The organism is Collimonas sp., from assembly GCF_035566375.1.
Lineage (GTDB): Bacteria > Pseudomonadota > Gammaproteobacteria > Burkholderiales > Burkholderiaceae_D > Collimonas.
The window spans coordinates 57672-114669 of the sequence record NZ_DATMRK010000029.1 but is presented as its reverse complement, the minus strand read 5'-3'; the positions used below and the strand labels follow the sequence as shown (position 1 = coordinate 114669).

Here is a 56998-nt window from a genome sequence, read left to right as displayed (position 1 = left end):
AGGTTCAGGGTTGCCTTGCCTTCGTAGTTGTAGTTCTGCGGCACGAACTCTGCCGGCACGCCGTTGTTGTAGCTTTGCTTCATGTAGTCAACCGACGCATTCGCGCTGACTTGCGGCAGCAGGGCGGCGCCTTGCTGTTGCGCCAGGCCTTCGGCTTTCAGCAAGCGCGCCTGGGCAGCAGCCAACGACGGCGCGCCTTTCAAGCCTTCGGCGATCAGGGTGTTCAATTGCGGATCGCCGTACACCGTCCACCAATTGTCATCGGGCCAGCTGACGGCATTGCCGGCCAGCAGTTGCCCGGTTTGATAGCTGCTGATGTCCTTAGGCTCGGCGCGGGCGCCGATTTCAGAGAACTGGGCGCAGCCGCTGACGCTGATACTGAGGGCCAGCACACACATGCTGGCGATGCCGCGCAGGCCGACGGCGGCATAAGGTGAGAGGTAGGTGGATGACATAGACGGTATCCGATGAGGTTGTTATAATTAAACTGTACGGTATAGTATAGTATTGACTTTTCAGCGTCGTCAAGTAAAACTGTCGTACTTAAGAAAGCAGGTTTTTTTTACAACAGTGGCACGGCAAGTTGCCGCCGACACCATTGGCAGGCGTGGACAAGGATCAATTTAATGCGCAAGAAAAGTGACGAACGACGACAGGCGATCCTCGATATCGCCGCACAGATATTTAATGAAGTAGGAGTCGAGCAGGCCACGATGTCGGAAATCTCGACGCGCATGGGTGGCTCGAAGGCAACGCTGTATAACTATTTTTCATCGAAAGAAGAGATCTTTGTCGAGGTCATGCTGCAGCATGCCGGGCAGCAGTTTGATTTGGTTTTCGGCAGCCTGCTTGAGTCAGACGATTTACCTGCAATCTTGCAGCGGTTTGGGATGCTGTATTTGCAGACCGTATTTCAACCCGAGATAATTGCCACCCGGCGTCTCGTGGTTTATCACGCCGAGCGCGCCAAGCTTGGGCAGACAATGTATGAGCGCGGGCCGAAAAGAGGCTGGACCATGGTTGCCGAATTCCTCACAACCGCGATGGCAAGAAAACAATTGCGCCAGGGCGATGCCTGGCTCGCCGCATTGCAATTGCGCGGGCTGCTTGAAGCTGAGTGGATGGAAGTCAGGATGTTGGGAGTCGTCGCCAATGTGACTGCACCCAAGCTGCGCCACTCGGTAGAGCGCGCAACCGATGCATTCATGCGGATCTACGCCGTATGAGAAAGTCGCCGGCCTGGCGATATTTTGCCGGCGAGGAAAATGTGCGTTTGCAGCATGAGCGCCGCAAGGAGCGTACAATCTGCGGATGACAGTTGCTCTCCCTGCACGGACTAATGATGTTGAACGTTGATCTCCATTGCCATTCCAATGTTTCCGACGGCACTTTGGCGCCGCGGGAAGTGGCTGCACGCGCCAAGGCGAATGGCGTCGATATCTGGGCCCTGACCGATCACGACGAAATCAGCGGCGTCAGCGAAGCACGGGCAGCAGCAGTAGCGCTCGGACTGCCTTATGTGGCTGGCGTCGAAATCTCGATTACCTGGGCCGCGCACACCATCCATATCGTTGGTTTGCAAATCGATGAAACCAATCCTGAGCTGGTGCAAGGGCTGGCCGCCACCCGTGGCGGCCGCGAACGGCGCGCCCATGAAATGGCGGCGCAACTGGCCGCAGCGGGGATTCCCGACGCCTTCCAGGGCGCCTTGAAACATGTCGGCAATCCCGATCTGATATCGCGCACCCATTTTGCCCGTTACCTGGTGGAAATCGGCCGTTGCGCCGATACCAGCGAAGTGTTCCGCAATTTCCTGACCGAGGGCAATCCCGGTTATGTACCGCATCGCTGGGCTTCGCTGGAGCAGGCGCTGCGCTGGATCCGTGGCGCCGGCGGGGTCGCGGTGGTGGCGCATCCAGGGCGTTACAAACTGAGCGATCTGGCGTTCGACGCTTTTTTCAGTGAGTTCAAGCAACTGGGCGGCGCCGCGATCGAAGTCATCACCGGCAGCCATACGCCAGACCAATATGCCTATTACGCCAAGGTTGCCACCGATTATGGTTTCCTGGCGTCACGCGGTTCCGATTTCCACAGCCCAAGCGAATCGCGGGTCGATCTCGGCGCCTTGCCGCCGTTGCCTGACAGCCTCACACCGGTCTGGCATAACTGGTAATTCCGTAGCGCCAGCGGCAATACAATAGCTTCGCTGCTGCGCCGCAGCATAGTTACCGCCTTTGCATGTCTATGATTCTGTACTACCCTGAATTAGAGTCTGTTGCAGAATTTATTGCGCAGGGTCTCGCCGCATCTGTAGCGGCGGTGTGGTTGTTGCTTTTCAGGAGGTCATCATGGAACTTCACATGCACTCGCATCACTTGGAGAAACGCTTGCCAGACTGGCCAGCGGCAGCCGTCTCCGGGTTTGCCGCCGGTGCGGTTGTGATGGTGCTGGAATTGCTTTGGTCAACTCTGTTCATGGATACCAGCCCCTGGATCACGTCGCGCATGGTCGCCGCCATCGTCCTCGGACCGGATACGATGCAATCGAGCACCTTCAGCGTCGGCGTGGTTGCCGTGGCCCTTGCCACCCACTATGTGCTGGGTATCGTGCTGGGCCTGATTCTGGCCAGCATCATCGCTCCTTTCCACTTTGACTCCAGCGTTGGCATGATATTGCTGACCGGCGCTGTGTTCGGCCTGGCCGTCTACCTGTTCAATTTCTACGGCATGGCCCGCTACTTCTCATGGTTCAACGACATGCGCGGCTGGGCAACCGTGGTTGCTCATTTGATTTTCGGTATGTCGGCAGCGATCATTTATTGGAAGCTGGAACGACCGTCGGAGCACTAGCGGCGTACGCTAACTAGCAATAGCTGGCGGCGGATCAAGGCTGCGCCCTTGATCCGCCGACATGCCATGCGGGATGGCTGGCGTCATCGATGCGCTGCCGTTTGAAACAAGTTCTGGATTTCATCGCATCTCAATCACTGCTGCGGGCACAGCTTGCAGGGGAGAGGCTAGCTATGGCCATGGCTGTTGCGCTAGTGTTGATCGTTGCCGCTTCGCTGCTGTTTCATTTTGTCAGCCCGTGGTGGGCAACGCCGCTGGCGTCCAACTGGCGGCAAATGGACGATACGCTGACTATTACGCTGGTCGTCACTGGCATCTTCTTCGTTACCATCAATCTCTTCATTGTCTACACCTTGCTGCGTTTTCGTCATCGCGAGGGACGGCGTGCAGCCTATCAGCCCGACAACAAGAAGCTTGAACACTGGCTGATCATTGCGACCAGCGTCGCCATCATGGGCTTGCTGGCGCCGGGCCTGTTTGTGTATGCGGCCTATGTCACGGTGCCGGCGAATGCGCTGGATGTGGAAGTGGTCGGCCAGCAATGGCAATGGCGTTTTCGCTATCCGGGCGCCGGCGGCAAGCTGGGTCGCTCCAGCGTCGATCTGATCAGCGCCGCCAATCCGTTCGGACTGGATCCTGCCGATCCGGCAGGGCAAGACAATGTCTTGATCAATAACAACGAACTCCATCTGCAGATCAACCAGCCGGTACGGATGCTGTTGCGTGCGCAGGATGTGCTGCATGATTTCTATGTGCCGCCGTTTCGCGCCCGCATGAATATGGTGCCTGGCATGGTGACTTCGTTCTGGTTCACGCCGAACAAGCTCGGCCGCTATGAAGTCTTGTGTGCGCAACTGTGCGGCGTCGGTCATTCTGGCATGCGCGGTTATGTGGTGGTGGAAGACGCCGCCAGTTTTCAAAAGTGGCTGAAGGCGCAGCCGACGTTTGCCCAGACCATGGCGCCGCCGACACCGGTAGCCGCCAATCCTGCGGCGCTTGGCGGCGCTGCTACGGCAATTGCCGGCGACGCCCTGGTGGCGCAGGGCAAGGCGCTGGCTGAGGCTAAAGCCTGTGTCGCCTGTCATACGGTGGACGGCAGCCCGCGCGTCGGTCCGACCTGGAAGGGTTTGTTCGGTAAAACCGAAACCATGGAAAACGGTAGTACCGCACTGGTGGATGAAGCGTATCTGAAGAATTTCATCCGCAATCCGCAGGCGCTGGTGGTCAAGGGTTTTGCGCCGATGATGCCGAAGATCGAGATGAGCGATGCGGAACTGGAGGCGTTGGTGGCATATATTAAATCGTATGGCGTCAAATCGAAGGGTGCGCCGGCGGCAAGTCAACAGGCGCAACAATCCACACCGTCCCGCTAATCGAGGAAAGCTATGGCCCACACCGACGACAGCGTTTATAGTGCACAGCACGATCACCAAGACCACGCACCGCAAAGCTTCTTTCTGAAATACGTCTGGAGCCAGGATCACAAAGTGATTGCGGTCCAGTATGCCAGCGTCGCCATCCTGGCCGGGCTGGTGGGGGTAGGGCTGTCGAATCTGATGCGTCTGCAACTGGGTTTCCCTGGGAAATTCGCCTTTATCGATGCGCCGCATTATTACCAGTTCATGACCATGCACGGCATGATCATGGTGATCTATCTGCTCACTGCGCTGTTCCTCGGCGGCTTCGGCAACTATCTGATTCCGCTCATGGTAGGTGCGCGCGACATGGTTTTCCCCTATCTGAACATGTTGAGTTTCTGGGTTTACCTGGTCTCGGTAATCGTCCTGATGGCAAGTTTTTTCGTGCCGGGCGGGCCCACCGGGGCCGGCTGGACTTTATACCCGCCGCAGGCGATCCTGCCGGGCACGCCGGGTTATGAGTGGGGCATCATCCTGATGCTGGTGTCGCTGCTGATTTTTATCGTCGCCGCCACCATGGGCGGTTTGAATTACGTCACTACTGTGCTGCAAGCCCGTACCGAGGGTATGACCTTGCTGCGCATGCCGCTCACCGTGTGGGGGATTTTCGTTGCGACCATCCTGGCGCTGATGGCCTTTCCTGCGCTGTTCGTGAGCGGCGTCATGATGCTGCTGGATCGCACGCTAGGCACCAGCTTCTTCATGCCGGCGCTGGTGTCGATGGGGCAGATCACTGGCTACAAGGGCGGCAGTCCCTTGCTGTTCCAGCACTTGTTCTGGTTTTTCGGCCATCCGGAGGTGTACATCGTGGCTTTGCCGGCGTTCGGCATTGTGTCGGATCTGATCAGCGTGCATGCGCGTAAAAGCATCTTCGGCTATCGCACCATGGTCTGGGCGATCGTGGCGATAGGGGTGTTGAGCGTGGTGGTGTGGGCGCATCATATGTTCGTCAGCGGCATGAATCCGTATTTCGGTTTCTTCTTCGCTACCACCACCTTGGTGATTGCCGTGCCTACCGCGGTCAAGGTCTATAACTGGGTACTGACATTGTGGAATGGCGATATTCATTTGTCGGTGCCGATGCTGTTCGCGCTGGCGTTCGTCAGCACCTTTCTGATCGGCGGCCTGACCGGACTGTTTCTGGGCAATGTCAGCGTCGATATTCCTTTGTCCAATACCTATTTCGTGGTGGCGCATTTTCACATGGTGATGGGGGTAGCGCCGTTGCTGGTGGTGTTTGGCGGCATCTATCACTGGTATCCGAAGGTAAGCGGCCGCATGCTTAACGAAGGGCTGGGAAAAATTCATTTCTGGGCCACCTTCCTCGGCACTTATGCCATATTTTTTCCCATGCACTATCTCGGCATTCTCGGCATGCCGCGCCGCTATTACGCCTTCGACGGCTATAAATTCATCCCGGATTCGGCGCAATCGCTGAACGCCTTCATCAGCGTGGTGGCGTTAATCGTGGCGACGGCGCAACTATTGTTCATCTTTAATCTGATCTGGAGCGTTTTCCGCGGCAAACCGGCGCTGCCGAATCCGTGGCGCGCTGCCTCGCTGGAATGGCAGACACCGGCAACCCCGCCCGCCCACGGTAATTGGGGCGAGCTGCTGCCGGTGGTTTATCGCGGCGCTTATACCTACAGCGTGCCGGGTGCGCCAGAGGATTTCATTGCGCAGAACGTGCCGCCGGTGGCCGGCGACGCCGAGTCGCGCGTGGCAAAGGAGACATACGCATGAGCCTGCATCAGAGCGCCAGCCAGGCCGCCATTTTGAAACCGCCTGCCGCCGGTTATGTGCGGTACGGGTATGGCGCCGAAGGCACGCCTTCAGATCAGCACGATGCCGCTGTCAGCGTCGCCTTATGGGTATTCATCGGTGTCGCAACATCGCTATTCTCGCTTTTCCTCGCTGCCTATTCGATGCGGATGGACGCCCGCGACTGGTCGCCGCTGGCGATGCCGTGGCAGCTCTGGCTGAGCAGCGCGTTACTGGTGCTCGCCAGCGTGCTGTTGCAGCTCGCCGCCACCGCGGCCGGCACCCTCTATCTGCAACGTGCCCGCACTCTGCTGAGCGCTGCCGGTGTTTGCAGCATCGCTTTCCTGTGCGTGCAATTGTGGGGATGGCAAGCCTTGCAAGCGATCCATGTAACCGCCCGCGGCAATCCGGCCGGCAGTTTCTTTTACCTGCTGACGGCCATGCACGGCCTGCACGTGGCGGGCGGACTGGTCGGCTGGGGTATCACCGCAGCCGGCGCCTGGCGCCAGGATGCCAGCCGCCTGGCCTGGCGCATCCGTTTGTGCGCGCGCTACTGGCATTTCCTGCTGGCGCTCTGGCTGTTGTTGTTTGCGGCGCTGGGCTGGCTGACGCCGGAACTGGTGCGTTTGGTTTGCGGTACGCGTTGAACGCAGGTAAATCGTCGCAAAGGAGGATGTATGAGCACAGTGACTTCGCCCGCCGCCGTCGCCCCCAATCGCTGGCGGCAACTGGTGGCGGACTGGTCCTCGGACCGGCAGGCGTTCCAGGTGTCCTGGGGCAAGGCGATGATGTGGATCTTCCTGCTGTCAGATACCTTCATCTTTAGTTGCTTCCTGACCGGCTACATGACGGTGCGTATCTCCAGCACCGTTCCGTGGCCCAATCCGAGCCTGGTGTTCAGCCTGAAGATCGGCGGCGCCGAGGTGCCGTTGTTATTGATCGCCATCATGACCTTCGTCCTCATCAGCAGCAGCGGCACGATGGCGATGGCGGTCAATTTTGCCTATCGCCGCGAGCGGGTAAGGGCGGCCATATTGATGTTTGTCACAGCCGGCTTCGGCGCATGTTTCGTCAGCATGCAGATGTTCGAATGGACTAAGCTGATCGTGCAGGAGGGAGTGCGCCCCTGGGGCAATCCGATGGGTGCAGCGCAATTCGGCTCAACCTTTTTCATGATCACCGGTTTCCACGGTTTGCATGTGACGGCCGGTGTGATTTACCTGATTACGGTGGCCGTGCGCTTGCTGCGCGGCCGTTATGACGAAGGCACCAAGGCAGGCGGCAACTACCAGATCGTCGAAATCGCCGGTTTGTACTGGCACTTTGTCGATCTGGTCTGGGTCTTCATTTTTGCCTTGTTCTATCTTTGGTAGGTGCGCTCATGACTTCCGCCACAGGACAACAACATCCGATCAGCCTGTATCTGAAGATATGGGGCCTGCTATTTGTACTCAGCACGTTTTCCTATCTGGTCGACTACTTCAATTTTCATAGCTACCTGCGCTGGACCCTGATCCTGGTCTTGATGCTGATGAAGGCGGGGCTGATCGTCGCCTTCTTCATGCACATGGCCTGGGAGCGGCTGGCGCTGGTTATTGCGATCTTGCTGCCGCCGATGTGCCTGCTGGTGCTGGTCGGCATGATGGCGACCGAAGCCGATTACACCTTCTTGACCAGACTTTTGTTTTTCCGCTAGATTCAGGCCAGACTGCTTCATGCCAGAATACTCCAGGCCATCAAGGCAGATAGAACCAGGAAGGGGAAAGAGTACAGGTGGAAGCGCAGCCACAGATGGCGCTCAGGAGCCATGCGCAGCGCGATGATGTTGGCCAGCGAGCCGATCGCCAGGCCGAAGCCGGCGGCGTTGACGCCGTATGCGATCACCTTGTAGGCGGTGGAGTAATTCACCAGCAGGATAGCGGCTGGAACATTGCTGACGATTTGCGAGCCGAGCAGGGCGCTCATAAACAGTTCAAACCGGGAAAAATGCGGAATCGCTGCCACCCACTCCTGGACCATATGCAGCTGCGTCAGCAAGCGGATGTCGATGAACATCAGGATGAAGACCAGGATCAGGCTCCAATCGACTTTGGCCACGATCTCCCGGCAAAACAGCAGCGCGGCAGCCGCCACTCCCAGCAAACCCCAGCCCGGATGGCCTAGTTCCACCATCGCCAGGAACGCCAGATAGAGCAGCCCGCATGTCCTCAGCAGCCCGACCCGATAGGCGGCCGGATCGTCCTCCAGCTCAACGTGTATGGTTTGTTTGGGGAAGCAGAACCAAGTCGCCAGTAGCAGCAGCAAAAAAATCGCCAACGCCAGCGGCGCCATCTGCCAGGTGAATTCGGTAAAGGACAGGTGCGAACGCTGCCACAGCAGGATGTTTTGCGGGTTGCCGATCGGCGTCAGCAGCGAGCCGGCATTCACCGCCAATGCTTCAAAGATCACCAGGCGGCCGATCGGCAAGCCGCTGATACTGCCCAGGCCGACCGTCAGCGGAACCATGACGAACAACGCGATGTCGTTGGTCAGCAGGGTAGATAGCAGCGCCGAGGCCGACACCAGAAAGATGGCCAGCACGCGTTCCTGCTGCAGTCGATTGATGATGCGGCGTCCCAGATGTTCCAGGTAGCCGCTGACTTCGATGCCCTTGGTCAGCAACAGCATGCCGGCCAGGGTCGCGATGGTATTCCAGTCGACCCAGTGCCGATATTCCGCCAACGGTTGCGGCGACAGGGTAGAGAGCAGGATGGCGACGAGCAGCAACAGGTGCATCAGGCGATCGCGTAGAAACGGCCGGCAGATTTGCTCGATGGGGGATGGCGGATGGATTGACTCGGTGGCAACAAGCATGAATGTTTTTTATATCGACGAGCGAATTGATTTTGTTGTGCAAATTTTATGCAAATGCGATGTTTTGCGAAGCAGGCAGTCTGGCATAATTGTTCATCCTGCCTTGAAATTTGCGTCGGTGACCTTATTTTAAAGGCACTTCTTTCCCATTCTGGAGTTTTTTACATGAAACGTATTTTCCTGTTCCTCGCTACCAATATTGCGGTGATGGTTGTGATGAGCATCGTTCTGTCGCTGCTGGGCGTGGACCGTTTCCTGACGCGCGCCGGCCTTAACCTGCCGATGCTGATGGTGTTTTCGCTGGTGGTCGGCTTCACCGGTTCGATTTTCTCTCTGCTGATCAGCAAGCAAATGGCAAAGTGGTCGACCGGTGCGCGTGTCATTACTGCGCCATCCAATTCGACCGAGTTGTGGCTGATGGATACGGTAAGCAAACTGGCGCAACGCGCCGGCATCGGCATGCCGGAGGTGGCAGTGTATCAGGGCGATCCGAATGCATTTGCCACCGGTGCTTTCAAGAACGCGGCGCTGGTGGCGGTTTCCACCGGCCTGCTGGAAAGCATGACCAAGGAAGAAGTCGAGGCCGTATTGGGCCACGAGATCGCTCACGTCGCCAACGGCGACATGGTGACCATGACCCTGATCCAGGGCGTGGTGAACACTTTTGTGGTGTTCCTGTCGCGTGTCATCGGTTATGCTGTCGATCGCGCTTTGTCGCGTGATAATAATAGCGGTCCTGGCATCGGTTATATGGCGACTGTGCTGGTGTCGCAGATTGTGCTGGGGATAGGGGCGTCGCTGATTGTTGCCTGGTTCTCGCGGCATCGCGAATTCCGCGCCGATGCCGGCTCGGCCAAATTGCTGGGCAGTGCATTGCCGATGCAAAGGGCGCTGGCAAGGCTGGGCGGGATTGAGCCAGCGACATTGCCGGAGTCGATGGCGGCACTGGGCATCAATGACAAGCCGGGTTTCATGGCGCTGTTTTCCAGCCATCCGCCGATAGAACAACGCATAGCAGCTTTGCGTAATCCGCAAGTCACTGCCTTGTAATTTCTTTATACGCAAGGCGGCGCTAGTCTTAGGGCTAGCGCCGCTTTTCATTTTCAAAATAGCGAGCCATGAGCCAGTTTTTCCAAATTCATCCAGACAATCCGCAACTGCGTCTGATCAAGCAGGCGGTGCAAATCATCCAGGCCGGCGGCATCGTCGCGCTGCCCACCGACTGCTGTTATGCGTTGGTTTGCCAGCTCGATAACAAGGATGCGGTAGAGCGCGTCAGGCGTATTCGTGGTGTCGACGACAAACACCATCTGACCATGCTATGCCGCGATTTGAGTGAAATTTCGCTGTACGCCAAAGTCGATAATCGCCAGTTTCGCCTGCTGAAAAGCGCAACGCCGGGTGCTTTCACCTTTATTCTGGAGGCCACCAAGGAAGTGCCGCGCCGCCTGAGCCATCCGGCGCGCAAGACTATCGGCCTGCGCGTGCCGCAGCACGGAATTGTGAACGCCGTACTGGAAGAGCTGGGGCAGCCATTGATCGGCACCACATTGATTTTGCCGGGTGAGGCCCAGGCCTTGACCGATCCGGAAGAAGTGCGCGATCAACTGCAAAAGCAAATCGAGCTGGTGATCGATGGCGGCGCCTGCAGCCTGGAGCCGACCACGGTGATCGACTTGACCAGCGATGAACCGGAGCTGATACGTCAAGGGCGCGGCGACGCCGGTCTGTTTGGTTTGTGATGATCGAGATGAGGGCGCGGTTGTCGCTAGCCTATGCTGCGCCATTATTGTCTTTTTGTAATTTTCTCGCCGTTCGACACAAGCCGCTCACAGACCTTTTGTCGCCTGCTGCGTCGTGGCCGTGCGCCCCTCTGATAGAATCCCGCCCATGAACGATCTTATCCAAACCGTCGCTGTATACGCCTTGCCCGTATTGTTTGCCATTACGCTGCATGAGGCTGCGCATGCCTACGCCGCCAAGTATTTCGGCGATTCCACGGCCTACATGCAAGGCCGCATGAGCCTCAACCCGATCAAGCATATCGATCCCTTCGGGACGGTCCTGATTCCGATATTGCTGTATTTTTCTACCGGCGGCGCCTTTCTGTTCGGTTACGCCAAGCCGGTGCCTATCAATTTCGGCCAGTTGCGCAAGCCCAAGCGCGACATGGCCTGGGTCGCGCTGGCTGGGCCGGCGGCGAATCTCTTTATGGCGTTGCTATGGCTTGTGCTATACCAATTGTCGTTTCAGTTTTCCGGCCCCGAAGAATTTCTTGCCTTGATGGCTAAAGCCGGCGTTCTGGTTAATTTGGCATTGTTTGCCTTCAATCTGTTCCCAATTCCTCCATTAGATGGGGGCCGCATCCTGACCAGTTTGCTGCCGCATAAATATGCATATCAGTTTGCGAAAATCGAGCCATATGGGTTTTTTATTGTGCTGGCACTGCTTTTTATTAAAATTGGTGGTGTGTCGCTGTTGTATCTCTGGGTTAATCCAGTCCGTTCGTTTGCGCTTGATTTGCTGCAACTCATCACCTTGCCGATTTCCTTTTTACTCCGTTAAATTAATCACCCATGTACCCTGACCGTGTTGTCTCTGGTATGCGCCCGACTGGCGCTTTGCATCTTGGCCACTATCACGGCGCCTTGAAAAACTGGATAAGGCTGCAATCCGAATTGCCTTGCCTGTTTTTTGTCGCCGATTGGCATGCGTTGACTACGCATTACGACGATCCCAGCCAGATCGAAACCAATACCTGGGACATGCTGATCGACTGGCTGGCGTCAGGGGTCGATCCCTCGCAAGCCACGCTGTTCATCCAGTCCAAGGTGCCGGAGCACGCCGAACTGCATTTGCTGCTGTCGATGGCAACCCCGCTGGGTTGGCTGGAGCGGGTGCCGACCTACAAGGATCAGCAGGAAAAACTGAGTGACCGCGACCTTGCGACCTATGGTTTTCTCGGTTACCCGCTGCTGCAAGCCGCCGACGTCCTGATTTACCGCGCCAGCCAGGTGCCGGTGGGTGACGATCAAGTGCCGCACATCGAAATGATGCGTGAAATCGCGCGCCGTTTTAATCATCTGTACGGCAAGGAAAAGGGTTTTGAAGAGAAGGCCCAGGAAGCCGTCAAGAAGCTGGGCAGCAAACGCGCCAAGCTTTACAACGAATTACGCACCGAGTTCCAGCAGCAAGGCAGCGAGGACGCGTTAGGGCAAGCCAAGGCTATGCTGGATGACGCCCAGAACCTGTCGATGATCGACCGCGAGCGCTTGTTTGGGTTCCTCGAGGGCAGCCGCAAGCTGATTCTGTCAGAGCCGCAGGCGCTGCTGACCGAAGCCTCGCGTTTGCCGGGGCTGGACGGTCAGAAGATGTCGAAGAGCTATGGTAACGCCATCGCCCTGCGTGAAGACAAGGATGTGGTCACCAAGAAAGTACGGACCATGCCGACTGATCCGGCGCGGGTGCGCCGCACCGATCCCGGCGATCCGGATAAATGCCCGGTCTGGCAATTCCATCTGGTGTATTCCGACGACGCAACCCGGCAATGGGTGACCAAAGGCTGCCGCAGCGCAGGTATCGGTTGCCTCGAGTGCAAGCAGCCCGTAATCGACGCCATTATTAAAGAGCAAGAGCCTATGCACGAACGCGCCCAGCAATATCTGGACGATCCTTCGCTGGTGCGGGCGATTGTCGCGGATGGCTGCGATCACGCGCGCAAGCTGGCGCAGGATACGATGCGCGATGTGCGCGAGGCGATGGGCCTGAGTTATAGCTGAAGTTATAGCTGAAGCCCGGGCAGCTGTTCCTGACTTAATCATTCAATTCGTCAACTCAACGGATAGCAGAAGATAACGGTAGGTGAGCGTGTCGATAAATTTGGTGTCCCCGTGGATCCGCCGCTTCGGCGGCTTGATACCGGCCGGTACGGTATTGGATCTGGCTTGCGGCAATGGCCGCCACGCCGTATGGCTGGCGCAGCAAGGCCAAGGCCTGGCGGTGCTGGCGGTTGATCGCAATCCTGAGTTGCTGGCAGAGATCCAGGCGGCCGGCGTAACGACGCGCCAGATCGACCTGGAGGATGGTCCAACGGACGCTCTGACGGATTTATTCCAGGCGTCTCGGTTTAGCGCCGTGGTGGCGACCAATTACCTGCATCGGCCATTGTTCCCTCTGATATTGGAAAGCGTGGCCAAGCACGGCGTCCTGCTATATGAAACGTTTGCAGCCGGCAATGAGCAATTTGGCAAGCCGTCCAACCCCGATTTTTTACTGCAACCCGGCGAATTGCTGGCCTTGCTGGCAGCCGATACGGCCAGTTGCTGGCATGTGCTGGCCTTCGAGGATGGTTTTATAGAAGGGCCGAAACCGGCTATGGTGCAGCGGATTTGCGCGATTAAACAAGCCGCCGGCCCAGCTTCGACCCTGCGTATCGCATAAGGAATCTAGCGGGCGGCAGAGGCGGATTGCGATAAATTTCCGCGTGGAAATTGTATTTGTAACTTGTTTTACAAGCGGAAATACCCCATAGCCGCGGCGATCCGCTACAATCAGTCTTTTATTTTTTCGCATTCACGATCATGATCAAGGGCAGCATTGTTGCAATCGTTACTCCCATGCATACCGACGGCAGCCTCGACTTGCCAGGTTTGCGAAAGCTGATTGACTGGCATATCACTGAAGGGACTGACGCCATCGTTATCGTCGGCACTTCCGGCGAGTCGCCGACCGTCACGGTGGAAGAGCACTGTGCCCTGATCAAGCTGGCGGTCGACCATGCGGCCAAACGAATTCCGATCATTGCCGGCAGCGGCGGCAACTCCACTGCGGAAGCAATCCAGCTGACCCGTTTTGCCAAGGAAGCCGGCGCTGACGCATCGTTGCAGGTTGTGCCTTATTACAACCGGCCGACGCAAGAGGGCATGTACCAGCATTTCAAGAAAATCGCCGAATCGGTCGATTTGCCTGTCATTTTGTACAACGTCCCCGGCCGTACCGTGGCGGACATGAGCAACGAGACTATACTGCGTCTGGCCCAGGTGCCCGGGATCATCGGCGTCAAGGATGCCACCGGCAATATCGGCCGCGGTTCGGATCTGATCCGTCTGGCGCCTGCCGATTTTGCCGTGTATTCCGGCGACGACGCTACCGCCATGGCGTTGATGTTCTGCGGTGGCAAGGGCAATATTTCGGTGACCGCCAATGTCGCCCCGCGCGACATGCATTTGTTATGTGTCGCGGCAATGAACGGGAATGTGGCCGAAGCAGTCAGACTGAACAACAAGCTTTTACCGCTGCATAATAAATTATTTGTTGAGCCGAATCCTTTGCCTGTGAAATGGGCGCTCACGGAGATGGGCATGATGTCGGACGGAATCCGTTTGCCATTGGTGCCGCTGGCTGCCGAGTTTCATGCAACGGTGCGGGCGGCGCTGCGTGAATCGGGTGTATTAAAATAAACTGCGCTGACAGGCGTTTCCATTTCTCTCGTCTTTTTGATCCTGTATCCACATGACTATTCGCAAGAACATTCCATCGACTCAAATCAGTTTCACACAACGTGGCCTTGTCGTCGCTCTGGCGCTCGCCGGTCTGGCAGGATGCTCGTCGATCAGTTCAGTGCTTGAACCGGATCGTATCGACTACAAAAGCGCAGGCAAGGTGACGGCGCCAAAACTGGATATCCCGCCTGATCTGACCCAGTTGCAGCGCGAGAATCGTTATGCGATTCCTGAATCGAACGCAGGTACTGCAACCGCTTCCGGCTATAACCTTGAGCAGGGCGCTCGCCCAGCCGAGGCTGCTGCGGCAATCGCACCTAACGCAGCGCCTGACATGCACATTGAACGCGATGGCTCGCAGCGCTGGCTGGTGGTCAACGCCAGTCCTGAAAGCTTGTGGCCTAAGGTCAAGGATTTTTGGCAGGATTCGGGTTTCCTGATCAATGTCGAAAATTCGGAAACCGGTGTGATGGAAACCGACTGGGCTGAAAATCGCGCCAAGATTCCACAGGACTTTGTACGCAATACGCTGGGCAAGGTATTTGACTCCCTGTATTCGACCGGTGAGCGCGACAAATTCCGTACCCGCCTGGAGCGCGGTCCTAACGGCACAACCGAAATCTATATCAGCCATCGCGGCGCGGAAGAAGTATTGTCCGGCGCGCAAAAAGAATCGAGCATCTGGACTGCACGCGCTCCTGATCCGCAACTGGAAGCAGAATTCCTGTCGCGTTTGATGGGGCGTCTGGGCAATGACCAAGTGAAAGCCAAGGCAGCCGTTGCCAACGCGCCATCGTTGCAAGCACGCTCCAAGCTGGTGAAGAATGCCGCTGGCGATTATGTTCAGATAGATGAGGGCTTCGACCGCGCGTGGCGTCGTGTTGGCCTGGCGCTGGATCGTGTCGGTTTCACGGTGGAAGATCGTGACCGTACGCAAGGTCTGTACTTCGTGCGCTACGTTGATCAGGATGCAGACGCCAAGGACAAGAAATCGGATAAGGGTTTCTTTGCCAAACTGTTCAGCAGCTCGGATAGCGACAAGGCAAAGAATGCAGCTAGCTACCGTATCTCGGTCAAGGGTTCTGACGCCGGCAGCCAGGTGGCTGTGTTAAACAAGGATGGCAAACCTGAACTGTCGAAAACTTCCGACAAGATTCTGGCTTTGCTGAACGAGCAGTTGAAGTAAGTTGTTCGGTAAGTCGTAAAGACGCAATGCGCCAGCCTTCCTGTCGGGACTACCCTTGAAATTCGCAAGTCTGGGTAGTGGCAGCGAAGGCAACGCATTGCTGATTTCAGCAACATCAGGCAGCACGAGCACCAACGTGATGCTTGATTGCGGCTTTGGCATTCGGGAAACCGAACGCCGCCTGGCCCGCCTGGGCCTGGATGGCGCCGCACTCTCTGCAATTATCGTCACTCACGAACATCAAGATCATATCGGTGGTGTTTTCAAATTCGCCCGCCGTCATCGCTTGCCAGTGTGGCTCACCTACGGTACTTATCAAGCCTTACGCCAGGACAGTGCTGCTGATGTTGCGCTCAGTTTTTGCCGCGATGACGATACCTTTGCCATCGGCGATCTCCAGTTAATGCCCTACACGGTTCCGCACGATGCGCGGGAGCCGGTTCAGTACGTCGCCACGGATGGCAATCGCCAGTTGGGTGTGCTGACCGACGCCGGCAAGCTTACCGAACATCTGGTGCAAGCGTTAAGCGGTAGCGATGCGCTGGTGTTGGAGTGCAATCATGATCGCCAGATGCTCAGCGATTCGGCTTATCCGGCATCATTGAAGCGCCGTATTGGCGGCCAGTATGGCCATCTGTCGAACGATGCGGCGCGTGAAATTCTGGCGGCGCTGGATCAGTCGCGCTTGCGTAGGGTGGTCGGCGCGCACCTGAGTGCGCGCAACAATTTGCCGGAACTGGCGCATGCGGCGCTGTGCGGCGCACGGCATAGCGAATCAATGGAGGTGACGATAGCGTGCCAGGAAGAAGGCTTTGGCTGGATAGAGATGTGATGCCAGAAATGTGAAACGTGGCGTGATCAATTACCGCGAGGCGCGGACTCGATCTTTACCCGATGGTCTGGAAATATGCCGGGCAATAAAAAAGCCGACCCAAGGGTCGGCTTTTTTTAAGCAACCAATGATTACTTGGAAGCAGCAGGTGCGGCAGCAGCTTTAGCAGCGTCAGCAGCAGCGTCAACAGCTGTGTGAGCAGCATCAGCAGCAGCGGAACCAGCAGCGGCAGCAGCAGTACCGGCAGCAGCAGCTGCGTCGGATGCAGCGGAACCAGCGGCAGTTGCAGCAGCAGCAGCGTCGGATGCAGCAGAAGCAGCAGCGGCAGCAGGAGCAGCCATTGGAGCTGCAGCAGATGCGTCAGCAGCAGGAGCTTCGTCTTTTTTGCCGCAAGCAGCCAGAGTCAGAGCCAACAGGGATGCGATCAACAGTGTTTTTTTCATGAATGTTCCTTCAGTAGTAATCAAAAATTTTGCGATGAATAATTACCGGTAATTATCGCTCTACAGGATGTTTTCGCAGTGCTTTGCCGGGACTGCGCATCGCGATGCAACAAAAACTTTCCAGCTCAGAATTATAGCCGGAATTTGTTAAATAAGACATTAACGGTTTGCTATTTGGTAAGAATTTGTATCAACGCAACAGAGATTTCGTATGTCCGGGTAGGCGCTTCAATTGTATTGTCGAGTGGTGGTAGCTGCACCCAGTCAATTTGTCGTTGAAAATATATTCGCCGTCGTCGCATGACTGCTCGTGGTAAATACCTTTGGACTACTGTTTTTGGCGCTTGTTTGTTAAATAACGTCAATTGCGAATAATATTCATGCAAATCTGACCAAATATTAGTTTCGGTATTTTTTATTATTGACGGCATTAAAATAAAGTCTTATTTGTTCTATTTCGATGCTTTAGACGAGCCACTTCAATCTCGTCTGCTTATTTAAAACGCAGCTATAAAACCTAGCTGCTTATTACATTATTCTGGAAGGCGGCGTGCTTCAGGTATTGTCGCCATACCTGAAGCACCGGGGTGCGCTCAGCCGAGCGTAATCCAGCCGTCTTCGTACCAGGTGTACAGCGCTTCCAGTACATCGGTCGAGACTTTTGCTGCGGCTTCGCTATCGAGCCGGCGGTGGTCTGCCAGCAGTGTCAATGATGTTTTATCGGCACGTCCTGCGGCGAATGATTCGCCGTTGATAAATACATGTTTGCCGCGATACAGCATCTGGGTTTTGCGCGATAACGCCACGCCGCGTTTGTTTAATGCGGCAGTAAAGCGAGCCAATGTCAGGGGCCGCGCCGGTGATTCGAAAAACACGCTGGCCTTCGGTTCAGACAGATACTCGCCGACGAAAATGGCAATATCGTCCTCAGTGAAGCGGACTTTGTTGAGTTCATCCGAGATTTGCGTCAGCATGCCGGCGCTGATTTCCGCCGGATGTTTGCTGGCTTGCAGATCCGGATCGGCATAGCGCCCGGGCAGGTCGATGGAATCCGCCATGAATTGCAGGAACGCTTCGCCCAGTTCTTGAAACGGCGGAGCGCGAAAGCCGATCGAATAGGTCATGCATTCGCCAATGGCAGTGCCGTCGTGGGCGTATTGCGGCGGCAGGTAAAGCATGTCGCCGGGTTCCAGAATGAATTCCTGCTCGGGCTCGAAGTTCTTGAGTATCTTCAGCGCGCTGCCTTGCACCAGAGTCAAATCCTGGGTGGCGCCGATTTTCCAGCGCCGCTGGCCGTGGGCCTGCAGCAAGAACACGTCGTAAGAATCAAAATGCGGGCCGACGCCGCCGGTATCGGTGGCGTAGCTGATCATCAGATCATCCAGCCGTGCATCGGGAATGAAGCGGAACTGCCGCAACAGCGCATCGGCGCTATCGTCGTGCAGGTTGACGCCTTGTACCAGCAGGGTCCAGTCTTTTTTATCTGTGCCCGGCAGATCCTTGACCGGACCGTTGGTGACTTGCCATTGCTGCTTGAAATGGGTGACCAGGCGCGATTCGACGTCGTCCCGCTGGGCCAGTTCAAACAGGGCTTCGGGCGACAGCAGGGGAGTGAAGCCGGGAATCGCCTGACGAATCAGCAAGGGTTTTTTATGCCAGTAATCGCGTAAAAATTGCGCGGGCGACAGGCCGCCCAGGAGTGTGAAATTTTTCATCCCGACATTATATCGGGTTGCATGGCTTAGACTTAGAATCAGGGCTGGGATGATGATTCGACGCCCAGTCAAGGCGCTCTGACTAGCGCGATTGAGGCGCTTGCGTAATTTTTTGCTGCATCGGCAAGGCTGGGCCGTCCGGGCGGGTATAATCCGAACGCATGTTAAATGAAAGGAATGATCATGAAGATTGCCAAAAATACGGTAGTGACTGTACGCTACAAATTGTCAGATGCCCAAGGCAATCTGATCGAAGAAAGCAGCGAGCCGATGGTGTATTTGCACGGCGGTTATGAAAACACGCTGCCGAAAATCGAAGAAGCACTGGATGGCAAGGAAGTCGGCTATCAAACCGAACTGCAAGTTGAGCCGGACGATGCGTTTGGCGAGTACGACTCGAATCTGGTCAAGATAGAGCCCCGCAATCGTTTGCCGACGCCGCTGGAAGTCGGCATGCAATTTGAAGGCACGCCGGACAACGAGGATGACGAAGAGCAAGCATTGATTTTTACCGTGACTGACATTGCCGACGACAAGGTGGTACTCGACGGTAATCATCCGCTGGCCGGGATTGCTCTGCGTTTCGATCTGAACGTGACGGAAGTCCGTGCCGCGTCGGAAGAAGAGATCGCCCATCAGCATGTGCACGGTGCGCACGGCCATCATCACGACGATCTGGACGACGATGGCGCTGACGATCATTTCCGCAGCCATCCTATCCACTAACTCGCTAGTGTTTTGCGCCGGAGCAGTCATGACGGCGCATGAAAAAAAGCCGCAGATCTGTATGTTCTGCGGCTTTTTGTTTTCAGACGGCTGTCCGCGCCACGGTTAGCGTCGCGAAAGGGGCTGCTGATCGGCTGCTTTACCGAGTTCGAACAACTTGGGGTTGGCCGGATCCACAGTGACCTTGAGCCAGCCGGCGGGGACTTCCAGATCGCCCAGATTGCGTTGCCAGATGATGGCCGGCGGGTTTGATGAGTCGGCCCCGGGGCGTCCCTGTCCGTGGATTAGCAGCACCTTGCCGTCAAAATGCGCGGCGTACGAATTGATGCGCTGGCGAATCTCGGAAAAGCCGTCGCGCTTGACATTAAAGTCGAAAACCCGATGGCGCTGGGTGGCCAGAGGGTCGCCGTCGCAAAACAGGACTACCGCATCGGATTTTTTTTGCGCCGCATTCAGGAAAATCCGCTGCAGCCATTCCCGGTTGGCGATTTGCCTGTCTTCAAATTCGCTGTTGCGGCCACCTTCTGGCAGATAGTGATTGTTGGCGGCAGGCAGGTTGATCGTGGCAAATACCACATTGCCGATTTCCCAGCGTGCGTTCTCTACATAGCTGCGGAATTTTGGCGAGGTCGATTGCCTGATCAGCGGGATCTTGCTGTCGCCGAAAGAAAATTCGTCAGAAAAGAACAGCTCGCGGATCCGGCCCAGGCGCTCTATCGCTGCCGAGCGGTCGGCCGCGGTCCTGCATGTCACCCAATCGCTGGCGGACAAGGATACGATCAAGCCGTTTTTTGCGCTGCTCAGCAATGCCTTGCGCTGGCCGTATAACTTGTCGGTACACGGTTCGCTGCTGGCCTTGATGCCATTTGCCACCACGAAGGCAAGATTATCGGCGTCGGTTTCGCTGATTGCGTTGCGTAACGCCGTTTCATCCGCATGGTTGCGAAACACATGCGCGATGACGCCAAAACTGAAACCGGTGGTTTGCGCCAGCGCCGCACCGCAACTTGCCGCCAACACGAACGCCAATGCAAGCAGCATCAGCGATTGCGCTAGCCGAAGCGGCAATCTGCGGCGAGGGTGAGGGTGAGGGCGAGCCAGCGCATCCATCAGTTTTTTTGCCCGGCTTTTTGCTCAATACTGAGGTGCTTCAGGCGATATAACTGCTCCAGGGCTTCGCGCGGCGTCAATGCGTCAGGATCGATGCTGTCCAGGGCAATCATCAATTCACTCGGCAGGGCTTCATCGTTGCCGCTTTCTGCATCCGCATCCATGCTGGCGGCTTGCGTAAACAAGTCGAATTGCGGCGTCTGCTGCACCGATTGCGATTCCAACAAAGCCAAATGCTTGCGGGCGGCGCGGATCACCGGCGCCGGTACGCCCGCCAGTTGCGCCACCTGCAGACCATAACTCTGCGATGCCGGACCGGCTTGCACTGCGTGCAGGAAAACGATGCTGTCCTTATGCTCGACCGCCGACAAATGCACATTGGCCGCCGATGGATGCAAATCCGGTAATTGGGTGAGTTCGAAATAGTGGGTGGCAAACAGGGTGAAGCTGCGGGTGACGTCGATCAGATGACGGGCGATCGCCCACGCCAGCGCCAGGCCGTCGAAGGTCGAGGTGCCGCGGCCCACTTCGTCCATCAGCACCAGCGAGTTTTCGCTGGCGCCGTTGAGGATGGCTGCCGATTCAGTCATTTCCACCATGAAGGTGGAGCGGCCGCCGGCCAGGTCGTCGGCCGCTCCGATACGGGTAAAGATGCGGTCGATCGGGCCCAGCACAGCGCTGTCGGCGGGCACGTAACTGCCGACGTAAGCCAGCAGGGTGATCAGCGCCACCTGGCGCATGAACGTCGATTTACCGCCCATGTTGGGGCCGGTGATCAGCAGCAGTTTGCGTTCGGTCGATAGCTGGCAATCGTTGGCGATGAAGCGTTCAATCTGCTTTTCGACCACCGGATGGCGGCCCTGCGCGATCTGAATCGCCGGCTCCGTCACCAGCTGCGGCACGCACCAGTCGTGGCGTGCGGCGTGATCGGCCAGCGCCACCAGCGTATCGAGTTGCGCCAGGGCGTGGGCGATGTTTTGCAAAGTACCGATCTGCGGCGCCAAGTCCTGCAAGATCTGTTCGTACAGCGCTTTCTCGCGTATCAATGCGCGCTCTTGCGCCGACAAGGCTTTGTCTTCAAACGCTTTCAATTCCGGCGTGATGTAGCGCTCGGCGTTCTTCAAAGTCTGACGGCGGCGGTAATCGTCTGGCACCTTGTCGGTCTGGCCGTGCGTGACTTCGATGTAAAAGCCATGCACCTTGTTATATTCGACGCGCAGGTTAGCAATCCCGGTGCGGGCGCGTTCACGCGTCTCCAGATCGACCAGGAACTGGCCGGCGTTTTCCGAAAGCCCGCGCAGTTCATCCAGTTCGGCGTCGAAGCCGGTGGCGATGACACCGCCGTCGCGCACCATGGTCGACGGCTCGGTGGCGATCGCGCTCTGCAGCAGTTGCAGGCAATCGACCGGGGTTTCCAAGGCGATCTGCAATTCTTGCAATAACGGAGCTGGCGAGTCGCTGCCGCACATGGCGATGTCGGCGCGCAGCGAATCGAGCTGCAGCAAGCCGTCGCGCAAACCGGCCAGGTCGCGTGGCCGCGCCGACAGCAAGGCGATGCGCGCGGTGATCCGTTCGATATCCGGTACCGCGCTCAGGGTGCTGGAAATGGCGCTGCCGCAATCGGCTGCAATCAAGGCGCCGATCGCCGCATGGCGGCCGCGGGCGACGTTCTGGTCGCGCTTGGCGTGATGCAGCCAATGGCGCAGCAGGCGCGAACCCATCGCGGTGCGGCAGTGGTCGAGCAGCGAAAACAGGGTCGGCGCGCCGGATGAAGCATCCTGGCCGCGTATGGTTTCGGTGAGTTCCAGGTTGCGCCGGGTGGCGGCGTCGAGGCCGATGAATTCGTTTTCGGTTTCGACCGTGAGGGTGCGTACATGCTGCAAGCCCTTGCCCTGGGTCGACTGGGCATAGCGCAGCAAGGCGCCGGCAGCGCCGATCGCGGCGCTCAAGCTTTCTGCGCCGAAGCCGCTCAGGTTGCTGACTGCGAGTTGGTCGAGCAGGGCTTTCTGGCCGTGGGCGATATCGAAGTGCCATTCCGGCACGGTGGTAGCCTTGTCGACCACGCTGTTGGCCAGCATCGCCTGGACCATGTCGGCCACCAGGATTTCCGCCGGCGCGATCCGTTCCAGCTCTTGCTTGAGCAAGGTATCCAGGGTGGCCGGTTCGCAAGCGAACTCCATCATCTTTAGCGCGCCGCTGGCCATCGATAGCCATGCCAGGCCGACTTTGACCGCCTTGCGCTGCTGAGTCACGTACAGCGCCAGCAACGGCTGGTCTGACTTTTCCGGCAGCAGGTTGGAATCGGTCAAGGTGCCGGGCGTAATCACGCGCAGCACTTTTCTGTCGACCGGCCCCTTGCTGGTGGCTGGATCGCCGATTTGTTCGCACAGCGCCACCGATTCGCCGAGCTTGATCAGCTTGGCCAGGTATTGATCGGCAGAGTGAAACGGTACGCCGCACATCTTGATCGGCGCGTTGTTATAGGTGCCGCGAGCGGTCAGCGTGATGCCTAGCAGGCGCGCGGCTTTTTCCGCATCGTCGAAAAACAGTTCGTAAAAATCCCCCATCCGATAGAACACGAGCGTGTCCGGATAGTCGGCCTTGATGCCGAGATATTGCTGCATGCCGGGTGAAACTTTTTGTGCCGCTACCGTCATCGGGCGGCCCGTTGCTGAAGATTTGATCGCATTGAATTGGTTCTTTCTCAAGCGCTGAAGTGCGCTTGATTGCTAGGGCCTGTTAACAATTGATTTGGGAGTGCGAACGCGCGGCAGGCGTTGCGTGCCTAGGCGCGGTGACGCGAGGTAGCGGTGCTACCGAATGTTACGACATGGAGCCGCAACAACGGCATGCGACGCCTGCAGCCGTTCCCGGAGGGTTCCAACCAAAACGTGCGCTGACCGCGTTGCATGGCTTGCTGGGGCACCAGCCCCAGCTACGCCACGCGCCTTGCCAGCACACGTTTTGGTTGGAACGCATCTCCCAAATCAATTGTTAACAGGCCCTAAAGTATTCGGGAATAGGCGATATTGTAAGCGGAACAAGGCGCAGCCGCTATTTCTTTGCGGTCTGGCGGATGGCTGCGCCGGCTCTCTATCGCGGTGGCGCGCTATCCTGGTAAAACATTTCCCGCATCAGGAATTGTTGCAGTTCGGCGGTATCTTTCAACCGGGCGCTGAGCGTAATGACACGGCCCAGGCGTTCCGAGCGCCAGGGAATATCCGTGCTGGTTTTTTTGCGAATCATTTCTATCATTTTATTGACGATAGCCACTTCGATACTTTCTTCGCTGCCGCGCTCAACCGGAATATTCTGCTGCGCATTGCGGCTGGAGCCGACGTTCCAGCCACGGAAAATCAGATCGGCGCGGAACGGTGTTTTGTCGCGCACCTGGAAAATGCCACCGGATTTGTCTTTATCGATACCCATCCAGCCTCTTTGCGCCTGGATGTTAGCGCGGGCGATGTCGTTCGGCGATTGTGGCGCATCTTCGGCGGCGCTGGTTTCACCGGCCAGTGCACGTTCCTGGGCCTGGGCCGCTTCGCGTTTCTCGCGCGCCGCCTGGATATGCGAAGAAAAATCTTCCTGCACCGATTGCTCGTATTTGGGCGCGTCCGGCTGTGGCGTGACAATCGTCGGCGTGATTGCCGTGATCGATTTTGGCGCCTGCGTGATTTTTGGCGTGGCCTTGCTCGGCTTGACTGGCGTCGGCGCGGTTTTTGGCTTGGGCGGCGTCTTGACTGGTTGCGGCGGCACGCTGCGCGGCGCCGGCGCCAGGGTGATGCTGACTGTTCCCATATTGCCGGGCGCCGGCGATGGCATCTCGATCGGCAACTGAGTCAGCAGGTACCAGATGCCAAACACGTGCAGCGAGACCGAAATCAGGATGCCGATGATCTTCGGGATGCGGCGCTGATTGGCCCGCTGGCGCTCGACCCATGACGATTTATGTGGCTTTATATTTGCGTTGACCATGCGCTTGCTCATATCATCGCAGCCAGTTCAAGACGCCATTGCCGGCAGCCCGGCCGGAGGCCAAACAGGCGCTCAGCAAATAGCCGCCGGTAGGGGCTTCCCAGTCCAGCATTTCGCCGGCGCAAAAGACGCCCGGCAAGGCCTTCAGCATCAGTTGCTGGTCAAGCGCTTCAAAGGTCACGCCGCCGGCGCTGCTGATGGCTTCATCGATAGGGCGGGGCGCCAATAAAGTCAGCGGCAACGCCTTGATGGCGTGCGCCAGGCGCAATGGGTCGGCAAAATCGGCAGCCGGCACCAGTTCTCTCAGCAAGCCGGTTTTCACCCCTTTCAAGCTCAAGCGGCTTTGCAAGTGGCTGGACCAGGAGCGTGCACCGCGTGGCCGTGCTACTTCGTCGATCACCCGTTGCAAAGGCCAGTCCGGCAGCAGGTCGAGCTGGATCACAGCCTTGCCGTCGGCGGCAATACGATTGCGCAAGCCGGCCGACAGGGCGTAAATCAGGCTGCCCTCGACGCCGTCGGCGGTAATCACAAACTCGCCTTGCTTGCGGAATGCAGGTTCGTCGCCAGCGGCAGAGTCAACAGCGATGGCGACCGATTTCAGATGGTGGCCGGCAAAGCGCTGGCGGAAATATTCGCTCCAGCCAATGTCGAATCCGCAATTGGATGGCAGCAGCGGCGCTATCGCAATTGCGCGTTGGGCCAGCAGCGGCACCCATTTGGCGTCCGAACCGAGGCGCGCCCAACTGCCGCCGCCTAGCGCCAGTACGACGGCGTCGGGGCTGACGGTGTGCGGTTCTTGCGGGGTCTCGAAATTGAGTGCTCCAGCTTGGTCCCAACCGAGCCAGCGATGGCGCATATGAAACCGCACGCCGGCCTGGCGCAAGCGATGCAGCCAGGCGCGCAGCAGCGGCGCGGCTTTCATGTCGGTCGGGAACACGCGGCCGGAGGAGCCGATGAAGGTGCCGATTCCCAGCGCATGGACCCAGGCCCGCAGCGCGTCCGGATCAAACTGGTCTAGCAACGGCGCGATCTGCGGACGGCGTGATCCGTAGCGCGACAGGAAGCTATCGTAGGGTTCGGAATGGGTCAGGTTCATGCCGCCTTTGCCGGCCAGCAGGAATTTGCGGCCGACCGACGGCATGGCGTCGTAAACATCGACTTGCAAGCCGCCTGCGGCCAGCACCTCGGCCGCCATCAGGCCGGCAGGTCCGCCGCCAATGACGGTTACTGCTTTCTTTTGCATTCCGGGATTATTCAACGACGTCATCTGTTATTAGATGCCAATCCGATAGTTGGTTTAGGGGGTGTTCGCGGGAAGACTTGCAGGGACTGCCATAAAATTCACCAGGAAATCTAATGTGCTTATGTCGCGCAGGATCTGTCGCAGGAAACGGTTTGCAACTTTACCATATCGTGAGGATGAATATGGCCTGGAAGCGAGGCGGGCCGGGCATGTAAATTGAGCACCGGCAAGGGAATGAAAGCAAAAAGAGGCCGGTTTGGGCCGGCCTCTTTTACACAGAGTTACATTTTTCTTGCTAAATAAACGCTAGGAAACAAACGCGTATATTGCTTAGCGCTTCAGCTGGCTGATGTCGCGCACTGCGCCACGGTCGGCTGAGGTTGCCATCGCGGCATAGGCTTGCAATGCTTGCGACACATAACGCTGGCGATTGGCCGGTTTCCAGGCGTCCTTGCCTTTGGCATCCATCGCGACGCGTCGTTGCGCCAGTTCGGCATCGCTGATTTTCAGGTGCATGCGGCGTTCCGGGATGTCGATTTCGATGATATCGCCTTCTTCGACCAGGCCGATGGCGCCGCCTTCGGCCGCTTCCGGCGAAGCATGGCCGATCACCAGGCCGGAGGAGCCGCCGGAGAAACGGCCGTCGGTGAACAGTGCGCAGGACTTGCCCAGGCCTTTGGATTTGATATACGAAGTCGGGTACAGCATTTCCTGCATGCCGGGGCCGCCTTTCGGTCCTTCGTAGCGGATGATGACGACGTCGCCGGCATGTACCGTGTCGCCGAGAATCGCTTCCACCGCGTCGTCCTGGCTTTCAAATACGCGAGCGCGGCCGCTGAACTTGAGAATGCTTTCGTCGACGCCGGCGGTTTTGACGATGCAACCGTTTTCCGCCAGGTTGCCGTACAAGACCGCCAGGCCGCCATCTTGCGAATAAGCGTGGGCTTTGTCGCGGATGCAGCCGTTGCTGCGATCGGTGTCGAGGCTGGTAAAGCGCTTTTCCTGAGAAAACGCAACCTGGGTCGGAACGCCGCCGGGCGCTGCGCTAAACAGCTTATGCACCGCCGCATCCTGGGTTTGCGTGATGTCGTTATTGGCGATAGCGTCGCCCAGCGTCTTGCTGTGGATGGTCGGGCGGCTGGTGTCGAGCAAGCCGGCGCGCGCCAGTTCACCGAGAATGCTGACGATGCCGCCGGCGCGGTGCACGTCTTCGATATGGTATTTGTCGGTCATCGGCGCCACCTTGCACAGGCAGGGCACGTGGCGCGAGATGCGGTCGATGTCGGCCATCTTGAAATCGACTTCGGCTTCCTGCGCTGCGGCCAGCAAGTGCAGTACGGTGTTGGTCGAGCCGCCCATGGCGACGTCGAGGGTCATGGCGTTTTCAAACGAAGCCTTGCTGGCGATGTTGCGCGGCAGGACCGAGTAATCGTCTTGCTCGTAATGGCGTTTGGCCAGCTCCACGATCAGGCGGCCGGCGCGCAGGAACAATTCCTTGCGATCGGCATGGGTGGCGAGAATGGTGCCGTTGCCGGGCAAGGCCAGGCCGAGTGCTTCGGTCAGGCAGTTCATCGAATTGGCGGTGAACATGCCGGAGCAAGAGCCGCAGGTAGGGCAGGCCGAGCGTTCGATTTCAGCGATATCGGCGTCGCTGACGGAAGCATCGCCGGCCTTGATCATGGCGTCGACCAGGTCGATCTTGAAAACCTTTTGATCGATGACAGCCACGCCTGGCAGCTTTTCAACTACCTTGCCGGCCTCCATCGGGCCGCCGGAAACGAACACCACCGGGATATTCAAACGCATCGCCGCCATCAGCATGCCCGGCGTGATTTTGTCGCAATTGGAGATGCACACCATGGCGTCGGCGCAGTGGGCGTTGACCATGTACTCGACCGAGTCGGCGATCAGTTCGCGCGAAGGCAGCGAGTACAGCATGCCGCCGTGACCCATGGCAATGCCGTCATCGACTGCAATCGTATTGAATTCCTTGGCGACGCCGCCGGCCGCTTCGATCTCGCGCGCGACCATCTGGCCCAGGTCCTTGAGATGGACGTGGCCCGGGACGAATTGAGTAAACGAGTTGACCACCGCAACGATCGGCTTGTCGAAATCGCCGTCTTTCATGCCGGTGGCGCGCCACAGGGCGCGGGCGCCGGCCATGTTGCGGCCGTGGGTGGTGGTGCGGGAACGATATTGCGGCATGATTTACATCTCCAGAAATGATGGCTTGAGGCTGACGATAGAGTGCCTTGCCCATAAGGCTGTGTCAAATATATGATTTGTTGCCTATTAATATGTAATGCATATATATTGCTTTGATGGTTTATGGATAACTGAATGCGGATTTGCGGATTATTTTGTATTTAACTTCTTTTATTTTTATAAATATTAGAAAAAAATTCTAATAAATCGCAATTTCAAGGGTCTTCTTGCAATAATTTTCCATGTCGACGACTCTACAATAGACGCTGGTAATGTCGCCGTACAGCTCAGCAAGGAGTGTTTCCCATGTCTACCGATAATTCTTCCGGTTCCCCGACCACCCACGTCGATACGCAACTGGTGCATTGCGGCCGCGAGCCGGCGCGTTTTGCGGGCATGGTCAACACGCCGGTGTTCCGCGGTTCGACCATCATCGCCAACAATCTGGAAGATTGGGAAGCCGCTCGCCAGATCGACAATCCCATGTCCAACTACGGCCGTTTCGGCACGCCCACCACACGTTCCTTCGAGCAGGCGATCGTCACGCTGGAAGGCGGCCACAACTGCCTGGTGTTTCCATCCGGCTTGTCGGCCTGCACCCACAGCATCATGGCTTTCGTCAAAAGCGGCGATCACATCCTGATTACCGACAGCGTATATGGCCCGACCCGGACCTTTGCCGATCGCGTATTGCGCCGCATGGGTGTCGAAGTGGAATATTTCGATCCGCTGATCGGCGGCGAAATCCGCACTTTGCTGCGGCCCAATACCAGCGTGGTGTTTGTCGAGTCGCCGGGGTCGTGGACCTTCGAGGTGCAAGACATTCCCGCCATCGCCGAAGAAGCGCATAAAGTCGGCGCCTACGTACTGCTCGACAATACCTGGGCCACGCCGCTGTTTTTCAAACCGTTCGAACACGGTGTCGATGTCTCGATCCACGCCGCCACCAAATACATCGTCGGCCACTCCGACGCGTTGCTGGGCGTGGCCAGCGCCAATCAACGGGCCTGGTGCATCCTCAAGCAAGGCGCCCACGATTTCGGCCAGACCGCCGGCCCCGACGATATCTACCTGGCCTTGCGCGGCATGCGCAGCATGGCGGTGCGTTTGCGCCAGCACTGGGAGAGCGGCATCCAGCTGGCGGAATATCTGCGCACTCAGCCGCTGGTCGAGCGCGTCCTGCATCCAGCCTTGCCGTCCGATCCCGGCTACCGGCTGTGGCAGCGCGATTTCCTCGGCGCCAGCGGTCTGTTCGCGATCGAGTTGAAGGAAGTCGGCCGTCCTGCGCTGTCTAAATTCTTCGAGAGTTTGCAGTTGTTTGGCATCGGCTTGTCGTGGGGCGGTTTCGAAAGCCTGGCGCTGCCGCTTGACAAGCCGCCGACCCGGGTAGCGTCAGCCACCACTTATCAGAATCCGCTGGTGCGGATCCATGTCGGCCTGGAGCATATCGATGACCTGACGGCCGACATGAGCCAGGCTTTCAAGCGCATGGAGCAAGCGCTGTAAGTAAGCCGGACGGCGTCAGTCTAGCCCGACATAATCGAGCGGCAGCGCGGTGGTGTGCTTGATTTGTTCCATCGCAAAGCTGGCGTTGACGTCGAATAGCGCGTTCGATTGCGTCAGCTTCTGATAGACCGCATCGTAGGCGGCGATATTCGGCACCACCACCCGCAACAGGTAATCGATATTGCCGCTCATGCGGTAAAACTCCACCACTTCCGGAATCAGTTTTACCGTATTACTGAATTGGGCGTACCAGTTGGCGTTGTGCTGATTGGTCTTGATCGAGACGAATACCGTCACGCCGACATTCAGTTTTTCGGCATCCAGCAGCGCCACCCGGCGCAACACCACCCCGTCTTCTTCCAGCTTCTGTATGCGGCGCCAGCACGGCGTCGACGACAGATTGACCTTCTCGGCGATTTCTGCCACCGGCGTGCTGGCGTCTTCTTGCAGGATGGCGAGGATTTGTTTATCTATCTTGTCCACTATTTTGTCCACGGCTGATTTGAATTAAGAGTGCTGCCTGCCCGGTTTCCGGTCGGGAGGCGTAACACAGTCTGGCAACACAGTTTGGCACAGGTGGCAAGAAAACCAATGTGCTTCTCGACGAATGCACGGCGACGCCGAATCCGAATGTTTTGCCTATGCGGATTGATTGACAATGTTACCCAGGAGGCAGATATTAACGGCGCAACATCTATAAATACAAGAAGGAGACTCAATTGCAAATACCATTGCATATATCTTTACCAAAACCATTCCGCCTGCGCCCCATGGCCCGTGCCTTGACCTTGGCGACTCGCACCGTGGCAGTATTGGGCGCCGGCTTTGCCATTTGCGCGCCGGCCAGCGCAGCGGATTTTTCCCGAATGGTTTTTTTCGGCGACTCGCTGACCGATAGCGGCTATTTCACAGGGGTGGGCAAGCAAGCATCGTTCACCACCAACCCTGATCCGGTCTGGGCGCAAATCCTGGCGCATAAATACGGCACTGCCGCTAATCCCGCTGCGGTGCTGACGCCAAGCGGGGTACAGGCGGCCGGCGGCACCGACTATGCCGTCGGCGGCGCCCGCGTCACCAATCAGAACGGCTGGCCCGACGCTGCCACCGCGCCGCTGGTGCCAACCGTCAGCAGCCAGGTCGCGGGCTATCTGGCCGCCAATCCAAGGCTGGACAGCAAGGGCTTGTACGCGATCTGGGCCGGCGCCAATGATGTGTTCGGCTACACCCAGACCAATATCGCCAGTTTACTTAATCCAGCGACCCAGCTTGCTGCCGCAGTGCAAACGATCCAGCAAGTTAGCGCCGAGGCCGGCAATGTGGTCAGCCTGGTCAGGCAATTACAGCAAGCCGGCGCCGGCACTGTGATCGTGATCAATCTGCCGGATATCGGCCGCACCCCGCAAGGCGCATCGATTCCGGCACTGGCCACTTTGTGGACGGCCGCCTCGACCAGCTTCAATACGAATCTGAACAACGGCTTGAGCGGTCTGGGCGGTAATATCGTTGCGCTGAACGCCTTCGGCATGCTGAGCGAAGTGATCGCCAATCCTGGTTTGTACGGCTTCACCAACGTCACTACACCGGCGTGCACCACCGGCTCTTCTTCGACCTGCACCACCTCGACCCTGGTGGCGCCGAACGCCGATAAAACCTATCTGTTTGCCGACGGCGTCCATCCTACCGGCGCCGGCCATGCCATCCTGGCGCAATATATCGTCTCGGTATTGCAGGCTCCCGGTCAGATCGGCATGCTGGCAGAAGCGCCGCTGGCCAGCGCCCAAAGCTTCACCCGCGTGATCGACGATCGCCTGCGCCTGACACCGCGGGCGGGACAGGTCGAAGCCTATGCGGCCTATGACAATACCCATCAAAGCCTGGATCACAACGGCAATAATCCTGGCCTGGATGGTTCCTCTAACAGCTTGTCGGTTGGCGTCGACTATGCGCTCAATCAAAATGTCACGCTCGGCGGCGCCTTCGGTTTTGCCCATAACCGGGCGCATTTCGGCGGCGATACCGGCGGCTTCAAGCTGGATCAGGCCATGCTCTCGGCCTATAGCCAATACCGCGACGGCGCCTGGGCTCTCAATGCACTGGGCATGATCGGCTCGCTGCAGTACAACGACGTTAGCCGCAACATTGCTTTGGGCGCGGCTACCCGCAGCGAGACTGGCAGCACCAACGGCCATCAATTCCTGCTGCGCATCGGCGGCCAGTATGATTTCAACCTCGGTGCAATGGTGCTGAGCCCGGTCGCCAACCTGACCTGGCAACAAGTCCATGTCGGCGGCTACACGGAAAATGGCAATGACAGCACAGCCATGAATTTCCAGTCGCAACGGCGCAACTCGCTGGTCTCCAGCCTGGGCGCGCAAGTCAGCAGCAAGCTGGTGCTGGGCACATATTCGGTGCAGCCGTTTGCCAAGCTGGCATGGGAAAAGGAGTATAAAAACGGCGAGCGCGATGTGCGCGCCAATCTGGTCGGCATGGCCGGCAGCTTTGGTTTGCCTGCATACCAGGGGCCTTCCAACAGCGCCCGTCTGGATCTCGGCGCCAGCATTGCACTGGCCACTGACTTCAGTGCTTACGCCAGTTACAGCGGCCAGTTCGCCGGCGGCAACAAGAGCAACTCCTTCCAGGTCGGCTTGAAAAAAGCGTTTTAAGCGACATCCTGAACAGCGTTTGCAGGCCGCTAGTGTTTAATGCACTAGCGGCCTTTTTCTTGCGCAGCGTTTATTCGGGCGCCTTGGCCGATGGCTTGACCGGCAACGCAGGCTTGTCGTCGAGATCCACCGCAGGCAAGCCGGTGTCGAGGCCCAGGTAATGTTCAATCAGGCCGAAGAAACGATCATAGAATTGTCCGGCTGGAATGGTTTCACTGGCAACCTTGACCAGTGAATCGGAAGAACTGCCGATCGGCATCGACACCGAACCCAGCACGCTGAGGCCGACGCTGGCAGAGTTGTTGGTTTTCTTGAGCGCGTAACGATCCTGGGTGGCGCTGACAAACAGCGTGGTGCTTTTGCCCAGGCCGTCGTTGGGGGCGCACACCACATGGAATTCGATCTCGACGTGGACGTCGCTTTCCGGCTGGAAGTGCTTGTGGCCATCGACCAGATCGGCTTTGGCTTGTTTGATGATGTAACCCTGGCTCAGCAAGGTGCGGCGCGCCGCTTCGCAGGTGGCTGGAGCAGAGGTGGCGAAATCATGGGAAAAAGTGCTGGTTTCGCTGAATTCCTCGCCTTGATAGACCTTCGGCTTGGTGCTCGAGCAAGCGGCAAGGGCGGCCGTCATCACCAGCAGCAGCGAGGCGCGCGAAAAGCTGTACATCCTGGACATAAACGAAACTCCTTGATTCGACTAATTTATAGCGGCGGATGGCATTTTAGTCTATCGCGCCTTCAATTCAGTCGATTCGACAGAAGTACCGGAGTTTCGTTGCAATTGCTCAAGCGGCTAGGTCAACAGGCGCTAGTCCACGCACGATCGCATACTGTTCCGAATTGCTGGCAAGCCATTGCTCGGCCAGTTCCCGGTTGTCATGCTGCCACGGATGAAAATCGCGTTTCAGGTAGCCGAACAGAGGGCCGGCAGTGAGCCAGACCAGGCCGTGGCGGCCAAAAAAGAAACGCGCAGCGTCGATCCAGGTGCTGGGTTTGAACAACACCCGGTCATGCCAGAGATTGTTGATGGTTTGTTTGGTCGCCATCACGGTAAAGCGCAGCATGGCATAACCATACCAGCGCAACCGCGTCTTATAGCTGCCGCCTAGGGTCCGATACAGGTCGAAAGCAACTGCCTTGTGCTCAGTTTCTTCCACCGCATGCCAGTTCCACAGCGTCTGCAGCATCGGCTCCGCTCCTGCCATCACTTCAGGGTAGCGCAAGGTCAGATCGGCCAGCACCGCGGTGCAATGCTCAAACGCAGCGGTAACGGCCAGCTTGCTCAATGCAGGGATGTTGCGCTGGCGTCCAAGTTCTATCTGATCGGCGGTCCAGTATTGCCAGTGGTTGACCAGCCCCTGTTTCTCCAGTTCAGCGTTGTACAGGGAATGCACGCGGCGGTGGGTGGCTTCCTGGCCGATAAAATCCTGGATGGTGGCGCGCAGGGAGCTGTGGTCGGCCTCTGCCGGCAAGGAAAGCGCGGCCTCGCGCACGGAGTCGATGAAGTCCTGTTCGCCGACCGGAAAACTCATCGACAAGGCATTGAAGAATTGCGTGCGGAAAGCTTTGCCCGCCAGCCAGTGGCGCGGGAAGCCTTGCGACAGATCGACCAGCAGTTTTCTTACCATCAAGGGATTGGATGTGTTCATGAGCTGTGGACTGCCTTTGTGGAATAACGGTAGAAACACTATACTGAGCTTTATTCAGTTTTTAAACTCGCAAGTTGCTCAGTTTTTGACAGGTATCGATATGACCAGGCGTAATCCAGCTTCCCCCTCTGAAACAATGCGAAAACTGCCGACGCAAGAGCGTGCACAGCGCACCATAGAGACCATTTTCCAGACCACTGCTCAGATTTTGGAAAACGAAGGCGAAGCTGGCCTGACTACCAATAAAGTGGCGGAAAAGGCTGGTTTTTCGATTGGGACCCTGTATCAGTATTTCCCCAGCAAGGAAGCAATACTGACAGCGCTCATCGCGCGCGAACGGCGGCGCGTAATGGATGATCTCGACGCCCTGATGGCAAGTGCCGAAAACCAGGTCGACCAGCTCGATCCGAAGAGCTTCCTGCGCCAGTTCATCCGCATCAATATCGAAGGTCTCGGCAGTGGCAGAAGCGCCAAGCGCGCGATGATCCGCTTTGCCTGGCAGCACGATCATCACGAAGACATTACCCAGGCTTTGCGTGAAACGGCGGAACGGATAGCCATCAGCATGCAAAGAATTCATCATCCCAAGCTGCGGCCGCCGACACCGGCCATGATGTTCGTGGTTACCCGTGCTGTCATCGGCGCCATCCGCAGCGCTTCGCTGGAAAAGTCGCCGCTGCTGGGCAGTATCGAGTTTGAAGACGAGCTGGTGCGGCTGGCTTGGGGCATGTTGTCGCAGCCGGATGATTTCTGACAGCTGCAGCTTGTTTTTGCCTTGCTTGTGCCATGCTTATGGCGAGACGGCAAATGCTTATAATGATCAATCCTGCTAATTTTTCCCCTGCATCTTCCCTGCATCAACCCGAGGACCCGTATGACCGATCGCGCTCAAGCAAACATCAAACTGACTTCCTTTTCGCACGGCGGCGGTTGCGGCTGCAAGATCGCGCCCGGCGTGCTGGCGCAAATCCTCAAGAATTCGAGCGGCTTTCCAGTACCAAAAGAATTGATGGTCGGGATTGAAACCGCCGACGACGCTGCCGTCTACAAGCTCAACGACGAACAGGCGCTAATCGCCACTACCGATTTTTTCATGCCCATCGTCGACGATCCTTATGACTTCGGCCGCATCGCCGCCACCAATGCGATTTCCGATGTGTACGCCATGGGCGGCACGCCGATCATGGCGCTGGCCCTGGTCGGCATGCCTATCGATAAACTGCCGCTGGAAGTCATCGGCAAAATCCTGGAAGGCGGCGCCGCCATCTGCGCCGAAGCAGGGATTCCAATTGCCGGCGGCCACACCATCGATTCAGTCGAGCCGATCTACGGCCTGGTGGTGCTGGGCCTGGTCCATCCGTCCAAAGTCAAGCGCAATGCCGGCGCCAAGGCCGGCGATAAACTCATTTTGGGTAAGCCGATCGGCGTCGGCATTCTGTCTGCGGCTTTGAAAAAAGGCGCGCTGGATAGCGCCGGTTACGTCGCACTCATCAGCAATACCACCAAACTGAACAAGCCCGGCCGCCTGCTAGCGGACCTGGCTGGCGTCAACGCCTTGACCGATGTCACCGGGTTTGGCTTGCTGGGACATATGCTGGAGCTGGCGCGGGCCGCGAAGTTATCGGCCAGGCTTGAAATGGGCTTGATCCCTTTGCTGCCGCAGGTGCAGCAACTGGCAGAACAGGGATACATCACTGGCGCCTCCGGCCGCAACTGGAACGGCTACGCGCAGGATGTGGCTCTGGCAGAAAACATCACATCGGTACAACGCAGCTTGCTGACCGATCCGCAAACCTCGGGCGGCTTGCTGGTCTCTTGCGACCCGGCTGCGGTGGAGCAAGTGTTGGAGTTGTTCCGGCGCGAAGGTTTTGCCGATGCTGCTGTCATCGGCGAAATGACAGCAGACGGCAGCGCCGTGGAAGTGGTTTCCTGATAGGGCGCACGCGATGCAGAAACTTCAGGCCCGGTTTCTGAAAAACAGCGTGTCACCCAGCCATACCGCAAGCATCGATACTCCCATCAAGGGGAACAGGACGCCCAGGATCGCCATATAACTTTTCCAGCGCCGGATCGATGGCGGCGGCTGCAGCACGCGCTTCGGCGCACCTACGGAATGTTGCGGGCGGCGCTGCCACCACATCACGAAGCCAGTGAGCGTCATCGCCAGCAAGGCCAATGAAATAGCCGCGCAAATCAGCTGGTTGGCCAAGCCGAAGTATTCACCCATATGCAAGGCAACCCCCAGCGTGACCAGCTTGGAGACCGCGCTGTAATCGGTAAAGCGCAGGTCTTTCATGATCTTGCCGCTGTATTGATCGATATGCAGCGTGCGTTGCCGATCCAGGTCCGAGCGCACGAATTCTCCAGCGCCCGGCGCATAGGCTGCGGTGAAGACATCCGAGCTTTTGCCAGGCAGCGCCAGTTGATAGGTTTGCATGCCGCTGCGCGCCGCGATTGCCACCACCTGATCGATGCTCAGAGACTGCTGCGGCGAATCTTGCGACATCGGCACCGTGGTAGCGCCAACTGCCCATGCGACGTTGGCAAGCGGCAGGTCCTGCATCTTCATTGGCGCACTCATTTTGTCTGTGTGGTGGACATGCTCACTCTTTACCGCCTGGGCTGGCGTCGAGCTGGCCCAAGTAACTACAGCCTGGAAATTCTTGCCCCAGAAACTGGACCACGGCAAGCCGCTCATGATGAAAAACAGCGCGCCGATGGAAACCCAGACCCCGACCACCAGATGCAACTCGCGCCAGATAGCCCGTCCACTCAGGCTGAGGCGGGGCAGTAAAGTACCCCACACAGAAAACTGCTTGCGCGGCCACCACAGGGCGATGCCGGTGCCTAGCATGATCAAGGTCCAGCAGGCCGCCAGCTCCATCAGCCAGCCGCCCCATCTGCCCAGCAGCAAATCGCGATGGATTTGCCGCACCTGTTTCAACAGCCTGTGCTCGACGCTAAGCGTGCCCAGCACCTGGCCTGTGTACGGATTCAGATACACGCTGCTGCTGTCGCCGGACGCCAGGCGAAATACCGCTTCGGTGCTGCGTCGCGGATCCTGGCTGACGGCAATCGAACTTGCCTTGGCGTCTGCTGGCAACGCAGTGGCGGCGATGCTGAGCAGCTTGTCGTAGCCAAGCCTGGCCTGTGCGCTTGCGGCGACAAATAATTTGTCGCCGTAGAGAGCGCTCTCGATTTGCGGCTTGAATACGTAGATGGAACCGGTAATCGCCAGCACCATCAAAAACGGCATCACGAACAAACCGGCATAAAAGTGCCAGCGCCACAAGATGCGGTAATTGCGCGATAAAACTGAACTGCTCTCATCCTGCGCGGGTGGTGGAAAAACTGTTTGCATGATTGATCCTTGCTAAAAATGTTGTACGCGGCCTGTTGTCTGAACTTGTCAGAGACTGACTTTGGCTTCCAGATAAAAGGTCCGGCCCGGGTAGGGGTAATAGACGTAGTAGCGCCGGTTAGTCAGGTTGTCGACGCCGATTCCCAACTCCGTATTTTTAGTCGGCTTGAGCGTCAGCTTGGTGTCGAACACCAGGAAAGAACTGGTGCCGCCAAAAGTGTTGGGGTTGGTATCGGTATTGGTCAGCGTGTTGTATTGCCGCCCTGAGTAACGCCCGGCCAGCATCACGCTCGCCTGATCGTTGAGGTGATAACTGCCGACCAGATTTGTGCGCCACAGGGGAATGCGATAGAAATTCTTGCCGACAGTCGCCGGATTCTTGCTGTTTTCCAGGATGATCGATCTGGTGTAGCCGACGCTGGCGCTCAGATCCAGCCCGCGCAGGAAAACATCTTCACCGGAATAGCTGAGCTCTATCCCGCGTGAGCGCACCCTATCTATGTTCTGGATATTGGTGACGTTGGGGAATACCGTGGTGTTGGTCTGGCTGAACAAGGTGTTCTTCACATCGTCTTCAAACAAGGACATACGCAGCATGCCGTTCAACTGCGACCACTCGGCGCTCAACTCTTTCGCCAGATCGTTTTCGGGCTTCAGGTTGGGATCGTTGTTGACCAAGGTCGAACCGGTCAGGCTGCCCTGGAACAATTCGCTGACGGTCGGGAAGCGGTAGGCGCGCCCGGTGGAAAAGCGCAAAGTCAGATCAGGCAAAGCTTTATATGACAATGCCGCCTTGGGCGACCAATAGGATAGCGTGCGATTGTCATAGCGCTGGGCCGCAGCACTGGTTGCGCGCGCGCCATCGTAGGCGCGCCAGTCTTCGTAACGCAGACCGTAAGTCAGTTTCCAGAGCCGGCTCACTTGCCAGGCGTCTTGCGCAAACAAGGCCTGGGTTTCAGTCTTGCCGGCAAAGGCATTGTTGAAACCGCCGCCATCGTTGCTGCGCCAGTTGCTCAAATTGACGGTGGTGTTTTCCAGGAAATAATTATCGTAGTGATAGCCGAAGGTCGGCCAATGGCTGCCGGCGCTGCTGGTTTCCGGTTTATAGCTGGCCGCCAGGTCCAGTGTTTTCCAGCCCGAACCGTCACCGTAGGTAGCGACGCCGCTCGGATTGCTGGCCAGCGCGCTGCTGGCCGATCTGGCGATGCTCTTCGAGATATCGAAATACGAGGCAATCGCCGAATAGTTCCAGCCACTGGAACGATGCGTTTTCAGGGTCAAGCCGTATAGTTGGTTCTCGCTTTCGCTGGCTGCCGGCGCAAAGAATGCGTCGGGCAGCTTGTACTGATAACCGTCGATATTGACCAGACCCGAATACACGGGATTGCCCTTGGAGTCGCGCAAAAATGTCTGGGTGCTGTTGCTGACTTGCTGGCGCCAATAGCCGAAAGTGAAGCCAGCCTGCACGGTTTGCGTTATATCGTAGACAGCTTTGAACTTGAACTGGTCCTGCACCGCACGCTCAGCGCCTTCGCTATTGACCCCTAAGATGGTGGCGGGAGCGCCGTTCGGATTGGTATATTGATAAGCGCCGGTCACGGCAATCGCAGCGGCAGTCGCCGCCTGCGTAGAGCGCAGCTGGTTGGCGTAGACAAAAGGCTGGCCGGCGTTGCTGAGGTGATCTATGCCGAGCAGGAAAGACAAGTCGCCGATCTTGTTGCCGATGGCCGCCGTGCTTTTGTTGCCGTCGAAATGGCCATCGACGCCGAACAGATTGAATTGCTGGCTGAATACCTGGCTCTTGGCCGTCGCCTCCAGCCTGGTCGGCATCTTGGTGGTGATCGCCACTGTCGCCCCCATCGAATTACCCGGGTAGAGCGCAGAAAAAGGACCGTAGATCACGTCCACCTGCGCAACATCTTCCGGAAAAACCATGGACCAACGCGGCGGGAAGCTAAACGTATTGCCCAGGAAATTGCTCAGCAACAGCCCGTCGGCATACACCAGCCCGCGCGCGGTCTGTGAATTGCCGTTGCCGCGTACCGAAATGGTGGCGTTTTCATCGCCGATAAAGCGCTTGCGGATCGCCATGTTGGGCATGTATTTCAAGGCGTCTTCGGTATTGACGACATTGAGGTTTTCCAATTGCGCGGCGGTGATGCGCTCACTGCTGGCTGGCAGGTTTGGATCAAGCACCCGCTTTTCCCTGGCGCCGGTGACGAACACTTCCGGCACCGCGTGGCTATCTTCCTCTACCGCCCATGCGCTTTGCGATAGCAGGGCTAGTGACAAAGGCAACAACGCCGATATGGTGGATGACGGCAGTATATGTGACAACCGCGGCGGCAACCGCAAGCGGCGGCGCGATGAAACACTCTCAGTTTGCGCGAGCAAATCAAGCATAAATTATTCCTCTGGACTTCAAACGATAATCGTCCCCAGTTTGCAGATGCGGCGGATGCAAACGGGGACAGGCGACACCTCAGGTGTCGGCAACGGCAATCAGGAAAGAGCCAGGGAAGAGGGGGGATCTAAGGGGTGAGTCCGGCCGCGAAACGGCCGTGGCGGGATGTAGTCGTACAGCAGCGGACTGGCATGCACGAAGACCGCCGCAACCGTCGCCAGCAACGGCAAAGAAACCGCAGGCGGCGGGCTGTTGGCCAGCAAGGTGCAGTAACCGCAGGCATTCCAGTGATCGGCGTGAGGCGCAGAAGACTGGCCGTCGTCAGCCGGGCCGGCATGGGTCAATCCGGCCGTGGTGCAAATCTCGTTGCTGATCTGTATCGTCCCCGCCGCCTTGAGCGATTGGGAAACCGTCGGCATGAGGATGCCCAGCCAGATGGCAAACAGGCAGGCCCAGACCACAAGTTTTTGACGGCGGATACGTAGCATGGGGGGACTTACCGGGAGGTAAGTACAGTGAAAAAGCTTGGCAATTATATATGATGACGAAGGTGGCGAAAACCGCTCAAGCGGAGCGTGAAGCAAATCAAACTCTGCGCACTGGTCCTGGATATTGCGCTACTGAGGCATCCGCAGTCAGCAGGGTGATGCCTTCCACCATCGCCTGCGCCACAAGCATGCGGTCAAAAGGGTCTTTATGGATTGACGGCAAGCTGTCGATAGCGACAGCATGTTCGCTGCCTATGGGAAGTTCGCTGTAGCCGTTATCAAGTAATCCTCGGCGCAGCAGTCGTGCATTTACCTGAAAGTCCGCACGGCCCAGGCCGTTCTTGATGGCGATCTCCCACAGGCTGGCCGCACTGAAAAACAACTCATTTTCTGGCGAGTCGATCAGGAGGCTGGCTTCAGCGGACAGGCGACCAGGTTCTCCTGCTGCCCATAACAGTAGGTGGGTATCCAATAGAAGTTTCACGTGTTGCCGCCGAAAAGCTGTTCGATTTCGCTGCTGCCCATTTGGTCAAAGTCATCTGGCACGGCGATCTGTCCTGCCATAAAGCCCAGCCGCCTCATCTGTCCGGCTTCCGGCGCATTCAATGGCATGACTTTGACTAGCGGTTTTCCAGCTTTTGCGATGATGAATGATTCGCCCTTGGCTGCTTGCTCAATCAGCCGCGACAAATGTGTCTTGGCTTCGTGAATGTTGATGGTTTGCATGCGGCACCTTTTTAAACTAAGTCATGTTAGTTTAGTTCATTTGTGCCGGGGTAACAAGATGGGCGTTGATGGTCGAGCGTTAGTGCTCCCTCGAACGGCTGCGCGGGAGGCTTAGAGGGGTGAAGTAACTTGGATATCGATTGTTGTTCAGCGCCCAGCGTTCAATAACGGGCAAGCCGCAGTCGCGCGTTCCAGCAGTTCTCGCTTGAGATCGGCCAGTTCGGCAATTTTCTGGTCGATGATGGCCACTTTCTCCATCAGCAATTCAGCCACTGCCTGATCCGGCTCTGGCGCTTCCCATAGTGCCGGCAGGCTGGCGCCGATTTCGTTCAAGCTGAATCCCAGCTTTTGGGCGCTGCGGATGTATCCCAGCAGCTGCACCGTTTCGGCCTGGTAGATGCGGTAGCCGTTGCTGCCGCGTACCGAGCGTATCAATCCGCGCTCCTCATAGAAGCGCAAGGTGTCGCGGCTGAGGCCGCTGGCTGCGGCTAAACTGCCGATGCGCATTTTTTCCTCCCGGTTTTGCTTGACCTTGGAGTGTACCCGAGGCTTTACCCTGATTGCTCATTCATTCTTTTGAGGGCAGGGTAGAAAATGATCGATCAGACACAATACCGCAGCATCGTCCGCGCCAGCGCCTGGTACGACCTGGCGGCAACCATCGGTTTTGCCACGCCGTGGAGCTTTGCGGCGGTTCACGCCAGCTTGCTGTGGCTGGCGCAGCGGTGGCAGCTGAGCGGCGCCTTCCCGGCATTCGAGCCGGTTCACATGCTGACGGCAAACCTGCTGGGGTCGATTGTCACGGTGTGGGCGATTTTGCGCATCCGCGATCCGCAGCAGCAATTCGGCCGTTATGACGCTGCGGCGCGGTTCCTGTTTGCGACCTGGCAAATCTACGCAGTAGCGCATGGCGCGAACCTGATCATCCTCGGCTTCACGGCGATGGAGATCGCGTTCGGCGTCTTGCAATGCCTGCCGGTGCGCAGCCGCCCGGCAGGCGCACGCAGCTAGGCAATCTGGTCGGAAAACAATAGGGCCTGTTGACATTCAATTTGGGAGTGCGAACGCGCGGCATGCGACGCCTGCAGCCGTTCCCGGAGGGTTCAAAGCAAAACGTGCGCTGGCCGAGTTGCATGGCTTGCTGGGGCACCAGCCCCAGCTGCGCCACGCGCCTTGCCACCACACGTTTTGCTTTGAACGCATCTCCCAAATTGAATGTCAACAGGCCCTAGCCCCGGACCGCGACACGCTGGCGCAGCGGGCCGACTGTCAGGCCGCTGTCGCCGGTTGGCCGGCGTGCACTGTGCTGGCGGCAGCCTGCTGCGCCTGCTTCATCTCACTCAGCAGGCAGTGCAGCATCTCGCTCGACAGTCCATGCAGCACCAGGCGGTAGCCGGCGCCCAGGGTGGACATTGGCACCAGCGGATGCTTGTTATTCAACAGCAGCAAATGCTGCGGAGAGTTGAGCAAGGTGGCCGCATATACCGCCATGGTCTCATCCAGCTGCAGCGAGTTGGCGGCGCGCCAGAAATCGTTATCGGTCAGGAACAACTGGTAGACCGGCGTGAAAATCTCGATGGCGGTCTGCAAGTCGATGAAGTTGAGCGCGCGTTGCGGCATGGATGCCAGTGCCAGCGGCGGCTCGCTGATCATGCTGAAGTCAATCTCCGCTACCGCCGCCAGGGTCTTGCCTTCGGCGCGCAACTGCTGGTTGAGCCGGATCACGAAATTAAACAGATTCAGGTCATGCTTGAGAAATAGTTCGTCAGCCAGATCGTCTATCGTCAACGGTCTGAGCGGGGACAGGGCGACACTGACAGGCGCGTTGCGCTCGATGAATTCGATGATCTGCGCGCCAAGGTGGAAGTGGCGCAGTATCAGCCAGTTAGCCTCGGGCGAGACAAAGCCTTTCAAACCCCATACCAGCAGCCGGTGCAGCGTTTTCGAGGCGGACCAGCGTTTCGGCAAGACCGTCTTCAGGATCTGGATCAGGATGATCATCAGCCGTGCCAGCGGCCGTACGAAGGGCAGCAGGTACTGGCGCGACGGCGACGCCAGGTCGTGCAGCCAGGCGTTCTTGACCGGATCCGGCAGCGGCGTGCTGCCATCCAGGTAGAGCGCCAGCCAGGGGTTGGGGTCGCGCGGGTCGTGCGCGCGCTGCAGGAAATCGTCGTTTTGCATGGTGTGGGCCAGGTGATTAGTCTTGTATGTGTTCCAGCTGCATCAGGTACAGCTGCGCGGTGCGCTTGGCGGTTGCATAGATCGCCTCAGCGGCCTTCGGATCCAGGGCCAAGGTGATCTCTACCGCGGACAGCCAGCGCGCCAGGTGATGCTCGTCGTTGGCGCCGTGGTATTCCAGAAAGCGGAATGCCTGCGGCGGCAATGCGACCTGCTGGCGCAGCAAGGGCAGCAGCGCCGGGACGATACGTTGCCCGGTGCCTTCGATGATGTAAATGGCGCCCAGTAGTCCGATCGGATTTGGACTGGACGCCAAGGCATGCAGATAACTGTTGAGCGCCTCGCCGCCTGGATTGCGCTTGAGCGCTGCCAGCGGCAGTTCGCCGCCGGCGGCCTGGTAGTCCTGGTACAGGATCTGGAAGTCGTTCTGCTCCTCGCCGGCATGGGTGGTGATGAGCTGGCCGAGCGCGGCAAACTCGCCGTTGAGTGAGGCAACGGCCTCGCGCATCCACAAACTGCCTTCCTTCACCTGCGGCACCCACTGCGCGGTCCAGTTGCGGTAGGCGGCGACGTCGAAGCGACCGCTGACCAGGCGATGGATCACTGGGGTGCGCCAAGCTTGCGAGCGGTAGTCTTGCCACAGGCTGGCCAGGCGCGTCAGCAGCGGCTGCAGCGGCAGCGGCGCAGCCTCGGGCTGGTGCGGGGCGGCTATCGCCGGCGCCGGCACGCTGGTGCTGGCGATAGGTGCTGCCTGAGCGGATTCAGGCGCGTCCGCATCTTCCACCTCGAACAACATGTAAGCGGCGGTGATGCGGCCCGATTCCGGAATAAAGCAGAAAATCTTTTCCCCGGCGCGCAGCGTTTTTTTCTGCAGGAATTCCGCCAGCATGATGAAAATCGACGCTGCGCCGGTGTTGCCGCGGCTAGCCAGGTTGCTGTACCAGCGTTCCGGCGGGATGGTGAGTCCCGCTTTTGCCAGCAACTCTTCAACCACCGGCATGAATTTGGCGGAAGAGTAGTGGCACAGGAAATGGTCGACGTCCTCCGACTTGATCCATCCTGCTTCCACCAGCTTGACGTATTCATGGATGCAGACATCGAACAAATGCGGCAGCAGGCGGATGTCCTGGCGCAGCGACAACGCGCCGGCCTCCTCGGCCTCGCCGGAGGAAGCGAAATCCAGGAACGATTTGCTGCGGTCTTCCGTCAGGCCGAGCTGCATGCAGACCGGATAGTCGCCGGCAAAGCTTTTCTGGTGCACCCATTTGAGCTTGATGCGCAGGCCGTTGCGCGGCTGCGGCTGGCGGCTGAACAGCATCGCGCCGGCGCCGTCGGACAGCATCCAGCGCAAGAAGTGCGCATCGAAATCGCTCTGGTAGCCGCGCGGCGCAAAGCGGCTGCGCTTGAACATGCGCGACGGCATTTCGGCGGCGACAGCCAGTGCCCGCTGGTGAGTGCCGAGTTCTATGGCCTGTGCGGCAAATTCTATCGCGCTGACGCCAGCCGCGCACACGCCCTGGCTGGACAAGGTTTGCATGGGCGGCGCGCCCAGTTCGCCCTGGATCATGTTGGCAAAGCCTGGCATCAGGGCGTCGCCGCCGGAAGATCCCACGCTCAGTAAGGAAACCTGTTCCAGCGTGGTGTCGGTCTGCTGCAGGCAGTCGCGGATGGCGCTGGCCGCCAGCTGGGCGTGGTTTTGTTTGGTATTGCCGTCGGCGTCGATGGCGTAGTGCCGTGTCTGTATACCGTTCTCGGCCAGGATGCGTTGCTTGATGCGGCCTGAGATACGGTTGATAGGTGCGATATAGCGATCAATGTCATCGTTGTTGACCGGCTCCCCGGGCAGATGGAATCCCGCGGCGGCGAGATACACGCGATTAAACTCAGTTGGCATTCTTTTTCCCTGGCTGCATAAGGCTGCGGCTGGATCGGTGCGGCCACAGCAGACTCAAAATGAAAGTACGGAACATATAAGGCAGTAACGGTCCTGCGTTCAGTTGCGGATGCACCAGGTGGCGGTAGCGCTGGTGCAGCGCGGGTAATAAGGTCCAGTGCGCGCGCGGATGACGATGGTGCGCCGTGTGCAAGCCGATATTGAACAGCAGCGGATTGACCAATCCTTCGAAATTGCGGGCGAAGTTGGTCGGCGAGCGGCCGTCTGCATGCGCATGCTGCAGATAGTTGGTGGCCAGCAGCCAGTGCAAGCCGTGCAGCTGCGGCAGCAGCACCAGCAGCAGGAATTTGTGCCAGTCGAGCCAGGCCAGCAGCATCCACAGCAGGGCCACTGCGAGGTATTGGCGCAGGAAATAATGAAATACTCCGGCGTGGCGCCGGCGCATCCGCACCAGCCAGCGCCATATCAAGGGGTACAGGACGATCCCCGCCTGCACCGGGTGCAGCAGGTAACCGAGCAGATGGTTGGTGTCGCCGCCAAAACGATAGGTGCGCGCTGCATCCAGCGGGCCGTGGTGGTGGCGATGATGGTTGCCGTTGTGCGCCGGATAGAAGACGAAAGTGGGATGGCCCTGCAGCAGGGTGATCCAGAAATCGGTGACACGGTTGAGTTGCCGCCTGTCCCACATGCGCAAATGAGAGTGATTGTGGTGGATGACGCCTGTGCCTAAGGTCAGGAACAGCAGCAAGCCGTACAGTAGCCCGTTAAGCAGCGACAGCTCCGGATGGCGCCAAAGATAGGCAGCCAGCAGCGGCAAGGCAAGCATGTATGCCAGGCTTTGCCAGTCGCGCCGGTTACGCAGCATCCCGTTTCCCGCTCGGTTTTTCGCTACGGGCAATCCTGGCTTGTGCCGCATCAGGCGCCAGTTCGGTGGCAAACAAGCGATCCATGAACGGGAACATGAAGCCATAATTGCCGTGGTAGCAGGCGTGGTGCAAATGATGGCGGCGCGCGCCGTTGAGCCACCAGCGATCGCGGTCGGCGTCGGGCAGGTAGTCGTAATTGGAATGGCCTATGTTATTGAACACGATGCTGAAAACCGGCACGAAGGCCAGCGCGTAGATGCTGAAATCGTGCAGCAGCATGGGCAGCAGCAGTACATTGCCCAGCATCATGGCTTCCAGCGGCGTGAAGCTGTAGCAGGTCCAGGGCGTGGTGACGACAGAACGGTGATGCGGCAGATGGAAACGCTTGAGCCACGAAACATGCAGCAGCCGGTGGCTGAGGTAAAAATGCACTTCGTTCCATACCACCATGAACAGGATTTCGAGCGCAATCTGCCAGCCGGATGCCTGCTCGGCCAGCCTGGCCCAGCCGAGCTGCAGCAAGCCCCAGGGAAACACCATGCCGACGCCGAACAGGAATATGGTGACGGCGGATTCGCCCAGTTCACGCCGCAACTGCTGCGGCGCCAGCGGCCGCGGATCGAGCACCCGGCCATAGCCGAAGGCGGGCAGGACGCGGCGGCTAAGCAGCCAGTTCAGGCCGCCGAACACAAAATACAGGCAGGCAAAAAACACGATGCCGACGCCCATGATGGTGTACCACTGGCAAGTCAGGATGAAATCGCGCATGGGAAGGAGGTTGGTTTAAGGTGATGGCCGGTTCTTCGGCCAATCTTCATGGATGCAAATCTGACGCGGTTCCGATGCTCGCCAGAATTTCGCGATGATAGCATGTTGCCAACGGTAAATAGTGGCTCAGGAACAATAAATTTCATTGGAAAGCCGGTCCAGGCCGCTGGGCCGGGGACCGCATTCCGCCAGAGGACGGCCCCGGGTTTTACATATCGACCGGCTCGGGCCTAGGCTTCACTGCGATGGAAATCGTCTTCGGCGTCTTGCAGTGCTTACCCGTACAAAATGTCCGCCGCCACTCGCTCAGCGTGAGCAGCTAGTCGAGCGGACAGGGCCAGCGGCACAGTCTGACGCATGTGCATTCAGGAAGCCCATTGTGACGCTAATGTTGCAGCATCACCGTCGAAGTAGTCGCAATCCAGGCGTCCTTTTGAATCTCCTGTAACTCCAGTCACGGCGCGGCAACTGGGCGGCCCGCTGTCGCCGTCGGTATATTGCCATAGCCAGAAGCTGTCCCAACTGCTCTGAACGCTAGGGTTTGAGTCATATTGCGCTAGCCAGAGGCGGTGATCGCTGAAAAACGGATCCTTTGCCGAGCCCAATGCTGATTTCAACGTGTCGCCGCTATAAATAACCGGGCGTCTGCCTAGTGTCGTGTAAATCTGTTGACAAAACTCGCGGGCATCATCAATCGTCATCTGGTTTCCAGGCGTGGCTTCGAAATCCAGCGCGACCAGCATGCTTTCATCTTTGTCTGCTCCCGTCCATGAGATAAAATTTTTAACCTGATCTGCGACTGGGGCCGCCGTTCCCCAATGATATGCACCCCAAAGAAGCCCGGCCTTTAAGGCATCTTTACGGCGCGCCGCATGGGCGTCGTCCTGGCCCGTGGCTCCCGTAGTTGCCTTATGTATCACGCCGACCAGGCCAGCGTTTTTGGCGTCCTGAAAACTTGTAACGCCATCGCCATGACTAATGTCTATGACCAGGGGAATCTGATTCAATCGGCTGGATCTGCTCGGCAGACCCGCCACAGGCTGTGCCGCAGTTATTGCGGCGCCCTGTTGCAACTCGCCGCAAGCGCCGGCCCAGATGTAGGTGTTGGCCGATATGCGGTACCAATGCGCGTTACCGTTAACAGATTCACCTACCGCCAAGGCGGCCACCTGAATTGTCGTACCGGGATCAAGTTTTCTAAGGATCGGTGCAGCCGTACTTGGCGAGCCTTGCCGGACATTGACGCGCACATTGTTCTGGACGGTCCCCGAAATAGGAATTTCAACGGTATCGCTCATGGCAGAATCTCGCTCCTTGTCAGCTTATTTTTGCTCACTATCCAACACTGTTATCTGGTAAAGCGGACGTTTGAGAACTGCCCGCCGGCGCCGCACCGCCGCCGTGGGGAGCCGCCTTGTAGGCGAGGTACCCAGCGTGACTGATCCCTATCAACCACGCCATGTTTGGTGTAAACGAGGGCAAGCTGCCCATGAAGGTGGTTCCGGCTTGTGCGGGCGGATTCGTGCCAAATAGATGCCAGAGCTGGATAGCGTAGATGGTCAGGGCGACTACAGTAATCAAGAACTGCTGAAGCTTGCTAAGATCGGGCGTGGCGGCGTTGCTGACTTCTTCGCCGCGAAAAATATCCAGCCATTGGGCGTCGTCGGGACTGTTGCGCGCATAGATTTTGCCCGTCGAAACCAGGTTGTTCGGATCATCCCCCAGCATCAGCGCAGTTCGCTGCGCCTGCCCGGGGGGCGCCGCTTCGTTGCTTTTGAGGCTCAACAAGACGGGCGTAGCTACTAACGAGGTGGCTGAAATTCCCATGACGGCCAGCAGGTTCTGAGGAATGTCGACGGCAATCGGGTCGGCCAGATTGAGTTTGATGCGCGCAATCGCAGCCGCCAGAAGCGCCGACAGCACCAACACCGACCAAGCGCTTGCCTGTAGTTTTGAAAGGCTGACCCGGTTCCGGTTGTCGATGACTAGGCCGTTGAAATGGCCGCTGACGCCATAACCGATACCTGCGCAAAAAACCAACAGCGCAGCAGCCGTCAAGAGCCAGGCCCAGGCCGGATTCGTGACCAGTTCCGCGACGGCGATAGCCGCGATCAGGCTTGCCGCGGCTATCGCGCTACCTATATATGCATGCAGTTTTGTCGATCCCATGCCATACCCCCCTTATTTCCTGCCCCCTTATGTCATACCCTCTTTATCCTGAAACGCTTGAATGGCTTTTCCTATGGAGGTTTTAGACCTGGCTCGCCATGTTTTTATCGATGTCGCTTTGCAGAAGAAGCAGCACCGGCTGGGCGGTAAAGTCATTCTGCAGAGTGAACTTCAGATCTGCCGTTGCCCCATCCGAAAATTTGATTGTCAAATTGACCTCCCCGGGTAGCGAAAAAACGGCGTTTTCAAGGGGGATCACGATATGCGTGCTGTCGGCATGAATGTGTTTGGTCAGTGTCAGCACCTGCGGCACAACGGCCGGCAAGGTGGCGAACGTGATGCTTGCCACGATGGAGTCTAACTTGTTGAAATTGACGCTGCCGGCATCAATGGCGATAACGTATTGCGTCTCTTGCACGTCGGCGGTCTGGAAATTCAGGAATTTTGTGATATCCGCTTTCGTCATCGGTGTCGGCAGTATCAGTTGCGCATCCGCGGCAAACGATAAATCAGCATGTTCGGCCGGCAGAGGAATCGACACCGCCGCCCCTGCCGGCATATGGAGTGGCGAGGCAGCCAATGTTATTGCGGCCGCTGAAACCAACGCGTAGCGCGCAACTTGCAGATCCAGCGGCGATTGGTTGCTTAATCTGATTTGCGCTGAAGCTTCATCGATCTGCACATCCAGCTCGTCCGTGCCTGTCGTATGTGCAAAATTCAGGACTAGCGTGGATGGAACCGGTATCGAATAACCATCGTCGAGTTTTAGATTCAGCGAACCGATCAACCCTGCGCCGATATTCGCGCACAGTTGCATGATGAATAGATTGGCATTCGCAACCGACGGTGTTTGCGTTCCGTCGTCCTGGATGGAAACGCTGACTACGAACGTATGCGGATCCGACCCGGCCAAAAATTGCGCGCGACTCTTGAATACTGTCTGCAGATTCGAAGGCAGGTTGTCTTGCAAGAAGTCAGGAAACTTGAGTTTGTAATCCTTGAGATCCGGGTTACGTGAAATCTCCTGCGCAAATTGGAGGAACTCAATCCGGCTGACTTCAGGGGCGACCGTAAAATCGAACTCGAATTTACACTGGCTGCCGTTCGACGCTGCGCTGTCCACCAGGGCCATGCACACTGCTGCGCAGCCGATACGGCTGCGTACGATGGAATAGTGGTCAGGAATGACCACAATCGTGCGGCTGAAAGAGCCGACATAGGCCCGGCTCAAGGTTGGATACTTCAGGCCGATGTCTCCCAAAGCCTTGAGCTCGCTAAATTCCGAGCCTCCGTGCGCGAAGTCGCGCAAGTCGTTCGCGTCGCGAATCACGCGATTCGGAATTTGGTCGGTGGACACCGTGTATTTCAGTTGATAGCCGTCCTGGCGATATTTCAGCGCCAGTGGCAACAGGTTCTCGCACACCTCTCGGGTTTGTACCAGAGGCACGCTCGGCTGCGGATCGGCGAGTCTTGTCGCCTGCAGCGCAACCGGGGTAAATAGACGCATGCGCATAACCGGCACCACGCTTACAGGCGGCTGCGCCGTGGCGGATAATAAAGCGAGTTGCGGCCGTACAAAGGTCAATTGATCTTGCGGCGCCCATGCCTGGTAAGACGCGGAGAGCTTGATTTGCGTCTTTCCAAACACGGTGAGGTCTTGGTAAAGGCCCAGCACGGATACTCCCATGATTGGCGTAAACGTCAACAGCAGATTGCCGTCACCGTTGTCTCTGACCGTGCCGATAATATCCCGTTGCTTCGTCTGGCCGGCCTCATCGGTGTAAAAACTACTCAACATTGCCGTCATTTCAGCCAACGGAATCTCGCGCAGTGTCGCCGCTGGATTGGCCTTGGAAAAATCACCAACCTCGCCTGGCTGCGACTTTTGCAGCGTCAGGCAGAGTTGCGCGGTGTAAAAGGGGTTGCCGCTCTCATCCTGGCCCGATTGGCTGGCCCGAAAGGCGAAGCCGGGATCGATGTCCTGGTGTAACAGGAAGCTTGCGAGATACCAATGCAACGTGGGATCGACCCGGTCCGCGAACAGATTGCCGGTTCTGGAACCGAGCAGCGGCAAACTCACCGGCGGTGGCTCGCTGGGCGCAATATCCCTCTGCAGCAGAACAGCGCGATTGGCCACGTTCGCGACCCCATCGATACGCTTCGGCGCCGGGTTTTCTGAGGCGGGCGGCGCAGCATTCGATGCAGCGGCTTGACTGCTCTGAATCGATGACGCACCGGCAAAACGAACAGCGCTGCCTGCCACGAACTGATTCATCTGAAGGCCCTCGCGACGGAGAAAAGGCGGCAATCACTTGGCGGCGGCTTCCTTGAGCGCCTGCAGAATGTATTGACTTACCAGAGCGCTCTGCTCAGGGTCGGTCAATGTCGGCACCACGATCTTGCAAGGCACAATCCGCTTGATGCGCCCGAGGTTGAGCGGAACCGCCTGGTTGCCGCTCCATGTCACCGCCGCGCCGGCGAAATTGGACGGCGGAGGAGCGACCTCGACGTCAATCTTCACCTTGGCCATCGTCTCGTTGAAGTATTTGTCGGACCACAACTGCCAGATGCCCACGGGATTGGCCTTGGGATCGTCGTTGCTGAGGACGATGACGTCGCTTCTGGCGCCCATCTGGATTGTCAGCGTGACCGTAATGTTGGGCGCCTTGATCGGTCGATCCAGGAAGAATTTGATGTAGACGTAGCCGACCTCCTCGGGGCCGATCACCGGATTGTGTTCGAGCGTGTCGGTTTCGATCACCAGCTTGGTCGAATTATTGGAGAGATCGACGCGGGCGTCGTCGGACTTGTACACCAGCGTCTTGGTGATCTTGACTTTATCCTTGTCCCAATCGGGTGGACTGGGCTTATCCAGCCGTAAGCGCGCGAAATTGATCAGGTCGTCCGGATTGTCGCGGCTCCATCGGCCCAGGGTTACCGGCGCGGTGGTATCGATTTTCCCGGGGGTGTAATGGAAGCCCTCGGCCACCGGCACCAGTTGCACCTTGCCGTTGGCGCCGATCGGATTGTCGAAGTCGACAAAGCTGACCTGCACCAGAGCCTCGCTAATCGGATCGGCGGTCACGCTATCGCCGAAGTCGATATTTGGCGATGCGACAACCTGGATTTTCTTGAAAAACTCGCCGATGTCGACGATCGAAAGATATTTATCGAGATTTGCCTTGATTGCAGGTTCAAGCGCGTTCAAGGTGCCGGCGACAGTGTCTTCTTTCGAGATCGTTTGATTGAGCTCGAACTGGCTGTCAAACTTGACGCCGTGCTTCTGGTAATTCATTTTGAGAGAGATCGCCGCTCCGCCGCAAGCACCGGTGCTCGCCTTGGCCGGGTCATCGGGTTTCGGCTGCCAGTCAAAAATCTCTGCCTTGACCAGATTCCACGCCTTGTCCTGCATATCCGATACTTGCTTGTCGATCACTTTTTTGGTGTCGGCGTCGACGTCGGTGCCATTCTGTTGAATGATTGTCGTGATGGCGCCGTTGGTGACGCACGATTGATAGTTGGCGGACAGGTCGGCCTGGACCAGGCCCATATAGTTCGCTGCCAACGCGCCTGAAAACTGCTCGAAGGTCTTATCGACATCCACGTGCATCTGGATATCGCAAGCGTTAATGTAGAACAGCAGCTTCATGTTGTAGTGGACGATGAATGGACTGCGCCCGTCTTTGAGCGCGCCCACGATCGCCCCCGCCGCCATCTGATTGCAGGACACCAGAAAGCTGCTGATGCCGGATGCCTCGATGCTGCCATGCCCGGCACCCTGTGCACTGATGAACCATGGCGACTTGTTGTCGCCGGCGCCCGGCAACTGCGGCACCTCGACGGTGACATTATTGTCGACGATCGGCACGATACCTAACAATGGCGGCAGACTCGCCGCGTCGCGCTGGAAATAGCCGGCGATCCTGGCGGGAGGCGGTTGGTGATCCTGCGTTTTCAGCTTGGCCAACGCTGCCGCGACGACGCTATCCGGGACTGCCATCGTCGTCGAGAACGACATGAACGCGCCGCCGGCGTCGACTTCGCCATTCACGCTCGGCGCACCGCCGGGCATCAAAGAATCCTCCGCTGTCATCAAGCCTTTGAACAGGGTCACGCTGAAATCGAAATCAGTTGGCGAATCGGGCCGCTTGGCCAGGTAAATCTGCTTGGGCATATAGTAGAACTGGGTAGCCAGGCCGTTTTGTTTTAACTGCGGGTTGGCGGCGTCCGGAAAAATTTCCAGTGCATAGGTGGTATTTGTCTGGTCATTGATTTCGATCGTGATGAAATCCGGCCCAAACAAGGGGCCCAGTGGGTGGATGCTGCTGTCGATCATGATCGCTGCCTCCAGTGCGTTGGCGGAGAGTATCCCTCAAGCCGGCGTCGAAAAAAGCGTTGCCTGCTTCCAGGTGTCGGCGGACGATAGAAACGTTTGCGTGTCGTCGCTGGACGCCGCCTTGCGCACCACGTTGTTGCCTTCAAAGCACATGCAGTCGCTGCCTTTGCACACTTTTTTTACGACATCCAGATCCATCAACTGATTCTTGCCCGCGCCAGTCATCACATTATTCAAGGCCCCGGCGATCTTGTCGCCGAGCGGCGCCAGCACCACCGCCGAGCTAAACGTGCTGTCGTCTGCAAACTGTATATAGATGATGCCGGTGCCATCAATGCAATCGTTGTTGAAATTCTGGCTGATCCAGGTTGTGTACATCGCGGCCTCCAGCAATTCCGTCTTCGGCGGCAGTACGGATTGCGTGGCTTTCAGTTCATTTTGAATACCTCCGATATACCCTCCGCGTCCACCTTCATCGTTTTGCTTATAGGCGTCTTCGATGGTTTTGAGCAGCGCGCTCCCCGTCTGGTCCTGGGCATAGGCGTTGGTTACCGCGGTGCGGATGGTCTTGATCCAGTCGCCCACTGCCAGGCTCTGGGCGGCTTTTGCGGCACGGTCGATCTCGTCCGAAATTCCATGCAACAGATCGACCAGCGGCCCAAGGTCTGCGCCGGTGGCGTCCTTCACAGCGGAAACGGCGACTTTCTCCGCCATCTTCAGGCCGGACTTTAAAACTACCGTGAGAAAATCCGGCTTAGCCTCTGTCGGCGAGGCAGACTGGACGGTGGTCTGGAAGTTGTCGATAGCCGACAGGTGAACGATAGCGATCTTGGCCTTGGCTTCGACCACGGCTTGGACATAGTCGCGGATGGTCTGCATGTCGGTATCGTAATCAAGCGTCGCAGTATCTGAGGGATCTGGCATGGTGTTCTCCTGGCGTAGGGCTAATCAATAAGCTAAATTCAATAAGCCAAATTCAATAAGCCAAATTCGCCGGAAACATTGCCTGGATTTCGTGACGACCTGGCGATGTTGGCCACGAACCGGTTCGCTGCTGCTGCTGCTGCCGGCGGCGGCTTCAGGCGAGCTGCCAGCCGCTTCCGTTTTGGATTGCATGCCGCCGCAAGGAGTAGAAATGGCGGTGCTGAATTGGAAAATGCACTTCTCAATTTCCGTTGATATGTTGTTCTTTTTTATAATTTTAAAGTTCCGCAGGGAAACTATTTCTAAATTACATTAGGATATGTTTGCGCCACATTCAAGTTGAACTTTTGTTGCGGGGGATGTATGGCGGCCAGGGACAGTGGCCAGGGACAGCGGCGCAATCGACTTGATTGCGCCTCGGGATCAGGCGGCGCAGCCTTAATTGTATTTGAACTGCGGCTCCGGCTTGACGGTCAGCTGCTGCAGCGAGGCAATCAGGTCGGCAAAACGCTCGCCTTGAATCGTGATGTGCTGGCGCAGCAGGTCGGCGGTCTGATCGCCGTTGCCGGCGATGATGGCTTGCACTACGCCGTCATGTTCCTGATACGATACATTCAAGCGGTCGCGCACGCGTAGCTGCAGCCGCCGGTAAGGCCTTAGCCGGCGATGCAGCGATCTGGCCTGGGCCGCCAGGAAGGCGTTATGGCTACCTTCATAGATGGCGTCATGGAAAGCTTCGTTCTTGTAGAAATAGGCGTCGGGATCATGCGCATCGCGCGCTTCCATGCAGGCCTGGTGCGCCGCCAGCAGGCCGGCGTGTTCGTCGCCAGACATCCTGCGCGCCGCCAGGCGGCCGCACATGGCTTCGAATTCCGCCATCACCTCAAACATCTCCACCAGCTGGCGCGGACCGATTTCGGCGACCACGGTGCCGCGGCGCGGCCGGGTCACTACGATGCCCATCGAAGCCAGCTGAATCAATGCTTCCCGTACAGGGGTGCGGGAAACGCCGAACTTGATTGCCAGGTCGGTTTCATCAAGATGCTGGCCTGGGCGGAACTCACCAACTGCGATCATTTCTTCGATGGTTTCGCGTAGCGATTCCGAGCGATTTTTTGTCGTGAGCATAATTGGTCCGTATCTGGGATTATGTGTATTCGAGATTTGATTGTAAGGCGTATTTATTCGTTGACATGAAAATGTTTTATGGAATACTGTGTATACAAAGAAACATAATAAGAATACATGGCATCTATCTTCAGCAATAATGGCCTGAAAAGTAGCTAAAACTGTAGTGATGGTTTTCCATAAGAGGAGAGGGGATATGTCTTTAATCAGCAGGAGGACGGTGCTAGGCGCGCTCGCGAGCACACCGTTCTGGTCTATGTCGTCAGCCTGGGCGCAGTCCGGCGCCTTGAAAATTTCTCACCAGTTTCCCGGCGGCACCATCAGCGAAGGCGACTTCCGTGATCGCCTGACACGCATGTTCGCCGCTGAAGTCGGCAAGCGTACCAACGGCAGTTTGAAATTCGAAATCTATCCCGGCTCTTCCTTGATGAAGACCAATTCCCAATTCTCTGCACTGCGCAAAGGCGCGCTGGATTTCTCCCTGGTGCCGCTCAACTACGCCGGCGGCGAAGTGCCGGAAGTAAACATCGGCCTGATGCCCGGCCTGGTGACTTCGTATGAGCAAGGCGCGGCCTGGAAGAATGCGGAAGTCGGCAAGGAGTTGTCGCGCATCCTGCTGGAAAAGGGCGTCATCATCGTCAGCTGGATCTGGCAGGCCGGCGGTGTCGCCTCCCGCAGCAAGCCGATCGTCGATCCGGCCGACGCCAAGGGCTTGAAGGTGCGCGGCGGTTCGCGTGAAATGGATATGATCCTGAAAGAAGCCGGCGCTGCAGTGGTGACTCTGCCTTCCAATGAAATCTATGCGGCGATGCAGACCGGCGCGATGGATGCTGCCATGACCTCGTCGACCTCGTTGATTTCCTTCCGCCTGGAAGAAGTATCGAAGAGTCTGACCAGCGGCCGCGATAAAGCCTATTGGTATATGTTGGAACCCTTGATGATATCCAAGGCGACTTACGACCGTCTCACCAAGGAACAGCAGGTAGCGGTGATGGCAGTCGGCGCCGATATGGAGAAGTTTGCCCTGAACGCGGCGCGGCTCGACGATTCCGGTGTGGCTGCGGTATATCAAAAGGCTGGCGCCAAGGTGGTCGACTTGAACGCGGCGACTGTCAAGAAATGGCAGGACATCGCCCGTAACACAGCGTGGAAGGACTACGCTGCCAAAAACGACAACTGCGCCAAATTACTGAAACTGGCTGAGAAACTGCTATGAGCCACGGCTTCGACGCGAAGCCAAACGCCGGGCCTGTGTTGCCAGCCATCCCGGACAATCCGCTAGTGGCAATCCTGGCCGGGGTCCTCGAACGCTTCAATAAGTTAGCCTTATATCTTTCCATGGCAGCGCTGATGCTGACGGCGCTGATCATGACGTATTCAGTGGTGGCGCGTTATTTCTTCCATGTCCCTACCGACTGGCAGGACGACGCCACGGTGTTCATGCTGGTCGGCGTGATCTTCCTGTGCGCCGCTTACACCCAGTCATATCGCGGCCATATCGGCATCGAAGCCCTGGCTTCGATTTTGCCGGCTGCGGTGAACGCCGTGCGTTTGCTGCTGGTCGACCTGGTTTCTTTCGTATTCTGCGGCTTCTTCTCATGGAAATCGTGGGCGCTGTTCCATGAAGCATGGTCGGAGGGGCAGACCACCTCATCCACTTTTGCGCCGCCATTGTGGATTCCCTATTCGCTGATGGCGCTCGGCATGACGGTGCTCGCGCTGCAACTGCTGGTGCAGGTGCTGGCGCGCCTGACGGACCGCGGCACGGCTGCTGATTCAAAGACTGATCCACAAACTGTTTCGGGAGAGTGATGAGTCCGCTTGCCCTAGGTGCTCTGTATGGCATCGTCACCATTGTCGTGATGTGTTCCGGCATGCCGATTGCGTTTGCACTCGGCGTGGTCGCAACCGGTTTCATGTACTACTTCATGCCGGCGTCTTCGCTCGATACGATCACGCAAAACGTCTACGAGGAAATCGCCTCGGTCACCTTGCTTTCGATTCCCCTGTTCATTTTAAAAGGGGCGGCGATCGGCAAATCGCCGGCCGGGCGCGATCTGTATTCGGCGATCCATGCCTGGCTGAATAGGGTGCCGGGCGGCCTCGGCATTGCCAACGTCT

53 protein-coding genes (2 of these 53 only partly in view) are annotated in these 56998 nt (G+C 57.7%); 25 read left to right on the top strand and 28 right to left on the bottom strand.

The window, feature by feature from the left end; translation table 11 throughout:
* On the bottom strand, nt 1-455 hold the 5' end (the start) of the coding sequence (locus VNZ60_RS08610; protein WP_325658111.1) for an efflux transporter outer membrane subunit. It extends 1006 nt beyond the left edge of the window; the window shows 455 of its 1461 coding nt (coding positions 1-455); its start codon is at nt 453-455; its stop codon lies beyond the left edge, outside the window.
* A 171-nt stretch (nt 456-626) separates the two neighbouring features.
* Between VNZ60_RS08610 and VNZ60_RS08605 the strand changes: the two genes are divergently transcribed.
* From VNZ60_RS08605 to VNZ60_RS08570, 8 genes are all read left to right on the top strand, one after another.
* Complete coding sequence (locus VNZ60_RS08605) at nt 627-1226, top strand: TetR/AcrR family transcriptional regulator (protein WP_325658109.1); 600 nt, start codon at nt 627-629, stop codon at nt 1224-1226.
* 116 nt (nt 1227-1342) lie between these two features.
* Nucleotides 1343-2173, top strand: a complete 831-nt coding sequence (locus tag VNZ60_RS08600; RefSeq protein ID WP_325658349.1) for a 3',5'-nucleoside bisphosphate phosphatase — start codon at nt 1343-1345, stop codon at nt 2171-2173.
* A gap of 175 nt (nt 2174-2348) precedes the next feature.
* The gene (locus tag VNZ60_RS08595; RefSeq protein WP_325658107.1) at nt 2349-2849 is read left to right on the top strand and encodes a hypothetical protein; all 501 of its coding nucleotides are present in this window, start codon (nt 2349-2351) and stop codon (nt 2847-2849) included.
* Nucleotides 2850-3022: 173 nt separating this feature from the next.
* Nucleotides 3023-4222, top strand: coding sequence for a cytochrome c oxidase subunit II (locus VNZ60_RS08590; protein ID WP_325658105.1), 1200 nt, complete (start codon nt 3023-3025; stop codon nt 4220-4222).
* Nucleotides 4223-4234: 12 nt separating this feature from the next.
* Nucleotides 4235-6010: a cytochrome c oxidase subunit I gene (locus VNZ60_RS08585; RefSeq protein WP_325658103.1), complete on the top strand. Its 1776-nt coding sequence runs from the start codon at nt 4235-4237 to the stop codon at nt 6008-6010.
* On the top strand, nt 6007-6675 hold the full coding sequence (locus tag VNZ60_RS08580; protein WP_325658101.1) for a cytochrome c oxidase subunit 3 family protein: 669 nt from the start codon (nt 6007-6009) through the stop codon (nt 6673-6675). Before VNZ60_RS08585 ends, VNZ60_RS08580 begins: the two co-directional genes overlap by 4 nt.
* Nucleotides 6676-6705: 30 nt before the next feature.
* The gene (locus VNZ60_RS08575) at nt 6706-7401 is read left to right on the top strand and encodes a heme-copper oxidase subunit III family protein (protein ID WP_325658099.1); all 696 of its coding nucleotides are present in this window, start codon (nt 6706-6708) and stop codon (nt 7399-7401) included.
* Nucleotides 7402-7409: 8 nt separating this feature from the next.
* Nucleotides 7410-7724, top strand: a complete 315-nt coding sequence (locus tag VNZ60_RS08570) for a cytochrome C oxidase subunit IV family protein (RefSeq protein ID WP_325658097.1) — start codon at nt 7410-7412, stop codon at nt 7722-7724.
* A gap of 17 nt (nt 7725-7741) precedes the next feature.
* Here the strand turns inward: VNZ60_RS08570 and VNZ60_RS08565 are convergent, their stop codons facing one another.
* Nucleotides 7742-8881, bottom strand: coding sequence for an SLC13 family permease (locus VNZ60_RS08565; RefSeq protein WP_325658095.1), 1140 nt, complete (start codon nt 8879-8881; stop codon nt 7742-7744).
* Between the two features lie 165 nt (nt 8882-9046).
* Here VNZ60_RS08565 and htpX point away from each other — a divergent pair, with 165 nt between their 5' ends.
* From htpX to VNZ60_RS08525, 8 genes are all read left to right on the top strand, one after another.
* Entirely contained in the window at nt 9047-9931 is an 885-nt protein-coding gene (gene htpX, locus VNZ60_RS08560; protein WP_325658093.1) for a protease HtpX, read from the top strand.
* 68 nt (nt 9932-9999) lie between these two features.
* Nucleotides 10000-10623, top strand: coding sequence for an L-threonylcarbamoyladenylate synthase (locus VNZ60_RS08555; RefSeq protein ID WP_325658091.1), 624 nt, complete (start codon nt 10000-10002; stop codon nt 10621-10623).
* 148 nt (nt 10624-10771) lie between these two features.
* Nucleotides 10772-11446 carry a site-2 protease family protein gene (locus tag VNZ60_RS08550; RefSeq protein WP_325658347.1) on the top strand — a complete coding sequence of 225 codons (675 nt, stop codon included), beginning with the start codon at nt 10772-10774 and terminating at the stop codon, nt 11444-11446.
* Between the two features lie 11 nt (nt 11447-11457).
* Entirely contained in the window at nt 11458-12660 is a 1203-nt protein-coding gene (locus VNZ60_RS08545) for a tryptophan--tRNA ligase (protein ID WP_325658089.1), read from the top strand.
* Nucleotides 12661-12763: 103 nt separating this feature from the next.
* A complete protein-coding gene (locus VNZ60_RS08540) occupies nt 12764-13321 on the top strand; it encodes a class I SAM-dependent methyltransferase (protein ID WP_325658087.1) in 558 nt (185 codons plus the stop codon).
* Nucleotides 13322-13461: 140 nt separating this feature from the next.
* Nucleotides 13462-14340: a 4-hydroxy-tetrahydrodipicolinate synthase gene (dapA, locus tag VNZ60_RS08535; protein WP_325658085.1), complete on the top strand. Its 879-nt coding sequence runs from the start codon at nt 13462-13464 to the stop codon at nt 14338-14340.
* Nucleotides 14341-14392: 52 nt separating this feature from the next.
* Entirely contained in the window at nt 14393-15568 is a 1176-nt protein-coding gene (gene bamC / locus VNZ60_RS08530) for an outer membrane protein assembly factor BamC (RefSeq protein ID WP_325658083.1), read from the top strand.
* 55 nt (nt 15569-15623) lie between these two features.
* The gene (locus VNZ60_RS08525) at nt 15624-16400 is read left to right on the top strand and encodes an MBL fold metallo-hydrolase (RefSeq protein ID WP_325658081.1); all 777 of its coding nucleotides are present in this window, start codon (nt 15624-15626) and stop codon (nt 16398-16400) included.
* 131 nt (nt 16401-16531) lie between these two features.
* On the opposite strand, the gene VNZ60_RS08520 is transcribed toward VNZ60_RS08525, so the two are convergent.
* The gene (locus VNZ60_RS08520) at nt 16532-16843 is read right to left on the bottom strand and encodes a hypothetical protein (RefSeq protein ID WP_325658079.1); all 312 of its coding nucleotides are present in this window, start codon (nt 16841-16843) and stop codon (nt 16532-16534) included.
* 593 nt (nt 16844-17436) lie between these two features.
* The gene (locus tag VNZ60_RS08515) at nt 17437-18558 is read right to left on the bottom strand and encodes a cupin domain-containing protein (RefSeq protein WP_325658077.1); all 1122 of its coding nucleotides are present in this window, start codon (nt 18556-18558) and stop codon (nt 17437-17439) included.
* 183 nt (nt 18559-18741) lie between these two features.
* On the opposite strand from VNZ60_RS08515, the gene VNZ60_RS08510 reads away from it, so the two are divergent.
* Nucleotides 18742-19284 carry an FKBP-type peptidyl-prolyl cis-trans isomerase gene (locus VNZ60_RS08510; RefSeq protein ID WP_325658075.1) on the top strand — a complete coding sequence of 181 codons (543 nt, stop codon included), beginning with the start codon at nt 18742-18744 and terminating at the stop codon, nt 19282-19284.
* 105 nt (nt 19285-19389) lie between these two features.
* Here VNZ60_RS08510 and VNZ60_RS08505 read toward each other — a convergent pair whose 3' ends face one another.
* The 5 genes from VNZ60_RS08505 to ilvD all read right to left on the bottom strand — a co-directional run bounded on the left by VNZ60_RS08505 (nt 19390) and on the right by ilvD (nt 27817).
* Complete coding sequence (locus VNZ60_RS08505; RefSeq protein ID WP_325658073.1) at nt 19390-20325, bottom strand: hypothetical protein; 936 nt, start codon at nt 20323-20325, stop codon at nt 19390-19392.
* 68 nt (nt 20326-20393) lie between these two features.
* Nucleotides 20394-23051: a DNA mismatch repair protein MutS gene (gene mutS / locus VNZ60_RS08500; RefSeq protein WP_325658345.1), complete on the bottom strand. Its 2658-nt coding sequence runs from the start codon at nt 23049-23051 to the stop codon at nt 20394-20396.
* Between the two features lie 436 nt (nt 23052-23487).
* Nucleotides 23488-24369: a hypothetical protein gene (locus tag VNZ60_RS08495; RefSeq protein WP_325658071.1), complete on the bottom strand. Its 882-nt coding sequence runs from the start codon at nt 24367-24369 to the stop codon at nt 23488-23490.
* A 13-nt stretch (nt 24370-24382) separates the two neighbouring features.
* Nucleotides 24383-25612: a TIGR03862 family flavoprotein gene (locus VNZ60_RS08490; RefSeq protein ID WP_325658068.1), complete on the bottom strand. Its 1230-nt coding sequence runs from the start codon at nt 25610-25612 to the stop codon at nt 24383-24385.
* A gap of 330 nt (nt 25613-25942) precedes the next feature.
* Complete coding sequence (gene ilvD, locus VNZ60_RS08485) at nt 25943-27817, bottom strand: dihydroxy-acid dehydratase (RefSeq protein ID WP_325658066.1); 1875 nt, start codon at nt 27815-27817, stop codon at nt 25943-25945.
* Nucleotides 27818-28123: 306 nt separating this feature from the next.
* On the opposite strand from ilvD, the gene metC reads away from it, so the two are divergent.
* Nucleotides 28124-29323 (top strand): cystathionine beta-lyase, encoded by a 1200-nt coding sequence (gene metC / locus VNZ60_RS08480; RefSeq protein WP_325658064.1) that lies wholly within the window; start codon nt 28124-28126, stop codon nt 29321-29323.
* Nucleotides 29324-29338: 15 nt separating this feature from the next.
* Here metC and VNZ60_RS08475 read toward each other — a convergent pair whose 3' ends face one another.
* Nucleotides 29339-29806, bottom strand: coding sequence for an Lrp/AsnC family transcriptional regulator (locus tag VNZ60_RS08475; RefSeq protein ID WP_092414362.1), 468 nt, complete (start codon nt 29804-29806; stop codon nt 29339-29341).
* A 236-nt stretch (nt 29807-30042) separates the two neighbouring features.
* Here VNZ60_RS08475 and VNZ60_RS08470 point away from each other — a divergent pair, with 236 nt between their 5' ends.
* Nucleotides 30043-31986, top strand: coding sequence for an autotransporter outer membrane beta-barrel domain-containing protein (locus tag VNZ60_RS08470; RefSeq protein ID WP_325658060.1), 1944 nt, complete (start codon nt 30043-30045; stop codon nt 31984-31986).
* Nucleotides 31987-32056: 70 nt separating this feature from the next.
* Here VNZ60_RS08470 and VNZ60_RS08465 read toward each other — a convergent pair whose 3' ends face one another.
* Both VNZ60_RS08465 and VNZ60_RS08460 read right to left on the bottom strand, forming a co-directional pair.
* Entirely contained in the window at nt 32057-32662 is a 606-nt protein-coding gene (locus tag VNZ60_RS08465) for a DUF2242 domain-containing protein (RefSeq protein WP_325658058.1), read from the bottom strand.
* Between the two features lie 109 nt (nt 32663-32771).
* A complete protein-coding gene (locus VNZ60_RS08460) occupies nt 32772-33635 on the bottom strand; it encodes a metal-dependent hydrolase (protein WP_325658056.1) in 864 nt (287 codons plus the stop codon).
* A gap of 136 nt (nt 33636-33771) precedes the next feature.
* On the opposite strand from VNZ60_RS08460, the gene VNZ60_RS08455 reads away from it, so the two are divergent.
* Together VNZ60_RS08455 and selD are read left to right on the top strand one after the other, a co-directional pair.
* The gene (locus VNZ60_RS08455; RefSeq protein WP_325658054.1) at nt 33772-34389 is read left to right on the top strand and encodes a TetR/AcrR family transcriptional regulator; all 618 of its coding nucleotides are present in this window, start codon (nt 33772-33774) and stop codon (nt 34387-34389) included.
* A gap of 120 nt (nt 34390-34509) precedes the next feature.
* Entirely contained in the window at nt 34510-35568 is a 1059-nt protein-coding gene (selD, locus tag VNZ60_RS08450) for a selenide, water dikinase SelD (protein WP_325658052.1), read from the top strand.
* Nucleotides 35569-35592: 24 nt separating this feature from the next.
* Here selD and VNZ60_RS08445 read toward each other — a convergent pair whose 3' ends face one another.
* From VNZ60_RS08445 to VNZ60_RS08420, 6 genes are all read right to left on the bottom strand, one after another.
* The gene (locus VNZ60_RS08445) at nt 35593-36996 is read right to left on the bottom strand and encodes a PepSY-associated TM helix domain-containing protein (RefSeq protein WP_325658050.1); all 1404 of its coding nucleotides are present in this window, start codon (nt 36994-36996) and stop codon (nt 35593-35595) included.
* Nucleotides 36997-37044: 48 nt separating this feature from the next.
* Nucleotides 37045-39399, bottom strand: coding sequence for a TonB-dependent receptor (locus VNZ60_RS08440; RefSeq protein ID WP_325658048.1), 2355 nt, complete (start codon nt 39397-39399; stop codon nt 37045-37047).
* A gap of 99 nt (nt 39400-39498) precedes the next feature.
* Entirely contained in the window at nt 39499-39888 is a 390-nt protein-coding gene (locus tag VNZ60_RS08435; protein WP_325658046.1) for a DUF2946 domain-containing protein, read from the bottom strand.
* Between the two features lie 97 nt (nt 39889-39985).
* Nucleotides 39986-40372, bottom strand: coding sequence for a type II toxin-antitoxin system VapC family toxin (locus tag VNZ60_RS08430; protein WP_325658044.1), 387 nt, complete (start codon nt 40370-40372; stop codon nt 39986-39988).
* The gene (locus VNZ60_RS08425; RefSeq protein ID WP_325658042.1) at nt 40369-40614 is read right to left on the bottom strand and encodes a type II toxin-antitoxin system Phd/YefM family antitoxin; all 246 of its coding nucleotides are present in this window, start codon (nt 40612-40614) and stop codon (nt 40369-40371) included. The genes VNZ60_RS08430 and VNZ60_RS08425 overlap by 4 nt, the downstream gene beginning before the upstream one ends.
* Before the next feature lie 147 nt (nt 40615-40761).
* Nucleotides 40762-41121, bottom strand: coding sequence for a MerR family transcriptional regulator (locus VNZ60_RS08420; protein ID WP_325658040.1), 360 nt, complete (start codon nt 41119-41121; stop codon nt 40762-40764).
* 87 nt (nt 41122-41208) lie between these two features.
* Here VNZ60_RS08420 and VNZ60_RS08415 point away from each other — a divergent pair, with 87 nt between their 5' ends.
* Complete coding sequence (locus VNZ60_RS08415) at nt 41209-41625, top strand: hypothetical protein (protein ID WP_325658038.1); 417 nt, start codon at nt 41209-41211, stop codon at nt 41623-41625.
* A gap of 258 nt (nt 41626-41883) precedes the next feature.
* Here the strand turns inward: VNZ60_RS08415 and VNZ60_RS08410 are convergent, their stop codons facing one another.
* The 10 genes from VNZ60_RS08410 to VNZ60_RS08365 all read right to left on the bottom strand — a co-directional run bounded on the left by VNZ60_RS08410 (nt 41884) and on the right by VNZ60_RS08365 (nt 54877).
* Complete coding sequence (locus tag VNZ60_RS08410) at nt 41884-42795, bottom strand: DUF6999 family protein (protein WP_325658036.1); 912 nt, start codon at nt 42793-42795, stop codon at nt 41884-41886.
* A gap of 16 nt (nt 42796-42811) precedes the next feature.
* Entirely contained in the window at nt 42812-44686 is a 1875-nt protein-coding gene (locus tag VNZ60_RS08405; RefSeq protein ID WP_325658035.1) for an iron-containing redox enzyme family protein, read from the bottom strand.
* Nucleotides 44676-45551, bottom strand: coding sequence for a fatty acid desaturase (locus VNZ60_RS08400; RefSeq protein ID WP_325658033.1), 876 nt, complete (start codon nt 45549-45551; stop codon nt 44676-44678). The genes VNZ60_RS08405 and VNZ60_RS08400 overlap by 11 nt, the downstream gene beginning before the upstream one ends.
* The gene (locus VNZ60_RS08395) at nt 45541-46320 is read right to left on the bottom strand and encodes a sterol desaturase family protein (protein ID WP_325658031.1); all 780 of its coding nucleotides are present in this window, start codon (nt 46318-46320) and stop codon (nt 45541-45543) included. Before VNZ60_RS08395 ends, VNZ60_RS08400 begins: the two co-directional genes overlap by 11 nt.
* A 365-nt stretch (nt 46321-46685) precedes the next feature.
* On the bottom strand, nt 46686-47618 hold the full coding sequence (locus tag VNZ60_RS08390) for a glycoside hydrolase family 25 protein (RefSeq protein ID WP_325658029.1): 933 nt from the start codon (nt 47616-47618) through the stop codon (nt 46686-46688).
* Nucleotides 47619-47655: 37 nt separating this feature from the next.
* A complete protein-coding gene (locus VNZ60_RS08385) occupies nt 47656-48489 on the bottom strand; it encodes a hypothetical protein (protein ID WP_325658027.1) in 834 nt (277 codons plus the stop codon).
* Between the two features lie 82 nt (nt 48490-48571).
* Nucleotides 48572-50764 carry a hypothetical protein gene (locus tag VNZ60_RS08380; protein ID WP_325658025.1) on the bottom strand — a complete coding sequence of 731 codons (2193 nt, stop codon included), beginning with the start codon at nt 50762-50764 and terminating at the stop codon, nt 48572-48574.
* A gap of 33 nt (nt 50765-50797) precedes the next feature.
* The gene (locus VNZ60_RS08375; protein WP_325658023.1) at nt 50798-52825 is read right to left on the bottom strand and encodes a hypothetical protein; all 2028 of its coding nucleotides are present in this window, start codon (nt 52823-52825) and stop codon (nt 50798-50800) included.
* Nucleotides 52826-52861: 36 nt separating this feature from the next.
* Entirely contained in the window at nt 52862-53749 is an 888-nt protein-coding gene (locus VNZ60_RS08370; RefSeq protein ID WP_325658021.1) for a hypothetical protein, read from the bottom strand.
* 438 nt (nt 53750-54187) lie between these two features.
* Complete coding sequence (locus VNZ60_RS08365) at nt 54188-54877, bottom strand: GntR family transcriptional regulator (RefSeq protein ID WP_325658019.1); 690 nt, start codon at nt 54875-54877, stop codon at nt 54188-54190.
* Between the two features lie 196 nt (nt 54878-55073).
* Between VNZ60_RS08365 and dctP the strand changes: the two genes are divergently transcribed.
* The 3 genes in view from dctP to VNZ60_RS08350 are tightly spaced (each overlapping or abutting the next) and all read left to right on the top strand, a layout consistent with a single transcriptional unit that may run on beyond the window.
* Nucleotides 55074-56093: a TRAP transporter substrate-binding protein DctP gene (gene dctP / locus VNZ60_RS08360; RefSeq protein ID WP_325658017.1), complete on the top strand. Its 1020-nt coding sequence runs from the start codon at nt 55074-55076 to the stop codon at nt 56091-56093.
* Nucleotides 56090-56689, top strand: coding sequence for a TRAP transporter small permease (locus tag VNZ60_RS08355; RefSeq protein ID WP_325658015.1), 600 nt, complete (start codon nt 56090-56092; stop codon nt 56687-56689). The genes dctP and VNZ60_RS08355 overlap by 4 nt, the downstream gene beginning before the upstream one ends.
* Nucleotides 56689-56998: the beginning of a TRAP transporter large permease gene (locus VNZ60_RS08350; protein ID WP_325658013.1), read on the top strand. The gene runs 1040 nt beyond the window's last position; 310 of the gene's 1350 nt are visible here — the first part of the coding sequence; the start codon lies at nt 56689-56691; its stop codon lies off the right edge, out of view. Before VNZ60_RS08355 ends, VNZ60_RS08350 begins: the two co-directional genes overlap by 1 nt.

What these genes read in the sequence shown, in the direction of transcription:
- VNZ60_RS08605 (WP_325658109.1), top strand. Translation starts at nt 627, where the DNA reads ATGCGCAAGAAAAGTGACGAACGACGACAGGCGATCCTCGATATCGCC.
- VNZ60_RS08600 (WP_325658349.1), top strand. Translation starts at nt 1,343, where the DNA reads ATGTTGAACGTTGATCTCCATTGCCATTCCAATGTTTCCGACGGCACT.
- VNZ60_RS08595 (WP_325658107.1), top strand. Translation starts at nt 2,349, where the DNA reads ATGGAACTTCACATGCACTCGCATCACTTGGAGAAACGCTTGCCAGAC.
- VNZ60_RS08590 (WP_325658105.1), top strand. Translation starts at nt 3,023, where the DNA reads ATGGCCATGGCTGTTGCGCTAGTGTTGATCGTTGCCGCTTCGCTGCTG.
- VNZ60_RS08585 (WP_325658103.1), top strand. Translation starts at nt 4,235, where the DNA reads ATGGCCCACACCGACGACAGCGTTTATAGTGCACAGCACGATCACCAA.
- VNZ60_RS08580 (WP_325658101.1), top strand. Translation starts at nt 6,007, where the DNA reads ATGAGCCTGCATCAGAGCGCCAGCCAGGCCGCCATTTTGAAACCGCCT.
- VNZ60_RS08575 (WP_325658099.1), top strand. Translation starts at nt 6,706, where the DNA reads ATGAGCACAGTGACTTCGCCCGCCGCCGTCGCCCCCAATCGCTGGCGG.
- VNZ60_RS08570 (WP_325658097.1), top strand. Translation starts at nt 7,410, where the DNA reads ATGACTTCCGCCACAGGACAACAACATCCGATCAGCCTGTATCTGAAG.
- VNZ60_RS08565 (WP_325658095.1), bottom strand. Translation starts at nt 8,881, where the DNA reads ATGCTTGTTGCCACCGAGTCAATCCATCCGCCATCCCCCATCGAGCAA.
- htpX (WP_325658093.1), top strand. Translation starts at nt 9,047, where the DNA reads ATGAAACGTATTTTCCTGTTCCTCGCTACCAATATTGCGGTGATGGTT.
- VNZ60_RS08555 (WP_325658091.1), top strand. Translation starts at nt 10,000, where the DNA reads ATGAGCCAGTTTTTCCAAATTCATCCAGACAATCCGCAACTGCGTCTG.
- VNZ60_RS08550 (WP_325658347.1), top strand. Translation starts at nt 10,772, where the DNA reads ATGAACGATCTTATCCAAACCGTCGCTGTATACGCCTTGCCCGTATTG.
- VNZ60_RS08545 (WP_325658089.1), top strand. Translation starts at nt 11,458, where the DNA reads ATGTACCCTGACCGTGTTGTCTCTGGTATGCGCCCGACTGGCGCTTTG.
- dapA (WP_325658085.1), top strand. Translation starts at nt 13,462, where the DNA reads ATGATCAAGGGCAGCATTGTTGCAATCGTTACTCCCATGCATACCGAC.
- bamC (WP_325658083.1), top strand. Translation starts at nt 14,393, where the DNA reads ATGACTATTCGCAAGAACATTCCATCGACTCAAATCAGTTTCACACAA.
- VNZ60_RS08520 (WP_325658079.1), bottom strand. Translation starts at nt 16,843, where the DNA reads ATGAAAAAAACACTGTTGATCGCATCCCTGTTGGCTCTGACTCTGGCT.
- VNZ60_RS08515 (WP_325658077.1), bottom strand. Translation starts at nt 18,558, where the DNA reads ATGAAAAATTTCACACTCCTGGGCGGCCTGTCGCCCGCGCAATTTTTA.
- VNZ60_RS08510 (WP_325658075.1), top strand. Translation starts at nt 18,742, where the DNA reads ATGAAGATTGCCAAAAATACGGTAGTGACTGTACGCTACAAATTGTCA.
- VNZ60_RS08505 (WP_325658073.1), bottom strand. Translation starts at nt 20,325, where the DNA reads ATGCTGCTTGCATTGGCGTTCGTGTTGGCGGCAAGTTGCGGTGCGGCG.
- mutS (WP_325658345.1), bottom strand. Translation starts at nt 23,051, where the DNA reads ATGACGGTAGCGGCACAAAAAGTTTCACCCGGCATGCAGCAATATCTC.
- VNZ60_RS08495 (WP_325658071.1), bottom strand. Translation starts at nt 24,369, where the DNA reads ATGGTCAACGCAAATATAAAGCCACATAAATCGTCATGGGTCGAGCGC.
- VNZ60_RS08490 (WP_325658068.1), bottom strand. Translation starts at nt 25,612, where the DNA reads ATGCAAAAGAAAGCAGTAACCGTCATTGGCGGCGGACCTGCCGGCCTG.
- ilvD (WP_325658066.1), bottom strand. Translation starts at nt 27,817, where the DNA reads ATGCCGCAATATCGTTCCCGCACCACCACCCACGGCCGCAACATGGCC.
- metC (WP_325658064.1), top strand. Translation starts at nt 28,124, where the DNA reads ATGTCTACCGATAATTCTTCCGGTTCCCCGACCACCCACGTCGATACG.
- VNZ60_RS08465 (WP_325658058.1), bottom strand. Translation starts at nt 32,662, where the DNA reads ATGTCCAGGATGTACAGCTTTTCGCGCGCCTCGCTGCTGCTGGTGATG.
- VNZ60_RS08460 (WP_325658056.1), bottom strand. Translation starts at nt 33,635, where the DNA reads ATGAACACATCCAATCCCTTGATGGTAAGAAAACTGCTGGTCGATCTG.
- VNZ60_RS08455 (WP_325658054.1), top strand. Translation starts at nt 33,772, where the DNA reads ATGCGAAAACTGCCGACGCAAGAGCGTGCACAGCGCACCATAGAGACC.
- selD (WP_325658052.1), top strand. Translation starts at nt 34,510, where the DNA reads ATGACCGATCGCGCTCAAGCAAACATCAAACTGACTTCCTTTTCGCAC.
- VNZ60_RS08445 (WP_325658050.1), bottom strand. Translation starts at nt 36,996, where the DNA reads ATGCAAACAGTTTTTCCACCACCCGCGCAGGATGAGAGCAGTTCAGTT.
- VNZ60_RS08440 (WP_325658048.1), bottom strand. Translation starts at nt 39,399, where the DNA reads ATGCTTGATTTGCTCGCGCAAACTGAGAGTGTTTCATCGCGCCGCCGC.
- VNZ60_RS08435 (WP_325658046.1), bottom strand. Translation starts at nt 39,888, where the DNA reads ATGCTACGTATCCGCCGTCAAAAACTTGTGGTCTGGGCCTGCCTGTTT.
- VNZ60_RS08425 (WP_325658042.1), bottom strand. Translation starts at nt 40,614, where the DNA reads ATGCAAACCATCAACATTCACGAAGCCAAGACACATTTGTCGCGGCTG.
- VNZ60_RS08420 (WP_325658040.1), bottom strand. Translation starts at nt 41,121, where the DNA reads ATGCGCATCGGCAGTTTAGCCGCAGCCAGCGGCCTCAGCCGCGACACC.
- VNZ60_RS08415 (WP_325658038.1), top strand. Translation starts at nt 41,209, where the DNA reads ATGATCGATCAGACACAATACCGCAGCATCGTCCGCGCCAGCGCCTGG.
- VNZ60_RS08410 (WP_325658036.1), bottom strand. Translation starts at nt 42,795, where the DNA reads ATGCAAAACGACGATTTCCTGCAGCGCGCGCACGACCCGCGCGACCCC.
- VNZ60_RS08405 (WP_325658035.1), bottom strand. Translation starts at nt 44,686, where the DNA reads ATGCCAACTGAGTTTAATCGCGTGTATCTCGCCGCCGCGGGATTCCAT.
- VNZ60_RS08400 (WP_325658033.1), bottom strand. Translation starts at nt 45,551, where the DNA reads ATGCTGCGTAACCGGCGCGACTGGCAAAGCCTGGCATACATGCTTGCC.
- VNZ60_RS08395 (WP_325658031.1), bottom strand. Translation starts at nt 46,320, where the DNA reads ATGCGCGATTTCATCCTGACTTGCCAGTGGTACACCATCATGGGCGTC.
- VNZ60_RS08390 (WP_325658029.1), bottom strand. Translation starts at nt 47,618, where the DNA reads ATGAGCGATACCGTTGAAATTCCTATTTCGGGGACCGTCCAGAACAAT.
- VNZ60_RS08385 (WP_325658027.1), bottom strand. Translation starts at nt 48,489, where the DNA reads ATGGGATCGACAAAACTGCATGCATATATAGGTAGCGCGATAGCCGCG.
- VNZ60_RS08380 (WP_325658025.1), bottom strand. Translation starts at nt 50,764, where the DNA reads ATGAATCAGTTCGTGGCAGGCAGCGCTGTTCGTTTTGCCGGTGCGTCA.
- VNZ60_RS08375 (WP_325658023.1), bottom strand. Translation starts at nt 52,825, where the DNA reads ATGATCGACAGCAGCATCCACCCACTGGGCCCCTTGTTTGGGCCGGAT.
- VNZ60_RS08370 (WP_325658021.1), bottom strand. Translation starts at nt 53,749, where the DNA reads ATGCCAGATCCCTCAGATACTGCGACGCTTGATTACGATACCGACATG.
- VNZ60_RS08365 (WP_325658019.1), bottom strand. Translation starts at nt 54,877, where the DNA reads ATGCTCACGACAAAAAATCGCTCGGAATCGCTACGCGAAACCATCGAA.
- dctP (WP_325658017.1), top strand. Translation starts at nt 55,074, where the DNA reads ATGTCTTTAATCAGCAGGAGGACGGTGCTAGGCGCGCTCGCGAGCACA.
- VNZ60_RS08355 (WP_325658015.1), top strand. Translation starts at nt 56,090, where the DNA reads ATGAGCCACGGCTTCGACGCGAAGCCAAACGCCGGGCCTGTGTTGCCA.